Annotated in this window: 28 protein-coding genes (1 of these 28 only partly in view); 11 read left to right on the plus strand and 17 right to left on the minus strand. The window is 74.5% G+C overall.

Annotation, left to right across the window (positions count from 1 at the left end; all coding sequences use genetic code 11):
- Together ACIA8O_RS15195 and ACIA8O_RS15200 are read left to right on the plus strand one after the other, a co-directional pair.
- On the plus strand, positions 1 to 1,946 hold the end of the coding sequence (locus ACIA8O_RS15195; RefSeq protein ID WP_396294215.1) for a LysM peptidoglycan-binding domain-containing protein. The gene continues 2,146 nt to the left of window position 1, outside the view; 1,946 of the gene's 4,092 nt are visible here — the last part of the coding sequence; its start codon lies off the left edge, out of view; it ends in the stop codon at positions 1,944 to 1,946.
- A 213-nt stretch (positions 1,947 to 2,159) separates the two neighbouring features.
- Positions 2,160 to 5,453, plus strand: a complete 3,294-nt coding sequence (locus ACIA8O_RS15200) for an NACHT domain-containing protein (protein WP_396294216.1) — start codon at positions 2,160 to 2,162, stop codon at positions 5,451 to 5,453.
- Positions 5,454 to 5,460: 7 nt separating this feature from the next.
- Here the strand turns inward: ACIA8O_RS15200 and ACIA8O_RS15205 are convergent, their stop codons facing one another.
- The gene (locus ACIA8O_RS15205) at positions 5,461 to 6,564 is read right to left on the minus strand and encodes an FAD-dependent oxidoreductase (protein ID WP_396294217.1); all 1,104 of its coding nucleotides are present in this window, start codon (positions 6,562 to 6,564) and stop codon (positions 5,461 to 5,463) included.
- The gene (locus ACIA8O_RS15210) at positions 6,564 to 8,495 is read right to left on the minus strand and encodes a LodA/GoxA family CTQ-dependent oxidase (RefSeq protein ID WP_396294218.1); all 1,932 of its coding nucleotides are present in this window, start codon (positions 8,493 to 8,495) and stop codon (positions 6,564 to 6,566) included. The genes ACIA8O_RS15205 and ACIA8O_RS15210 overlap by 1 nt, the downstream gene beginning before the upstream one ends.
- Before the next feature lie 272 nt (positions 8,496 to 8,767).
- Here ACIA8O_RS15210 and ACIA8O_RS15215 point away from each other — a divergent pair, with 272 nt between their 5' ends.
- Positions 8,768 to 8,959 carry a hypothetical protein gene (locus ACIA8O_RS15215; protein ID WP_396294219.1) on the plus strand — a complete coding sequence of 64 codons (192 nt, stop codon included), beginning with the start codon at positions 8,768 to 8,770 and terminating at the stop codon, positions 8,957 to 8,959.
- 7 nt (positions 8,960 to 8,966) lie between these two features.
- Here ACIA8O_RS15215 and ACIA8O_RS15220 read toward each other — a convergent pair whose 3' ends face one another.
- On the minus strand, positions 8,967 to 9,449 hold the full coding sequence (locus ACIA8O_RS15220; RefSeq protein ID WP_396294220.1) for a MarR family transcriptional regulator: 483 nt from the start codon (positions 9,447 to 9,449) through the stop codon (positions 8,967 to 8,969).
- A complete protein-coding gene (locus ACIA8O_RS15225) occupies positions 9,446 to 9,925 on the minus strand; it encodes a MarR family winged helix-turn-helix transcriptional regulator (RefSeq protein ID WP_396294221.1) in 480 nt (159 codons plus the stop codon). The genes ACIA8O_RS15220 and ACIA8O_RS15225 overlap by 4 nt, the downstream gene beginning before the upstream one ends.
- Before the next feature lie 99 nt (positions 9,926 to 10,024).
- Between ACIA8O_RS15225 and ACIA8O_RS15230 the strand changes: the two genes are divergently transcribed.
- From ACIA8O_RS15230 to ACIA8O_RS15240, 3 genes are all read left to right on the plus strand, one after another.
- Positions 10,025 to 10,549: a GNAT family N-acetyltransferase gene (locus ACIA8O_RS15230; protein ID WP_396294222.1), complete on the plus strand. Its 525-nt coding sequence runs from the start codon at positions 10,025 to 10,027 to the stop codon at positions 10,547 to 10,549.
- Positions 10,549 to 11,340, plus strand: a complete 792-nt coding sequence (locus ACIA8O_RS15235; RefSeq protein ID WP_396294223.1) for an MBL fold metallo-hydrolase — start codon at positions 10,549 to 10,551, stop codon at positions 11,338 to 11,340. Before ACIA8O_RS15230 ends, ACIA8O_RS15235 begins: the two co-directional genes overlap by 1 nt.
- Positions 11,341 to 11,592: 252 nt before the next feature.
- Positions 11,593 to 13,209: a hypothetical protein gene (locus ACIA8O_RS15240; protein WP_396294224.1), complete on the plus strand. Its 1,617-nt coding sequence runs from the start codon at positions 11,593 to 11,595 to the stop codon at positions 13,207 to 13,209.
- Between the two features lie 7 nt (positions 13,210 to 13,216).
- Here ACIA8O_RS15240 and ACIA8O_RS15245 read toward each other — a convergent pair whose 3' ends face one another.
- From ACIA8O_RS15245 to ACIA8O_RS15260, 4 genes are all read right to left on the minus strand, one after another.
- The gene (locus ACIA8O_RS15245; RefSeq protein ID WP_396294225.1) at positions 13,217 to 13,855 is read right to left on the minus strand and encodes a dihydrofolate reductase family protein; all 639 of its coding nucleotides are present in this window, start codon (positions 13,853 to 13,855) and stop codon (positions 13,217 to 13,219) included.
- Positions 13,856 to 14,083: 228 nt separating this feature from the next.
- Positions 14,084 to 14,842, minus strand: coding sequence for a 3-oxoacyl-ACP reductase FabG (gene fabG, locus ACIA8O_RS15250; RefSeq protein ID WP_396294226.1), 759 nt, complete (start codon positions 14,840 to 14,842; stop codon positions 14,084 to 14,086).
- A gap of 29 nt (positions 14,843 to 14,871) precedes the next feature.
- On the minus strand, positions 14,872 to 16,059 hold the full coding sequence (locus tag ACIA8O_RS15255; RefSeq protein ID WP_396294227.1) for a thiolase family protein: 1,188 nt from the start codon (positions 16,057 to 16,059) through the stop codon (positions 14,872 to 14,874).
- Positions 16,060 to 16,106: 47 nt separating this feature from the next.
- Positions 16,107 to 17,255: an acyl-CoA dehydrogenase family protein gene (locus tag ACIA8O_RS15260; protein WP_396294228.1), complete on the minus strand. Its 1,149-nt coding sequence runs from the start codon at positions 17,253 to 17,255 to the stop codon at positions 16,107 to 16,109.
- A 146-nt stretch (positions 17,256 to 17,401) separates the two neighbouring features.
- Between ACIA8O_RS15260 and ACIA8O_RS15265 the strand changes: the two genes are divergently transcribed.
- Complete coding sequence (locus tag ACIA8O_RS15265) at positions 17,402 to 18,040, plus strand: TetR/AcrR family transcriptional regulator (protein ID WP_396294229.1); 639 nt, start codon at positions 17,402 to 17,404, stop codon at positions 18,038 to 18,040.
- Between the two features lies 1 nt (position 18,041).
- On the opposite strand, the gene ACIA8O_RS15270 is transcribed toward ACIA8O_RS15265, so the two are convergent.
- The 7 genes from ACIA8O_RS15270 to egtA all read right to left on the minus strand — a co-directional run bounded on the left by ACIA8O_RS15270 (position 18,042) and on the right by egtA (position 26,310).
- Positions 18,042 to 19,196, minus strand: coding sequence for a phosphotransferase (locus tag ACIA8O_RS15270; protein WP_396294230.1), 1,155 nt, complete (start codon positions 19,194 to 19,196; stop codon positions 18,042 to 18,044).
- A gap of 99 nt (positions 19,197 to 19,295) precedes the next feature.
- Complete coding sequence (locus tag ACIA8O_RS15275) at positions 19,296 to 20,363, minus strand: RNA ligase (ATP) (RefSeq protein ID WP_396294231.1); 1,068 nt, start codon at positions 20,361 to 20,363, stop codon at positions 19,296 to 19,298.
- An 87-nt stretch (positions 20,364 to 20,450) separates the two neighbouring features.
- Positions 20,451 to 21,554: a nitric oxide synthase oxygenase gene (locus ACIA8O_RS15280; protein ID WP_396294265.1), complete on the minus strand. Its 1,104-nt coding sequence runs from the start codon at positions 21,552 to 21,554 to the stop codon at positions 20,451 to 20,453.
- Positions 21,555 to 21,826: 272 nt separating this feature from the next.
- Positions 21,827 to 22,801: an L-histidine N(alpha)-methyltransferase gene (egtD, locus tag ACIA8O_RS15285; RefSeq protein ID WP_396294232.1), complete on the minus strand. Its 975-nt coding sequence runs from the start codon at positions 22,799 to 22,801 to the stop codon at positions 21,827 to 21,829.
- A 55-nt stretch (positions 22,802 to 22,856) separates the two neighbouring features.
- Complete coding sequence (egtC, locus tag ACIA8O_RS15290) at positions 22,857 to 23,603, minus strand: ergothioneine biosynthesis protein EgtC (RefSeq protein ID WP_396294233.1); 747 nt, start codon at positions 23,601 to 23,603, stop codon at positions 22,857 to 22,859.
- On the minus strand, positions 23,603 to 24,952 hold the full coding sequence (egtB, locus tag ACIA8O_RS15295; RefSeq protein ID WP_396294234.1) for an ergothioneine biosynthesis protein EgtB: 1,350 nt from the start codon (positions 24,950 to 24,952) through the stop codon (positions 23,603 to 23,605). The genes egtC and egtB overlap by 1 nt, the downstream gene beginning before the upstream one ends.
- Positions 24,946 to 26,310, minus strand: coding sequence for an ergothioneine biosynthesis glutamate--cysteine ligase EgtA (gene egtA / locus ACIA8O_RS15300; RefSeq protein WP_396294236.1), 1,365 nt, complete (start codon positions 26,308 to 26,310; stop codon positions 24,946 to 24,948). The genes egtB and egtA overlap by 7 nt, the downstream gene beginning before the upstream one ends.
- 235 nt (positions 26,311 to 26,545) lie before the next feature.
- Between egtA and ACIA8O_RS15305 the strand changes: the two genes are divergently transcribed.
- Positions 26,546 to 27,187 (plus strand): DinB family protein, encoded by a 642-nt coding sequence (locus tag ACIA8O_RS15305; protein WP_396294237.1) that lies wholly within the window; start codon positions 26,546 to 26,548, stop codon positions 27,185 to 27,187.
- 123 nt (positions 27,188 to 27,310) lie between these two features.
- On the plus strand, positions 27,311 to 27,886 hold the full coding sequence (locus ACIA8O_RS15310; protein WP_396294238.1) for an antibiotic biosynthesis monooxygenase: 576 nt from the start codon (positions 27,311 to 27,313) through the stop codon (positions 27,884 to 27,886).
- 77 nt (positions 27,887 to 27,963) lie between these two features.
- Here the strand turns inward: ACIA8O_RS15310 and ACIA8O_RS15315 are convergent, their stop codons facing one another.
- Positions 27,964 to 28,200, minus strand: a complete 237-nt coding sequence (locus tag ACIA8O_RS15315) for a hypothetical protein (RefSeq protein ID WP_396294239.1) — start codon at positions 28,198 to 28,200, stop codon at positions 27,964 to 27,966.
- A 2-nt stretch (positions 28,201 to 28,202) separates the two neighbouring features.
- A complete protein-coding gene (locus ACIA8O_RS15320; RefSeq protein ID WP_396294241.1) occupies positions 28,203 to 37,145 on the minus strand; it encodes a polymorphic toxin-type HINT domain-containing protein in 8,943 nt (2,980 codons plus the stop codon).
- 433 nt (positions 37,146 to 37,578) lie between these two features.
- On the opposite strand from ACIA8O_RS15320, the gene ACIA8O_RS15325 reads away from it, so the two are divergent.
- Both ACIA8O_RS15325 and ACIA8O_RS15330 read left to right on the plus strand, forming a co-directional pair.
- Entirely contained in the window at positions 37,579 to 38,058 is a 480-nt protein-coding gene (locus ACIA8O_RS15325; RefSeq protein WP_396294242.1) for a hypothetical protein, read from the plus strand.
- Positions 38,059 to 38,302: 244 nt separating this feature from the next.
- Positions 38,303 to 40,276, plus strand: a complete 1,974-nt coding sequence (locus tag ACIA8O_RS15330; RefSeq protein WP_396294243.1) for a glycoside hydrolase family 6 protein — start codon at positions 38,303 to 38,305, stop codon at positions 40,274 to 40,276.
- Positions 40,277 to 40,419: the final 143 nt, after the last annotated feature.

Here is a 40,419-nt window from a genome sequence, read left to right on the forward strand (position 1 = left end):
TCCCCACCGAGCTGGGCCGCCTGCTGGACGGCACCCCGCGCACCTGCCTGGCCGTCGTCACCCGCGCCCCCGAGCGCGGCACCGGCCCGGTGGCCCGCTGGACCCTGCCCAGCACCGGCCTGGCCGCCATCCCCGGCCTGCACCTGACCGTGGAGCTCCAGCGGCTGGCCCCCGAGCAGTACGGCCACGTCGGCGACCTGCTCCGCAGCTCCGCCGACACCAGCCAACTCCCGGCCCCCGACTGGACCTTCGACGGCGAGGAGCTGGAGCCCGCCGAGCTCCCGGTGCCGGTGCTGGCCGCCGTGGGCGGGCCGGCCGCCGAGCAGACCTTCCTCGGCTCCAACCCCTTCGACACCCCGGCCCCCGCCTCCCCGCTGCTGGACGGCCCCGCCTTCGCGGCCGCCGCCTCCACCGCGGGCGGCCCCGGGGACGGCGCCGGGCCGGACCTGATCGCCCGTCTGATCGGCACCGGCAGCAGCCCGTTCGCGGGCACCAGCCCGGCGGCCACGCCGCGGCACACCCTGAACGGGGCCGGCCTGACGCTGCGCAAGAACGGCTCCGCCTCCTCGGCCTCCGCCTCGGCGAGCTCGGTGCCGTCCGTCCCCCCGGCGCTCCCGTCGCCGCCCCCGCTCCCGGCCCTGCCGGTGGCGCCGGTCGCCCCGGTGGCCGCCGTGCCGCCGGCGCCCGCCGCCTCCACCCCCGAGCCGCCGGCCGCCGCCGTTCCGCTCACCGACCCGCTCACCGACCCGCTCATCGATCCGCTGCCCGTCCCGTTCGCCGCGCCGGACCCGTTCGCGGCTCCCGAGCCGCCGGCCGCCGGACCCACGCCCGTCGAACTCCCGTCCACCGTGCCGTCGTCGGTCGAGGAGGAGACCGAGCCGCTGCCCCGGGTGGCCGACCAGCCGTTCACCGGCGAGTACCCGCTGGCCGCCCCCGCCGCGCCCCCGGCGCCCGCCGCCCCCGTGACGTTCGAGCAGCCGTCAACTCCCTTCCGCCCCACCGAGTTTCCGCCGGTCCCCGCCTACGAGCCGCCGCCGACCCACGAGGCGGCCGCCCCGGTGGCCGCACACGCCCCGGCCAGGCCCACCCCGCCCCCGGCCGCCTACGTGCCGTCGGGCGGCCCGTCCCCGCGCAGCGACAGCGACGACCTGCTGGCCATCCTCCGCTCGCCGGAGGCGCACAGCGTCCGGACCGCCCCCCGGATCCGGCTGCTCGGCCCGCCGGACCTGCTCGGCGCGCTCGGCCCGGTGAACCCCGAGGGCCAGCCCCGGCTCACCGAGCTGGCCGCCCTGCTGGCGCTGCGCCCGGGCGCGGACCTCTCCGCCCTGGACCACGCCCTGCACCCGGGCGCGGCCCACCTGGACCCGCACCCGACCACCGAGCAGTCCACCCCGCTCCCCGCCCGGCTGGCCGAACTCGCCTCCTGGCTGGGCGAGTCGGCGGAGGGCCGGGCCTTCCTGCCGCTGGACACGGGGGACGGCCTGGCCTTCGCCCCCACCGTCAGCTGCGACTGGGACGAGTTCCGCAGCCTCTACCGGCGCGGCATGCGCAGCACCAGCTCCACCGCCGACGCCGCCCTGGCCCACGCCCTGGCCCTGGTCCGCGGCGCCCCGTTCGCCGAGGCCCCGGGCAACAGCTACGGCTGGGCCGAGCCCGAGCGCCAGGACATGCTGGCCGCGATCGTGGACACCGCCCACGAACTCGCCGCCCGCCGCCTCCAGTACGGCGACCACCGCACCGCCGAGGCCGCCATCTTCCGCGGCCTGGCCGTCGCCCCGGAGGTCGAACTCCTGCACCGCGACCTCTTCTACGCCTACGCCTCGGCCGGCGCCCGCGACCAGCTCGTCCGCGCGGTCAACCGCCTGGACGCGCTCAGCCGCCGCACCGGCCGCGACCTCGACGCCGACACCGTCGCCCTCCTGAGGGACCTCCTCTCGGCCGCCTGAGCGGGAGGTCGGCCCCCGGTGCCGACCTCCCGATTGAGTCCTAGCCTGAGAACGGGTCACTGACCGGTCCGGGGCCGGCGACGAGGGAAGACCGTCATGAGCCAGGTCATCCGTCATCCCGCGGGACGAACCCGGCCACCGAGCGCGCCGCGGTGGGTACGCGGCAGACGCCTGGTGGTACGGCTCCGGACGGCCGTCCGCCGGGCGCCCCGGATGCGGCGGGTCCGCCGGGAGACGCACCGGAGGGTCGCCCCCACCCAGAAGTGGCGGCGCAGGTGGACCCCGGGCACCTGGGCCTGGCTGCTGGCCGTCCTCGGCTCGGTGCTCTTCGCCGGCTGGCTGGCGATGGCGGTCCACGTGATCGTCGACGGCGAACCCGGTTTCGTGGAGCGGACCTGCCGCAGCACCGGCCAGTCCTGCGGCGCGGTGATCAGCTTCTCCACCCCGTTCCTGGCGCTCTCGTTCAGCACCCTGGTCTTCCTCGCGGTGCGGCGCTGGCGGATCGTCCGCCCGGTGCGCCGCACCGCCAAGCGCACGCCCCGCGACCTGGTGCCCACCGCCGGGTCGGTGATGGAGGAGGTGGTGGGCCGTCAGGAGCTCTGCTCGGTGATCGCCCAGGCCCTGCGGGACCGCCGCAGCCGCCGCCCGTACATCCTGGTCGGCGGGGTGGGCAGCGGGAAGACGGCGGTGCTGGTGCAGCTCACCCAGCTGCTGGCGGAGAAGGGCGCGGTGCCCGTCCCGGTGCACCTGCGCGGGGCCGACCTGGACCGGGACGACTTCAACTTCGGCGAGCTGGCCAAGCGGCGGTTCTGCGACGAGGTGGACCCGGGGGTGCTCTCCCGGGCGCAGGCCGAGCGGGTCTGGCGGCAGATCTGCATGGACGACAAGGCCGTGGTCATCGCGGACGGCCTGGAGGAGGCGTTCATCGAGGGGGAGGAGCAGTGGAACCGGGACAGCGTGATCCGCCGCGCCATCCGGCGGGCCGAGAAGCAGCGGCTGCCGCTGGTGATCGCCTCCCGTCCGCACGCCGCGCTGGAGGGCACCCAGGCGGCGGTCATCGAGCTCGAACCGCTCAGCGAGGAGGCCGCCCTGCTCTACCTGGAGCAGAACGACCCGGGGGTGGACCGCCGCCGGCTGGACTGGATCGTGGAGACCGCGGGCGTGGCGGAGTCCCCGCTCTACCTGCAGATCGCCCGCCAGCTGAGGAACCATCAACTCCTGGAGCACTTCGAGAACGCCAAGGAGTGGGACCAGATCGAGACCCGGGGCAGCGACCGGGCCGGGATCCGGGTCAGTCTGCTGGAGTCCTGGTCCAAGGCGCTGGTCGAGGGGCACCTGCGGGCCCAGTTCGACATCACGGAGGAGGAGCGTCGGGACACCGTCGCGGTGATCTCGGCCCTGGCCTGCGTCGGACTGCTCTCGGACCGCCTGGAGGTCCGCTTCGACGAGCTCGACGTGCCCGGCCGCCCCGCACCGGCGGGCACCCCGGGCCGTCCCGAACCGCCCGGTGCCCCGGGCGGCCCCGTCCTGGCGGCCCTGCGCGAGCGCGTCCCGGGCCTGCCGGAGGACGGCGAGCAGGGCTGCTGGTCCACCCGGCTGGCCCGGTACGCGGCCCAGGGCGAGCAGCTCGGCCTGGTCGAGGCCCACAGCAGCAAGGTCCGGTTCCCGCACAGCCTGCTGCAGGCCTTCCTGGGCTCGCACCTGCTCGACGCCGTCCAGCGGTCCGCCCCGGCCGCCCTCACCAAGGCGCTGGAGGAGCCCGGGCGGGAGCTGCTGATCGCCCTGATCATGCGCTCGCGGTTCCGCTCGGCGGGCACCGCGCAGGCCCCTACCGTCCGGCTGCTGCTGGACGCGGCGAGGAACCGTCAGGACGACAAGGCGCTGGACCTCTACGCCGCCGCGCTGGAGATCGACAGCGGCCGGAGGGACGACTCGGCGCACGAGGAGATCGCCGCGACGGTGCTGGGGCGCTGGCCGGAGATCACCGCCGGGGACCGCCGGGCCCGGGAGGAGGCCAAGCTGCGGCTGGTGCACCGCTTCGGCGAGGCGCTGCGCCGGATCGACCGGGAGCGCCGCCCCCGTCCCGAGGAGTGGGTGCTGCCGGCCTACGGGCAGTTCATGCGGATCAGCTGGATCGAACCCGGCTACCCCGTCCGGCTGGCCATCGCCCAGGAGATCGGCGCGGGCGGCGACTGCGCCTTCGACGCGCTGCGGGAGCTGTTCCCCTGGCCCACCGAGAGGGACGACCCGAAGGCCGCCGAGTACGACCCCTGGGAGCAGTACCGCAAGGCGGTGGCCGAGCGCGAGCACCGGGCCGGGAGCGAGCGCGAGCAGCGGATCGCCCACCCCGAGGAGGCGGTGCCGGCCCTGGCCCCGGAGACCGGCCGCACGGAGACCGGCCGCACCGAGCTCTGGCGGCAGTTCGTCACCCGGGCCTGGCTGGTGCCGATGATCGTGGGTTCGGTCGGCAGCGACCGGCGCGCCCAGGCGCTGGAGCGGATGGACCTCTGGCTGGAGCACCTGACCCCGAACGCCTCCACCGGGCGGGCCGACCTGCCGGTCTCCCTGGAGATCGCCCTGGCCCAGGGCTTCAAGAGCGCGGCCAACCGCCGCCGACGGCACCCCGCGATCTCCGGCGCGGCCCGGGAGCACCTGATCGAGCGGGCCGAGTTCATGCTCGCGCACGCCCGGTACTGGTACTCCCAGCTGACCTTGATCCACGCCCTCTGCCTCTGGGAGCTGCCGGACAGCACCGACGACGGCCCGGCCGGCTCCGGCGCACCGGCCGGCGGCGGCCGCGGCGGCGGGGACCCGTTCCAGGCGGTGGAGCGCTGGCTCACCCTGGCCGGCAGCGAGCAGGCCCCCGCCGACCGGCCCGCCGACGAGCTGACGCCCGAGGGGCTGCGCAGGCTGCACCCCTTCGTCGCCGAGGCCGGGGACCTGGCGGCGCTGGCACTGGAGACCGGGCACCCCGAGCGCTTCGTCTGGATCGACGAGAAGGGAGCCACCGTCAACATCGGCTCCAGCGCCGCCGATCCCGCCCTCTACCGCAAGCACAACCTCTGGGTCCCGCCCTCGGTGGGCTGGAGCACCCTGCACCCGCGCGCCCAGCAACTGCTCGCCGACGTCCTGCTGCTGCTCAACCTCACCGAGCGGGACGGGCTGCTCGCCGACGAGCGGCTGGCCCGCACCAACCGCACCACCCTGCCGCCGTGCCTGACCACGGACCGCCGCCCGCTGCGGCCCGAGCTCACCGTGGGCATGCCCGGCACCACCGAGCCCGGCACCGAGTGCCTGCGCGACTGCCGCTTCGAGCTCTGCCCGTACCCGGCCAAGGGCGAACAGCCCGGGGCCGAGCTGCGCGAACCCTTCTGCCGCCAGCAGCAGGCCCTGCTGCGCAGCGGCCCGCTGCACCGCCGGACGGCACCCTGGCAGGGCATGGCCCGGCGCGAACTCGACCGCTTCTGGGCGGCCATGGCCGAACGGACCCGGACCCCGAAGGTCTGAGGGCCCGTCAGTCCGGGGCGTGCCGCCGCTGCCAGAACGGGCGGTCCGGCCAGCGGCGCTCCTGGGCGTAGACGGCGTGCCGGTTGCGCCGGTAGGCGGCCCGCAGGGCGTCGGTGTTCTGCTGATGGGCGGTCAGGGCGGCGCCGTCCCCGGCCAGGTGGGCGTGGAGCGCCCGGCCGGCCGAGGCTCCGGTGTGCAGGGCGGTGAGCACGCCCTGGGCGGAGACCGGGTCGAAGGCGGTGGCCGCGTCGCCGACCGCCAGCCAGTCCGGGCCGAGCGGGACGTCCAGCTGCGCGGAGTGGGCCGGGGCCCGGCGCGGGAGGGCGTCCCCGGGCGGCGCCGGGTGGGCGGCGGCCAGCCGGGCGGTGTGGGTGGTGCGGTCGAGCAGGCGGCGGAAGGCGGCCGGGCCGGTCGGCCCGGCCAGGTCGGCGTCGGTGAAGTAGCTGAGCAGCCGTCGGCCGCCGGGCATCGGCGCGGTGTACCACCAGCCGTCCGGGGCGGCCTCCACCAGTGAACCGCCGTCCGTCACCCCGCCCGGCGGCGGCTCCAGCTCCAGCCGTACGGCGACCAGCCGGTCGGTCCGCCGCCGGGCGACCCGCAGCCGGGCGGCCACCGTCCGGCGCCGTCCGGCCGCGTCCACCAGCCAGCGGCAGTGCACCCGGCGGACGGTGCCGCCGCCGTGCAGGGTGACGGTCCAGCCGCCCTCCGGCCGCCGGGCCACCGCCCGGACGGTGGTGCGCTCGGCCACCGCCGCCCCGGCCCGGCCGGCGGCCGTGCGCAGGGCGGCGTCGAAGCGGGCCCGGTCCAGGTGCCAGCCGGGGCCGCGCGGGTCCCGGATGAAGTCGGTGCACCCGAGTGCGGGCGAACCCCAGGCCGACCGGTGGGCGTAGCAGGGCAGGTGGCCCTCGGCGAGCGGAAGTCCGCCCGCGCCGAGGTCGGCCAGCAGCACCCGGGCCACCGAGGGCAGCGACTCGCCGGGCTTGGCCGGGCCGCTCCCGGCGTCCGCCAGCAGCACCGAGCGCCCGGCCCCGGCCAGGGCGAGCGCGGTGGCGGCCCCGGCCGGGCCGCCGCCGGCCACCAGGACGTCGTACCGGTCGTGCCGGAGGTCCATCAGAGGTCGTCGCGGTAGGGGGAGACCTTGTCGATGAAGCCGGCCGTGACCTCGGCCTCGGTGTACCCGCTGGCGGCGATCGCCTCGGCGACGGCGTCCCGGGCCACCGTGACGTCGGCCGCCCGGGGCACGTGCAGGGTCACCAGGTTGTCGGTGTGGCCGACCCCGGTCAGGTCGATCCCCGGGACGGACTCCACCTGCATCACGGCGGCGAAGTCGGCCGCGCCGTCCCGGACTTCGACGATGCCGAGCCGGTACCAGTCGCCCACCATCTGGTTGAGCTGCCCCGGGTTGGTGCCCTTGAGGCCGCGCAGCCAGACCGAGCGCCGCTCGAAGGCGGCGGTCCGCTCGGCGAGCGGCCGGGTGGTGTCCACCACCACCCGGTAGTCCTCCTCGGCCAGCACGTGGTTGGGCACCCGGGCGGGCCAGAAGGTGGGCAGGTAGGGGTCGTTGCGCGGGTCGAGGGCGAGCTCGTACCCGGAGCGGCAGCTCGCGGTGTCGGTCTGCCAGGGCACGGCCATCCACCGGGTGAGGTCACCGGGCCCCTGGGCGTGCAGCGGACCGTCCGGGCCGAGCGCCCGCTGGGGGGTGAGCACCGGCCCGTAGTCGGGCTCGGGCTCGCCGGAGGGGCGGTGCCGGATCCGGAACGGGGCCCGGTACATCGTCAGGTGGCGGATCGGCCAGGTCACCTCGCAGCCGGGGTGGAAGGCGTCGGCCAGGCAGAAGTCCAGCGCCGCCCGGTCGAGCGCGGCGGGCCGCTCGGCGAGCGGGAGCCCGTCCAGCTCGTGCACGGGCGGGACGGTGCCCCAGTCGTCCTCGAAGGTGCCGTCGGCCCAGAGCCGGCAGAGCTCCATCTGGGTGGGGGAGAGCGCCAGGTGCTGGAGCGGGGTGCGCGGCGGGATCGCCATGCCGTCCCCGTAGAGCCAGGGCCAGGGCACCGGGGAGGCGCCGTCCCGGGTGTAGTCGCGCAGGGCGTTGAACACCTGGCGGCGCAGCGCCTTGCGGCCGGGAGCGGTGGAGCTGAGGCGCGCCATGCCCTCGGGCGTGCTGAAATCGGCCAGCCCCTGAGCGCCGTAGAAGCCGGCGAAGCCGTTGTTCACCCACTGGTGGTCGGCCAGCCGCAGCAGCAGCGGGGCGATGTGGCGGGTGAACGAAACCCGGTCGGGGAAGGGGAGTTGGCCGTCCTGGACGAAGGCGTCGAAGAGCAGGTCGTAGAGCGTGCGGATGCCCTTGACCGCCGGGGCGTAGTTCGGCGGGGCGACCACCACCCAGGCCGGGTCCACCGGCACCGCCCGGCCGGCGATCCGCACCTCCGCGGTGACCGGGCCGTCGGCGGTGTCGTCGTGCCAGCCCTCGTTGTTGGCGAAGGTGGTGACGGGGCGTCCGTCGTTCGAGGCGGAGTTGCCGAAGCCGCCGAAGACCAGCAGGCGGCCCTCGGGGTCGGTGCGCAGCTCGCCGAGGTAGACCTGCTTGCCGAAGAACGTGCCGTCGGCGAAGTGGTAGGCGGGGCCGGAGACTTCGCACCCCGAGATGCGTACCGGCCCCGGGGTGATGGCCAGGTCCGCGCGGCGCGGGTCGGTGACGTCGGCGTTGCGCAGGAGGGAGGGCTTGGCGTGGGCGGCGTCCGGAACGTCCAGGGCCAGCTGGAACTGGTACCAGGCGGCCTTGAGGTTGGCCAGCTCCACCTGCCAGCTGATCTCGGCCTGCTCCGGCGTCAGTTCGGCCACCACCCGGCCCTCGGCGTCGTACCCGTAGATCCGGAACCGGGCCACCTCCCGCTTCACCGCCCCGGCCGGGTCCTTGTAGAACCCCGGCTCGGCGGGACGGGGGTCGGGCACCTCGGGCCCGAGGTAGTACTCCTCGGGGGAGTTGCCCACCCGGGCAACCCCGATAGCGGGATGGATCGCGGCACGTACGACCTGGTCGAGCATGAGCGCCTCCGGGCGGGGGGAGGGCGGACCGCCAACGGTTCGCCTACGCACGGAGGATAGGGGCCGACCGCCGCGCCACGGCCCCGCCCGGCCGGTGCTCGCACGGACGAGTGAATCCGTAGCCGCCCCGGCGCACTGCCGTGGTGCGGCAGGATGGCGGCATGGACGAGAACGAGAACGGGTGGGTGGCCGTCCCCTTCGAGGAGCCGGTCACGTCGGCCCGGGTGCAGCGGTGGCTCGCGCATTGACTGCGTGACCGGGGGATCGACTGGATGCCCTTCGCGGCGGAGGACATCCGGATCGACCTGATGCGCTGCCGCGAACCGGACGGGCGGGTGTCCTGCCGTTCGGCCCTGTCCGTCCGGGCCGACGCGCTGCGCCGCCTCGGACTCCACCCCGACCAGCCCACCTCCGCCGCCGCCGACCCGCTGCCGCCCGCCTGGTGGGGGCCCTGGGGGTGTTGACCCGCCGTCAGGGCCGCTGCCGGGCCAGTTCCGCGTTGGCCCGGGCGGCGACCAGGGTGAGGACGCGGCCGGCCGCCGCCAGGTCCTCGGCCGGGATGCCGCCCCAGACGCGGGCCGAGATCGCGGCCGACTCGGCCGAGGCGGTGTCGTACAGCGTGCGACCGGCCGGGGTGAGGTGCAGCGGGCCGTCCTCCGACGGGTCCGGCGCCAGCAGTCCGGCGGAGGTCAACTCGCCGATGACAGCTGCCACTTCGGCCGGGGTGGCCTTCAGTGAGCCGGTCACCTCGGCGGTGAGGTGCTCGCGGGTGACGCTGCCGCCCGCCACGGCGGCCACCCGCAGGGTGACGCTCTGCTGGAAGGTGGCGCCGTGCCGCTCCAGCACGCCCTCCAGGACGGCGCGGGCGGCGTAGTGCGCGAGGGCCAGCATGCGGGCGTCGGCGACGGGAGTGGTGGAGGGGGTGGCGACGGGAGTGGTGGCGGTGTCGGTCATGACGGCTCCTTCTCGGTCTGCGGTTCGAGCGGTACGTCCAGCAGCAGGGCCAGTTCGCGGGTGAACTCCCGGGCGCGCGGGCCGCCCTGGCCCCCGAGCGGCGCCAACAGCTGCTCCAGCAGCTCCTGGACCACCCGGATCGCCCGCCCGGTCACCTCCCGGCCCGGCCCGGTGAGCGCCAGCCGCATCGCCCGCGGGTCCGCCGGGTCCCTGCTCCGGTCGAGCAGCCCGGCGTCCTCCAGGGCCCGGGCCAGCTTGGAGACGTACAGCGCCTCCAGCCCGGTGTGGTCGGCGAGCTGACGCTGGTTCGGCTGCCGCCCGTCCCGGTCCATCGCGTACAGCGAGGCCATCACCGCGTACTGGGCGTGCGTCAGCCCCAGTGGTGCGACCGCGCGGTCCACCGCCGTGCGCCACTTCGTCGACAGGCGCCACACCAGGAACCCGGCGGTGGCCTTCTCGTGTGCTGCTGAGCTCATGGCCAATACGGTACATGGCTACTATGTCCATGGCTACTGTTTTCCAGGGAGGCCTAATCCGGTTGCCCCGCGCTCCGCCGGGACGGTAGAACGCCGAGCATGTTGCGTGGAGAGCGGATCGGCCTGCGGGCCCGGATCGAGTCCGACGTGCCGGTGCTGCACGAGGAGCTGTACAACGACGTGGTCACCCGGTCGAAGGCGGACACCCGGCCGTGGCAGCCGACGCCGGCCGCCAACTCGGTGTTCTCGGTGGGGGAGTCCTCCGAGGGGCACGCCCCCTTCACCGTGGTCGGCCTGGAGAGCGGTGAGGTGCTCGGCGAGGCCATCGTCTGGGGGATCGACCAGCACAACCGGCTCGCCCACCTCGGGCTGGCCGTGCTGCCGGCCCACCGGGGCAAGGGGTACGGGGCCGAGGCGGTCGGGGTGATGTGCCACTACGGCTTCCGGGTCCGGGGCTTCCAGCGGCTCCAGGTGGAGACCCTGGCCGACAACCACGGCATGATCGCCGCCGCCGAGCGCAACGGCTTCGTCCGCGAGGGCCTGCTGCGCCGCAACGCCTGGGTGGACGGCGGCTTCCACGACGAGCTGGTGCTCGGCCTGCTCGCCGACGAGTGGCGCCCCTGATGCCGCACCCCGCCGTGGTCCGGGCCGGGGTCGAGATCGTCCCGCTCTGCGACGCGGTCGGCCCGATGGGCCATCAGATCGCCCGCCCGCTGGACGAACTCTTCGGCGGCCCGGACCACCCGGTCTGGCAGCGGCACGACCGGACCGCACCGTGGACCCTGCACTTCCACAGCTACCTGCTGCGCACCCCCGGCGGCCGCACCGTCCTGGTCGACACCTGCCTCGGCGGCGAGGACTCCCCGGCCGCGAGCTGGGCCCCCGTCCCCGGGCGGCTGGCCGCCGAACTGGCCGCCGCCGGCACCCGGCCGGAGGAGGTGGACACCGTGGTCCTGACCCACCTGCACAGCGACCACGCCAGCGGCAGCCTGGCGGCCGACGGCACCACCCCGGCCTTCCCGAACGCCCGCTACCTGGTCCAGCAACGGGAGGTGGACTGGCTGCGCGCCACCGGCTCGCCGATGCTGGCCGCCGTGGTCGACCCGCTCACCGCCGGCGGCTGCCTGGACGCTGTCCCCGGCCCGCTCCGGCTCACCCCCGAACTGGCCCTCCTCCCCACCCCGGGCCACACCCCCGGCCACCAGAGCCTCGCCGTGGGCGAGCGCCAACTCGTCGTCGCCGGCGACGTGGTGCTCCACCCCGTCCAGCTCACCGACCCCGCCGCCGGCTACCTCTACGACGAGGACCAGCCCGCCGCCACCGCCACCCGCACCCGCCTGCTGGCCGAACTCGCCGAGGCGGACGGCCTGTTGGCCACCGCCCACTTCGCCGACCCGTTCAGCCGGGTCCGGTGAGCACCCGGAGGGCGGGGCCCGGGCCCACCGCGGCGCGCGGGCCGGGCCGGGGCGGACGGCCGTCCGGCAGGACGGGGCACTGACCGGCCGTCAGGCGCGGCCGCGAGCGGTGGCGGCTTCGCGCGCCCGTTCGGCCGGGGAGTCCCTCCCTGGCTGAGCCGGGCGCGGGCATCGTAAGGTGGCGAGGACGTGGTGGCGGGCACCACGGCGTGGCGTCGCGCGCGGGCGGCAGTTGGGGACGGGTGACCTGCGGTGGCGGACCTGACGACGGGCAGCCTGTGGCCGGGCGGAGCGGCCGCGCAGGCCGACGGCTTCTCGACCGGCTGGACCGGCACCATCCCGGCCGTCAAGGTCACCGGACCCGCGATGGCCACCGCCCCGGCCGCCCCGAAACCCGCCACGCAGACCGTCGGTGACGGCGCCCGGGGCCGCATCCTGGTGATCGAGGGCGGCTACGGCACCGCCGGCCGCCGCTCCTGGGGGCGCGGCGCCGGCTCCCACGCCCAGGTGCTCTCCGCCATGCTGGCCGCCGTCGCCCCGCAGACCCTGCTCGCCGCCGAGTCCGTGGACGCCATCCACCTCCCCGGCGCGACCGACCCGCAGAGCGTGCTGGCCCACCTGCGCGCCGCCGCCCTGCACCCCGGCCCGCTCCTCATCCACCTCGGCGGCCACCTGGTCACCGACCGCCGGGGCGAGCACCTCTACCTGACGCTCCGTGACTCCAAGCCCGCCACCGTCCGCCAGGACGGCCTGCCCTGGCAGGCCCTGGCCGCCGAACTCCAGCACCGGGGCGACCTCCCCACCCTGGTGATCGCCGACCTCAGCGCCGACCAGGCCGCCTGGCCGCTGGTGCAGAGCGCGATCTCCCCGCTGGCCGACGGCATCCCGCTCTGGGCCGTGGTCAGCCCGGACCCGGAGCAGATCGGCACCTTCTCCCGCGCCCTGATCGAGGTGCTGCACCGCGGCCGCCCCGGCGGCCCGGCCCTGCTGCCGCCCGAACTCCTGCGCGAGCAGGTCCACTCGGTGGTCCGGCACGACTCGATCATCCTGCACTCGCACCCCACCGAGCGGCCGTTCTTCCGCAACACCTCCCGCCAGATCGGCGAGGCCGTCCCCACCTACCAGGACCTGCCCCGCCCCGCCGCGGTCCTCCCCAAGCCGCCCACCCGCCGCCCCGCCGCCCGGCCCGCCGCCCCGCCGCGCGTGCCGCTCGCCAAGACCCTCCCCGGCGAGGGCGTCTCCCTCCTCAAGCCGGGCGTCCCGCCGACCCCGCGCCGGGTCGGCCCGCCGGTCTCGCTGCGCAAGGGCGGCCCGCTGACGGACACCCGGCCCGCCGCCCCCGTCACGCCTGCCGCTCCCGCCGCCGACCGCCCGGTGGTCTCCCTCTACAAGCCGGCCGCCCCCGTGCCCGCCCCCGCCCCCGCTCCTGCCGTTCCCACCGCGGACTACCGGGAGGCGATCGGCCGGATCGTCCGCAGCGCCGAGGCCGGTGAGCACGACACCGCCGCCGAACTCGCCCTCGACCTGGAGCGCACCACCCTCGCCCTGCACGGCCCCAACGCCCCCGAGAGCCTCCAGCTCCGCCAGGTCCGGGCCCACATCGCCCGCCTCGCCGGCCGCCCCGCCGAGGCCGCCGAGCTCTACCGCGAGGTGGCCCTGGTCCTGCTGCGCGAACGCGGCCCCGAGGACCCCGAGACCCAGCAGATCGCCACCAACGCCGAGGCCTGCTGGCGCGCCGTCACCGACCGCGCCGAAGCCATCCGGATGGCCCCCGAGATCATCGAGCTCCGCGCCCACCTCCCCGGCCCCGACGGCCGCAAACTCCGCGCCGCCGAACGCTACTTGAAGCAGCTCGCCGCCACCGGCTGAGAGGGCGTCAGCCGGAGAGGCCGCGGTCCGGGAGGCTCATGTCGCCGGTCCGCGGGACGCCGTCGGCGAGGCCGTAGCGGAGCAGGACGGTGCCCTTGGAGCCGACGGCCGGGGGTTCGAGGAGGGTGAGGTTGCTCGGCACCGTGCCGTCGCCGAAGACCTTCTTGCCGACGCCGAGGACGATCGGGTGCACCCAGAGGTCCAGCCGGTCGAAGAGCCTCTCGCGCAGCAGGCTCTGGACGAGGTCCAGGCTCCCGACCACCTTGATGTGCTCGTGCCGCTCGCGGACCTCGCGGACGGCCGCGGCCAGGTCCGGCCCGAGCCGCACCGACCCCGCCCAGGGCAGGTCCGGGGTGCCGCGGGAGGCGACGTACTTCGGGACGCGGTTGAAGAGCGCGGCGATCTCGTCGTCCTGGCCGCTCTCCTGGTGCGGCCAGTACGCGGCGAAGATGTCGTACGTCCGCCGGCCGAGCAGCAGCGCGTCGGTGTCCCGGTACGCGGCCATGATCTGCGCCCCGGTCGCCTCGTCCAGCAACGGCGCCTGCCAGCCGCCGAACGGAAACCCGACGGGGTCCTCCTCCGGCCCGCCGGGCGCCTGCCCGACCAGGTCGAGGGTCGCGAACATCTCGATCTCGATGAGGCCCATGGATCCACCATATGACCCAGGTCACACCGGGGGCGCCCTAGAACGTGATGCCGGGGGCGCGGGGCTCTGCTGATCTGCGGCTCCGCCGCGTGGGCGCGCAGGGGAACGGCAGCACCTGCAACTGGCTGACGTGCCCTCAGTTGCAGGTGAGCCGCCTTCCGACTCGCGCAGTTCCTCGCGCCCCTGGGGCCTTCGGCCCCGAGGTGCTGCCCTACCGGGCGCCTGCCCTCAGCGCGCGCCGCCGTTGACGTAGAGGGTCTGGCCGCTGACGTAGGCGGCGTCCTCGCTGGCGAGGAAGGCGACGACGGCGGCGACCTCCTCGGGGAGGCCGACGCGGCGGAGGGGGGTGCGTTCGGCGGCGAGGGCCTGGTGCTCCTCGGCGGTGGCGCCGACGCGTTCGGCGGTGGCGGCGGTCATGGAGGTGGCGATGTAGCCGGGGGCGACGGCGTTGACGTTGACGTTGAAGGGGCCGAGTTCGATGGCCAGGGTGGCGGTGAGGCCCTGGATGCCGGCCTTGGCGGCGGCGTAGTTGGCCTGGCCGCGGTTGCCGAGGGCGGAGCGCGAGCTGAGCGAGACGATCTTGCCGTACTTCTGCTTGCACATGTAGGCCTGCGCCACGTGGCTGCAGTTGTAGGCGCTGGTCAGGTTGACCGTCAGGACGGCGTCCCAGTCGCTCTTCGGCATCTTGAAGAAGAGGTTGTCCCGGGTGATCCCGGCGTTGTTGACCAGGATGTGCAGCGCGCCCAACTCCTCGACCACGGTGGCGAACACGCGCTCGACCGCGTCGTAGTCGGCCACGTCGCAGCCGTAGGCGCGCGCGGTGCCGCCCTTGGCGGTGATGGCGTCCACGGTGCCCTGGGCCCGCTCGGCGGTGAGGTCGAGGACGGCGACGGTGGCGCCCTCCTCGGCCAGCCGGAGGGCGGTGGCGGCACCGATGCCCTGGGCGGCCCCGGTGACGACGGCGATCTTTCCGGTGAAACGACTCATGATGACTCCTCAGACCTTCCGGACCTTGCTCAGACCTGCTCGACCAGTACGGCGCTGCCCTGCCCGACCCCGACGCACATGGTGGCCAGGCCCCGCCGGCTGCCGGTGCGCCGCATCCGGTGCAGCAGGGTGGTGAGGATGCGGGCGCCGGAGCTGCCCAGCGGGTGGCCGAGTGCGATGGCGCCGCCGGTCGGGTTGACCAGCTCCGGGTCGATGCCCAACTCCCGGACGCTGGCGAGCGCCTGGGCCGCGAAGGCCTCGTTGAACTCGGCCTCCTGGACGTCCTCCAGCCGCCAGCCGGTGCGGGCCAGCACCTTGCGGGTGGCGGGGACGGGGCCGATGCCCATCACGTCGGGGTGGACCCCGGCGGAGGCGCCGGCGACGTAGCGGCCGAGCGGCTCCAGGCCGAGGTCGGCGAGGGCCTCCTCGCTGACCAGGAGCAGCCCGGAGGCGCCGTCGTTCATCGGGGAGGCGTTGCCCGCGGTGACGGTGCCGCCGGGGCGGAAGACCGGCTTGAGGGCGGCCAGCCGCTCCAGGGTGGTGTCCTCGCGGATGGACTCGTCCTGGGTGACCGTCACGCCGTCGGCGCGCAGGACGGGCAGCAGCTCGGCGTCGAACAGGCCGTCCTTGCGGGCGGCGGCGGCCCGCTGGTGGCTGCGCAGGGCGAAGGCGTCCTGGTCCTCGCGGGAGACGCCGTACCGCTGCGCCACCTCCTCGGCGGTCTCGCCCATCGAGAGCACGCCGTGCAGCTCGTGCATCTTCGGGTTGGTGAGCCGCCAGCCGAGCCGGGTGTCGAAGGTCTCCATCCGGTGCGGGAGGGCCTCGTCGGGGCGGGGCAGCACGAAGGGGGCGCGGCTCATCGACTCGCAGCCGCCGGCCAGCACCACCTCGGCCTCGCCGGAGCCGATGGCCCGGGCGGCGTTGGTGACGGCCTCCATGCCGGAGGCGCAGAGCCGGTTGACGGTGGCGCCGGGGACGGTGTCGGGCAGGCCGGCCAGCAGGACGGCCATCCGGGCGTTGTTGCGGTTGTCCTCGCCGGCCTGGTTGGCGGCGCCCCAGTAGACGTCGTCGATCCGGGCGGGGTCCAACTGCGGTACCTCGTCGAGCAGTCCGCGCAGCACCAGGGCCGAGAGGTCGTCCGGCCGGACGGTGGAGAGCGCGCCGCGCAGCCGCCCGATCGGGGTGCGGCGGGCGGCTGCGAAGTAGACGGGACGCACGGTGGGGCTCCTCAACTACTCAGGGGGAGGGTGGGTTTCAGGGGGTGTCAGAAGGCGTTGACGCCGGTGAGCGCACGCCCGATGAGCAACTTCTGGATCTGGCTGGTGCCCTCGTAGAGGGTCATCACCCGGGCGTCGCGCAGGTACTTGCCGACCGGGTACTCGTCGATGAAGCCGTAACCGCCGAACACCTGGAGGGCGTTGTTGGCGGCCTTGACGGCGGCCTCACTGGCGAAGAGCTTGGCGGTGGAGGACTCGGTGGCGAACGGCAGGCCCCGGTCGATCAGGTCGGCCACCCGCCAGGTGAGCAGCCGGGCCGCCTCCAGCTCCACCGAGATGTCGGCCAGCATCTCCTGCACCAACTGGTAGGAGGCGATGGGCTTCCCGAACTGCTCGCGCTCGGTGGCGTAGCGGACGGCGGCGTCCAGGCAGGCCCGGGCGATGCCGACGCAGCCGGCCGCCACCGACATCCGGCCCTTGGCCAGGGCGGCCATCGCGACGGTGAAGCCCTTGCCCTCCGGGCCGAGCCGGGCCGAGTCCGGCACCCGGACGGCGTCGAAGGTCAGCTCGGCGGTGGCCTGGCCGCGCAGGCCCAACTTGCCGTGGATCTCCCGGCGTTGGAAGCCGGGGGTGTCGGTGGGCACCAGGAAGGCGGTGATGCCCCGGTGGCCCGCCCCGCCGGTGCGGGCGAAGACCAGGGCGACGTCGGCCCAGGTGCCGTTGGTGATGAAGGTCTTGGCGCCGGTGATCAGCCAGTGGTCGCCGTCCCGGACGGCCTTGGTGCTGAGGTTGGCGGCGTCGGACCCGGTGCCGGGCTCGGTGAGGGCGAAGCAGGCGAGCGCCTCGCCGGAGGTGAGCCGGGGCAGCCAGTGGCGCTTCTGCTCCTCGGTGCCGAAGCCGTTGACCGACTTGGCGACCAAACCGAGCGAGACCGAGACGATCCCGCGCACCGAGGAGTCGCCCCGGCCGAGCTCCTCCAGCACCAGGCAGTACGCCAGGTGGTCGCCGCCGCTGCCGCCGTACTCCTCGGGGATGGTCAGGCCGAGGAAGCCGACCTTGCCCAGCTTGCCGATGACCGCCCGGTCGACCGACTCTGCGCGGTCCCAGTCGGCGGCGTGCGGGACGATCTCGCGGTCGGTGAACTCGGCGGCGAGCTCGCGGACGGCGGCCTGCTCCTCGGAGAGCTCCAGGTTCATGGCGGTCCTCGGCGGTCGGCTACGCGGGTGGGAGGTGGTCAAAACTAGCGGTGCAAGTTTTAATCGACTGTAGCCCGGCCCCGCAAGGGTGGGAAGACCCCGCCTGGAAGACTGGGAGCACCGCCACCCGACCGGAGGAAGCAGCCATGGCCCGCCCGCGCACACCCCTGCTCAGCCGCGAGCGGATCGTCGGGGCCGCGCTCGCCCTGGTCGACGCCGAGGGGCTGGCCGCGCTCTCCACCCGGCGCCTGGCCACCGAGCTCTCGGTCAGCGGCCCGTCGCTCTACAACCACTTCGCCACCAAGGACGAGCTGCTGGACGCGGTGGTGGACGGCGTGATGGGCGAGGTCGACTTGTCGATGTTCCGGGAGCCGGCCGACTGGCGCACGGCGCTGCGCGACTGGGCCCGCTCCTACCGGGCGGCGCTGGCCGCCCACCCCAACGTGGTGCCGGTGCTGGCCCAGGGCCCCGGCCGGCGGCCGAACGCGCTGCGCCTGGCCGACGCCGTCTTCGGCTGCCTGGTCGAGGCCGGGTGGCCGCGCGGTCAGGCCACCCGGATCGGCGCGCTGATGCGCTACTTCATCACCGGTTCGGCGCTCGGCTCCTTCGCCGGCGGCTTCCCCGAGGACGCCGCCCTCTACGGCGAGGAGTACCCCCACCTCGGCGAGGCCCACAAGCTGGCCGAGCACCGCCGCCGGATCGACGAGGGCGCCTTCGAGACCGGCCTGGAGGCCCTGCTCGACGGCCTGGAGCTGCGCTACGCCCGCACCGTGCAGGGAAGTTGAGTCAGCGGGCGATCGCCGCCCGGACCTCGGACTCCGGGTCGCTGGCGTGGTAGACCCGCTCGGTGGCCTCGATGCCGTCCAGGAACTCCTGGTAGCGGACGGCGTAGCCGAGGTGCACCAGCGGCTCGGCCAGTTCCAGGGCGCGGGCCGGGTCGGAGCCCGGGGCGTGTGCGGTCCAGGCCTCGGTCCACAGGCGGCGGACGGTCTCCCAGCGCTCCTCGCTCAGGAAGTCGCGCGGGCGCAGCCCGTCCACCGCCGGGTGGCCGAGGTAGCTGTCGGAGAAGTCGATCAGGGTGGTGCGCTCGCCGTCGAACCGCCAGTTGCCCGGGTGGAAGTCACCGTGCACCAGTGTCTCGGGCAGTCCGCAGGCGGACAACTCGGCGATGATGGAAGGGAGTTCGGCCAGCAGCCGGTCGGCGGCGGCGCGCTCCTCGGGCGTCAGGCCGGTGAGCCGGGGCAGCAGCTCGGCGAAGGCGGTCAGCAGGGCGCGCGGAGTGCGGTCCGGCAGATCGCCGACCTTGCCCGCCAGAGCGGCCTGGGCCGCGACCAGCTGGGGCACCGCCGCGAGCATGCCGTCCTCCGGCAGGCCCCAGCAGTCCACCCCGGGGGCGTCCCCGAGCAGCAGCCGTCCCGGCTCGGCGGCCAGCACCACCGGGACCGACTCCGGTGCCACCGAGCCGAGGTGACGGATCACCAGGGCCTCGTCCACCGCGAACGGGGGAGTGGTCTTCAGCCAGGCGGAGCCCTCGCCGACCGGCAGCCGGTAGAGCCCGGAGAGGTTCCAGCTCTTCACCTGGACGGCGGGCCCGGTCGCCCCGGCCCGCTCGGCGGCCCAGTCGAGCGCCGCCCGCAGCCCGTCCGGGGTGGCCCAGAGGGCCCGCAGCGGGTCCTCGCCGACCTCCAGCGCGGTGGGCTCCAGCGTGACCGCCGGCCGCGCCAAGGCCTCGACGTGGTAAGCGACTTCACCCCCGACCCCGCCGGTGCCGCCGTGCGCGAGCAGACGCAGCACCAGCACCGGCACGCCGAGCAGCCGCTCGGCGGCCCCGGCCACCTCGCCGGTCTGCTGCCAGCGGGGGTGGGTCACCGGGAACGGCCCCACCTGCCCGAGGGTCTCGCCCTGGTACGTCACCAACACCGTCACGCTGCGCTCTGTCACGCGCGGCAGTCTGGCGAGAGTTGATCACCGAGGCAAGTGCTTTTCGGGCGGGCGGGGCCGGTCAGAAGCGGCGCGGGGCCGGTCGAGGGCGCGGGCCGGTCACTCGTACTCGGTGCCGCCCTTGCGAGTCAGGTAGGCGCCGCTGACCACCTTGGCGACGGCCCGCCCGCCGGTCACCGGGCTGTAGCGCTCGACCAGTGGCCGGACCACCACGCCCTCGCGGATGTGCAGCTCCCGCCCGGAGACGGTCTCCCGCCCTTCGGCCAGCGCCAGCACCGTCTCGGTGTCGAACGGCCCGCGCCACAGCTCGGGCACCAACGGCAGCTCCTTCTCGAGGAGTTCGGCCGCGTCCAGCCAGCGCAGCTGTCCGTCGATCTCGGCCGAGAGGGCGAAGACGGCGTACCCGGGCAGCTCGGTGCGGCCGGACTCCCCGTAGCCGAGGTCCTGCACGCCGGTGCCGAAGACCTCGCCGAAGACGCCGACCCGGGAGGCCCCGAGCCGCTCGGCGAGCCGGGCGGCCACCTCCGGGACGCCGTGCGCCCTGACGGTGCGCCAGTAGAGGTTGGAGCCGTCCTCCTTGAGGGCCAGCCCCTGGGCGCCGATGCCCTTGGAGGAGACCTGGACGGCGCCGGTGCCAGCGTGCAGGGTGAGCAGGCAGCAGGTGCCGTGCAGCTTCTCGGTGACCACCACCTGCTCGCCCGGCTCGAAGACGTCCGGGAAGCGCTTGAGGTTCTCGATGTCCACCCAGGGCAGCAGCTCCGGGGCGGACTCCACGTCGCCGCTCATGCCGACCGGGATCGGCGGCACCCACTTGGTGATGCCGAGGCGCTCGGACAGGTCCGCCCCCTCGGCCTCGGCCTCCGCCAGCTCGGCCTCGGAGATGGCGGCCGGGCGGCAGACGATGCCCTGGGAGAGCTCGCCGCGCAGCCGGACGGCCTTGACCCGGTCGTGGTTGCTCCCGGCGAGGCGTCCGGTCAGGCCGAACTCCTCGATCAGGGCGGCGGGCAGCACGGCCTGCTCCGGGATGTAGACGGCCAGTTCGCCGGTCCGGTAGGCGCCCTTGGCCACCACGGCCCGGTAGAGGCCGACCTGGGCCAGCTCCAAGGCGTCGGCGTTCGGATGGGTCAGGACGGTCAGTCGTTCGACCGTCACGCGCAATGTCGACATGTCGGTACCTCCCCCGTTGAGTGGACGACGCCCACTCTGGCCGGAACGGCATGCCGAGCGCGATCGGTTTTCCGACGACGGGCCGGCTCAGCGGGGCAGGAAGGCCGGCCGCAGGTCCGGGTCCACCGGGTCGTAGTAGCGGTGGTAGACCGGGGTCAGCCCGCCGGAGACCGGGGGGACGATCCAGCTCCAGTCCGCCGGGGTCGGACGGCCCAGCCGCTCCTCCTGGGCGATGTGCCGGAGGAAGCGCTCCGACTCGGTGTGGTGGTCGGCGATGGTGACGCCCGCCTCCTGGAAGGAGTGCAGCACCGCGACGTTCAGCTCCACCAGTGCCCGGTCCCGCCAGAGGGTCCGCTCCGAGGAGGTGTCCAGGCCCAACCGCCGTGCCACCTCCGGGAGTTGGTGGTAGCGGTTGGCGTCGGCCAGGTTGCGGGCGCCGATCTCGGTGCCCATGTACCAGCCGTTGAACGGGGCCGCCGGGTAGCGGATGCCGCCGATCTCCAGCGTCATGTCGCTGATCGCCGGGACGGCGTACCAGCGCAGCCCCAGCTCGGCGAACCAGGCGTGCTCGGGGTGGCTCAGCTCCACCTCCAGCACCGCGTCCTCGGGCACCTCGTACCAGTGCGGGGCCTCGCCGGGGCGCCGGCGGACCATCAGCGGCAGCACCTCGAACCGCTCCTCGCCGCCCTTCCAGCCCGACTCCCGGGCCAGCGCGGTCAGTTCGGCCCCCGCGGGGTCGCCGACCAGGGCGCCCTCCTCGGTGGTGTGCCCGGCGTAGCGGACCAGCTGGTGGTTGACGATCCGCGGCCCGGGACGGCCCGGCCGGTCCGGGGCGAAGACGGTGATCACCGGGCGGATCCGCCCGCCGTTGGTGGCCGCCCGCAGGTGCTCGAAGCACTCGGCGGCCAGGTCGTCGGGGGCGTCCACCTGCCGCCGGTCGCGGACCACCAGGCTGCGCCAGTACAGCCGCCCGATGCAGCGGGCCGAGTTCCGCCAGGCCAGCCGGGCCCCGAAGGCCAGCTCCTCGGCGGTGTGCTCGTACGTGCCGGTCCGTTCGATCTCGGCGAGCACCTGACGGACCCTCGGCGCCGGGTCGCCGCCGCCCGGCCGCTCCCGGTGGAACTGCCGGACGAAGTCCACCGCCTGCCCGGCCAGCGAGTCCTGCCCGGCGAGCGAGTCCGGCGCGGGCACCGGGGCGGCCGGGGGCGGGGCCGCCGACGAGGGCTGCGCCGCCCCCGCGGCGCCGGAGTACGGACAGCCCGGGGCCGGGGCCGCGAGGGCCGTCGCGACGGCGGCCGTGGCGACGGCGGGCCTGCGGGCACGAAGCCGACTGAAGATCAAGGACACCTACCTCCCACGGCCATGGAAGCCCAGGTGCCGGACCGGCCGGGCGGAGTGCGGCAATCCCGCCCGGCCGGTGTGATGACCCGCTAAAGTGCGCGCGCGGAGGCGGCCGCGACCCCTCAGCCCTGCGGGAACGAGAGCGAGAGCCCGAACCGCCCGGCCCGGTCGGTCCACCACTGCGAGAGCTCCAGACCGGCCTCCGCCAGCTCCGCCTCGATGCCCTCGCGGCGGAACTTCGCCGACACCTCGGTGCGCAGCTCCTCGCCCCGCTCGAACCGCACCGTCAGCCCGAGCCCGCCGATCTCCACGCTCTGCGCGATCCGGGAGCGCAGCCGCATCTCGATCCACTCCTCCCGCTCGTCCCAGAGCGCCACGTGCTCGAACAGCGTCGGGTCGAAGTCGGCGTCCAGCTCCCGGTTGACCACCTGCAGCACGTTCTTGTTGAAGGCCGCCGTCACCCCGGCCGCGTCGTCGTAGGCGCGGACCAGCACCTCGCGGTCCTTCACCAGGTCGGTGCCGAGCAGCAGCGCGTCGCCGGGGGCCATCGCCTCGCGCAGCCGCTTCAGGAAGACCCGCCGCTCGGCGGGCAGGAAGTTGCCCAGCGTGCCGCCGAGGAAGACCACCAGGCGGGGGCCGCCGCCGGGCGGCAGGCCGAGCTGCTCGGTGAAGTCGGAGACCACCGCGTGGGTGGTCAGCTCCGGGTAGTCCACGGTCAGCGACTCGGCCGCCGCGGTGAGCGCGCTCTCGCTGACGTCCACCGGCACGTAGGTCCGCAGCGAGCCCAGCTCGCGCAGCGCGTCCAGCAGCAGCCGGGTCTTCTCCGAGGCGCCCGAGCCGAGTTCGACCAGGGTGCGGGCCCCGGTGGCGAGGGCGATCTCGCCGGAGCGGTCGGTCAGGATCTCCCGCTCGGCCCGGGTCGGGTAGTACTCGGGCAGCCGGGTGATGTCCTCGAACAGCTCGCTGCCCCGTGCGTCGTAGAACCACTTCGGCGGCAGCGTCTTCGGACTGGCCGTCAGACCGTGGCGCACGTCGTGGCGTAGCGCGTGGCTGAAGTGGTCGGCGGCGAGCAGGCGGGTCAGCTGGTGGGTCCTCACGGCTGTGCTCCTTCGTGCGGCGTTCGTACGGCTTGGCGTGTCTCAGGGGGGTGAGTCAGACGGCGCGGTCGAGCGGGCGGACGGTGACGCCCTCGGCGGTGGCCAGCAGCAGGGAGCGGTCCGGTACCCGCCGCCACCCCGGAGCGTCGTCGCCGGGCTCGGAGGCGACCAGTACCGAGCCGGGCCCCGAGCGGTGGTGCAGGTCGTCGCCCCAGGCGGTGGCGGCGAGCGAACTGCCGTCGGTGAGCAGCAGGTTGAGCCGGGCGTCGGTGTGCTTGGCCACCTCCCGGACGGTGTCCGCGAGCGCCTCGCCCAGTCCGGCCCCGGCGCGCAGCCGGTTCAGCACCAGGGCCCAGACCAGGGCCGAGTCGGTGCGCGCGGTGAGCGAGAGCAGCTCGGCCGGGGGCAGCAGCGCGGCCAGCCCGCCGAGCCGCTCGGGCCAGCCGGGCAGCACCCCGTTGTGGGCGAACAGCCAGGGCCCGGCGGCGAACGGCGCCGCCGCCTGCTCCCCGGCCGCGCAGCCCTCGGTGGCCGAGCGGACGGCGGCCAGCACCGCCCCCGAGCGGACCACCCGGGCCAGGTCGGCGAAGCCCTCGTCGGCCCAGACCGGCCCGGACCGCCGGTAGCGGGCCGGCACCGGGTCGCCCTCGGCGTACCAGCCGATGCCGAAGCCGTCCACGTTCATCGTCCCGTGCTGCTGGAGCCGGGGTGCCCAGGACTGGCGGTACAGGCCGGACGGCGGGTCGACCACCAGCTCGCGCAGCGCCACCGGTGGGCCCAGGTAGGCCAGTTGACGGCACATCAGCCCTGCTCCGCGTCCCGGGCGGTGCGGAAGCCGGAGAAGATCTGCCGCCGGATCGGGTAGTCCCAGTTCCGGAAGGTGCCCCGGCTGGCCACCGGCGCGGCCGCGAAGCAGCCGCCGCGCAGCACCTTGTACTCCGGCCCGAAGAAGACCTCCGAGTACTCCTCGTACGGCCAGGCCCGGAAGCCCGGGTACGGCCGGAAATCGCTGGCCGTCCACTCCCACACGTCGCCCATCAACTGCCGCACCCCGTAGGGGGACTGCCCCGCCGGGTAGCTGCCGGCCGGGGCGGGCCGCAGGTGGCGCTGGCCCAGGTTGGCCAGCTCGGCGGTCGGGTCCTGGTCGCCCCAGGGGTAGCGGCGGGAGCGGCCGGTGGCCGGGTCGAAGCGGGCCGCCTTCTCCCACTCGGCCTCGGTCGGCAGGCGCCGCCCGGCCCAGCGGGCGTAGGCGTCCGCCTCGTACCAACTGACGTGCAGCACCGGCTCGTCGGCCGGCACCGGCTCGGTGACGCCGAAGCGGCGGCGCAGCCACTCGCCGCCCTCGCGGCGCCAGAACAGCGGCGCGGTCAGCCCCGCCTGCTGCCGGTGCTCCCAGCCCGCCGCGGTCCACCAGCGGGGGTCGTCGTAGCCGCCGTCGGCGATGAAGCGCTGGTAGGCGCCGTTGGTGACCGGGGTGGTGTCCAGGTGGTACGCGGCCAACTCCACCCGGTGGGCCGGGCGTTCGTTGTCCAGCGCCCAGGGCTCGGTGTCGGTGCCCATGGTGAACGGCCCGGCGGGGACCAGGACTTCGGACGGCAGCGGGCCGGTCCGGGTGTCCGGCGGCTCGGGGGCGGTGAGGGCCACCGGGCCGCGGCGGAGCTGGTGGGTGATCAGCATGGTCTCGTCGTGCTGCTGCTCGTGCTGGACGATCATGCCGAAGGCGAAGCCGTCGCGCAGCAGCGGGGAGGGGCCGTCCAGCGGGGTGGCGGCCAGCAGGTCGAGCGCCCGGCCGCGCACCTCGTGGGCGTAGGCGCGGGCCTCGGCGGGCGGCAGCAGCGGCAGCTTGGGGCGCTCGGCGCGGGGGTGCTCGAAGGCGTCGTAGAGCGGGTCGATCTCGGGGTGCATCGGGTCCCGGCCGCCGATGTTGCGCAGCAGCCAGAGCTCCTCCTGGTTGCCGATGTGCGCCAGGTCCCAGACCAGCGGCGACATCAGCGGGGAGTGCTGGGCCGTCAGGTCGTGGTCCTCCAGCGCGGTGAGGCCGGCGGTGCGCTCGCGGGCGGCGAGCAGCTCGGCGGCGATCCGCTCGCGCAGCGCCTCGCCGCCCGCCTCGCGGGCGTCGTCCAGGGTCGGGTCCACGGCTTCGTTCAGCATGCTGCAGCCTCCAGGGCGAGCGGGAGCGCGCCGGAGCGCACGGCGTCGAGTTGGTCGTCGGCGGGGCACCGGCCCCGGGCGGGGTACCGCTCGGCGAAGTCGGCCAGCGCGGTGCGCAGCCGGGCCGCCGGGGCGCCGCGCCGGGCCAGCGACCGGTCGGCCAGCGCGAAGCAGGCCAGCGCGGCCCGTCTCAGCTGAGGGTCGGCCACCGCCAGGGTGGCGGCGCGGTACCAGAGCTCGGTGCGCGGGGGGAGCCGGTCGCGGTAGGCCGGGACGTCCAGCGGCTCCAGGGCCTCGAAGGCGGCGTCGGCGGCGTCCGGGTCGTCCAGCAGCGCGGAGACCAGGGCGAGCGGCACCTGCCAGCCGCCGCCGGGCTGGGCGTCGACCATCCGCAGCTCCAGGTGCCCGCGCGGGCGGACCGGCGGGAAGAGCGTGGTGCGGTGGTACTCCAGGTCGGCCAGGGTGGCCGGGCGCTCGCCCTCGCCGCGCAGCCAGCCGCGGAAGGTGAGGCCGGGCGGGGCGGTCCACGGCAGGCCCTCCGGGCGGCGCACGCAGATCACCTCGGCGTCCAGCACGTACTCGGCCCAGCGCTCGCGCGGGTCGCCGTCGACGGCGGGGGCCAGGGTGCGGGTCGGGTCCATCCGGGACCAGACCAGCTGGCGGGTCGACCGGTGGCCGGTCGAAAGGCCGTCCAGCAGCGGGGAGTTGGCGAAGGCGGCGACCAGGACGGGGCCGAGCAGGTGGAGCAGCTGCCAGCGGCGGGTCTGGGAGAGGGGTCCGTCCTCGGTGCCGGCGTCCACGCAGACCTGGGCGGAGGCGGTGCCGGTCATCATCACCCGGCCCCAGGGATTGGCGCGTTCGAAGTGGCACTCCATGGCCAGGTAACGCGGGTGGTCGAGCCCCATCCGGCGCTCGCGCTCCAGCGGGTCGGTGCCGCTGCCGGTCAGCCGCAGTCCGTGGGCGGCGAAGGTGGTGCGCAGGACGGCCTGGTCGGCCAGCAGGAGGTCGGCGCAGTCCTCGGGGGTGGCGGCGGGCGGGGAGCTGAGCTCGACCTGCCCGCCCGGCTCACGGGTGAGGACGCTGCCGGAGGGGAGCCGCGGACCGTCCGGCCCCTGGTGGACCGGCAGGGCGCCCAGCGCCTCCGCGAGTCTGGAGGGGGCCACCGGTGCGGTGGGGACCAGGGCGTCGTGGACGAACCACTCGGATTCCACCCCGACCAGCGCGGGCGGTCCGATCTTGAAACATATGCCGCTCAGATGGCTCAGTGCGGCGGATTCGCTGAGCGGCTCCGGGGTCTCGACGGCCTGCTGCTCGGGCGCCGACTGCACGGCGGTCAGGCCGGGGCGAAGCGGGGTCACCGGGATCACGTCTCCTAGGGTCGTGCCGCTCCGGGCGAGTGCCCGGGCGTGGAGCTCCTGCCCAGTCTGCTACGGAGCACCTGTTCGCGCCGTTGATTCGACACCCTGTTCCATTCATTGTCACTTCGACCGCAGCACTCCCGGCCACATCGGAACGAACGCGCCAGCACCCGTACGGAACCGGCCAACGGAAAACCGGGAGCCCGCCCGCGGCCCCGGCGGCAGACTGGCCCGCATGAGCGAATCCGACGCCGCCACCGGCACCGACAGCGCGACCAAGGCCGATCTCCACCTCTACCTGCAGGACGCCCGCGAGGCCCTGCTCTGGAAGGTCGACGGCCTCTCCGAGTACGACCTGCGCCGCCCCGTCACCCGCACCGGCACCAATCTGCTCGGCCTGGTCAAGCACGTCTGCGCCGCCGAGGCCGCCTACTTCGGCGAGACCTTCGGCCGCCCCGTCGAGGCCCCCGGCCTCTGGGTCGCCGACGCCGCCGAGCCCAACGCCGACCTCTGGGCCAGGGCCGACGAGAGCCGCGCGGACATCCTGGACGCCTACGCCACGGTCCGCGCCCACGCCGACGAGACCATCACCCTGCTCGACCTGGAGGCCGTCGGCCGGGTGCCCTGGGGGCGGCGCGGCGAGCTGACGCTCCGCCGGGTCCTGGTGCACGTGACGGCCGAACTGCACCGGCACCTCGGCCAGGCCGACATCATCCGCGAGCTGATCGACGGCTCGGTGGGCCTGCGGCCCGGCGGCGACGTGATGGCCCCGGGCGACGAGGACTGGTGGCGCGCCCACCACGACCGGGTCGAGGCGGCGGCCCGCGAGGCGGCCGGCCACGCGGAGCCGAACGGGCCCGGACCAAGTGCGACCTGACGGACCATCAGCTCAAGGGGAGACCGGGGGTACCCGAACGGCCATGCTGGAAAGGTTCGCGGCCGATCCGACGGCCGGAGCGGGGGATCAGGCGGCCCGCAGGGCCGAGGGAGGACCGGAGCAGTGGGCACGACGGCGCGGCAGGAGAACCCCGACCGGATCACGCTGTACATCACCGAGCAGGTCGACCCCGGGCACGAGGAGGACTTCAAGGTCTGGGCCAGAGGCATCCTGGAGGCGGCCGGCACCCACCCCGGCAGCATCGGCACCGGCCTGCTGCCGCCCGCCGAGGCGGACGGCCCCTGGCGGCTGCTGCTGCACTTCCAGGACGCCGCCGCCTTCCGCAGCTGGCAGGAGTCCCCGATCCGGGTCGCCCTGCTGGCCAAGGGCCGGGAGGAGGGCTACCACCGGATGGTCGGCCGGCAGGAGCTGCGCGGCGTGGACGGTTGGTTCGCCGCCACCGCGGCCCCCGCCCCGGCCGGCCCCAAGCCGCCGCGGCGCTGGAAGATGTGGGTCGTCTCCACCCTGGCCATCGCCCCGATCACCTCGGTGGTCAACCTCTTCCTGGTCCCCCACCTCACCGCCCTGCCGGTGCTGTTGCGCACCGTCCTGCTGGCCCCGGTGATCTGCCTCCTGATGGTCTACGTCGCCATCCCGCTGGTCACCAAGGCGCTGCGCCACTGGATCTTCCCGGCCTGACGGGCGCCCGGAAAAGCCTGACGGCCCGTCGGCGAACCGACGGGCCGTCAGGGACGGTGCGGGTCAGGCGGCTCCGGTCAGAGCGGGATCTCCTGCCGCAGGTGCTCGGCGGACAGGCCGCCCTCGTACCAGCCGCCGATGTCCTGCATCTGCCGGATCGACAGGTCGAACGCCACCCGGTAGTGGTTCAGCGCCACGATCGAGCGCTGCCGGAACTCCGGGTGGGTGTCCCGCATGTGCTCGGCGATCCGGACGATGTCCATCCCGAGCCCGGAGAGCCGCCGCAGTTCCGCGACCCAGTCCTGCTCCGCCATTCCTACGGCCTCCTGAAATCTGCCGAAACCGCGGAGTAGCCGCCCTCGGTGCGGGGGATCTGGCGCGAGATTCGAACGCTGGTGTAACCGTACTCGGCGGCCCGCTGACCGGTCCACGTGGCCCGGGCGGCGGTCTTGAGCGGGGTGCCGTCGGCCACCAGCTCGTTGAACTTCTTCAGGTTGTCGCCGTACGACCAGTTGCCCTGGACCACCTTGATCCGGTCACCGAAGTGGTCCATCACCATCTTGAACATCTGCTTGCCCGAGATGGTGGAGCCCTCCAGCCGGTCCATGCCCAGGGTGAGCGTCCCCGACCAGTCGTCCAGCAGGCCGATGGTCATGGTGCCGCTCTCCGGGTGGGCGATGGTGATGCCGTCCCGGGTCGCCTCGACCGTGACGCCGACCGGGCAGTCCAGCGGGTCGTTGTTGTGGACCAGCAGCGGGGTGCGGCCGGCCAGCACGAAGTAGGTGTGCTGCCCCTCGACCGACAGGTCGTAGGTGACCATCGCGGACGCGTAGTTGCGCACCGCGAGGACGGTCACGACCTCGGTGCCGTCGCTCTGCAGCCGGTCGCCGACGGCGAGCCGGGAGGCGTCCACGAAGGCGCCGCGGGTCAGGTCGTAGTACGGGTGGTTCTGGGTGCCGACGACCGTCCGCGGACCGTCCGGCCCACTGACCGTCAGATCGGTGAACTCGGTGTCGGTCCGGGTGACGAAGGTCCGCTCGACCCGGTGCCGCTCGAGCCCGCCGCCGGGTGCGGCGTTCTCGACCAGATCACCGACCTGGACCTGCTCGATCGGCTTGACCACGCCGCCCGCCATCAGCACGGGTGTGCCGCCGGCGAAACTGTGCGTGGGCGAGCAGAACTTGAGGAAGTCCTTGGCCATGATCCGCAGCCGGGCGACGTTCACCGCGGCACGGAACCGGGAGAAGGTCACCGCGTCGATCGCGGCGGTCTTCGACATCTGCGCGATGATGTTGAACGCCGCCTCCATGCCGACCATGTCGCCGATGGCGATGGCGGCGCGGAGGGTCATGGCGCCCCGGATGACGCCCTTGAGGACGAACGGCAGCGCGAGGCTGGCGGCGGCCCACTGGCAGTCCGTGTTGCTGACCGACAGGTGCTTGGCACAGCCGACGAAGTCGCTCACCAGGCTGTAGGCGAGGCCGCCCCAGAACGCCTTGTTGAACTCCACCATGTCGACGTCGAAGACGTGGTTGGTCGTGAAGTCGACGGGGAAGTCGCCGAGGAAGTCCTTCTCGTACTTCCCGGTCTTCATGCAGGCGGCCGCGGTCCCGTTCGGGATGTCGCAGGTCACCAGGAAGGCCATGGCCTTCCCCTTGAGGTGGACGGTCGCCGGGATCTGACAGACCGTCCAGCTGCCCTGCTTGAGCCGGCACTGGTCCAGTGCCTGGGCCTCGCCGGTCACCTGGGGCTCGACCAGCAGGCCGGGGAACTCACCGTCGAGCGACGGGGCGGTCTCCGGCGGCGGGGTCTGCTCGATCCGGCTCACCGCGTCGGCGATCTCGTTCGACCGCTTGGCGTCGGCGTTCGCGTTGTCGGCCGACTGCTTGGCGTTGTCGGCGGACGTCCGCGCCTGGTCGGCGTAGTAGTCCGCGTCGTCCGCCGAGTCGCGTGCCTGGTCGGCGTAGTTGCGCGCCGCGTGGGCGTCCAGCTCGCTCGCGTCGGCCGACGCGCGGGCCGCGGCGGCCTCCTGGTCGGCCTGGCGAGCGGACTCGTCGGCCTTCCAGGAGTCGGCCTGGGCCTGGGCGTTGAGCTCGTCGAGCCGCTGCGAGACGGCCTGGACCTCCTTGGAGTCGGCCGCCGCCTGGGTGGCCGACTTGAGCGCCGCGGCTGCCGCCCTGGAGGCCTTGGACGCCGACTTGGCCGCGTCGGCCGCCGCCTGGGCCGCCAGCTTGGCGTCCCCGGCCGCGCGGTCGGCCGCGTCCTGCGCCGCCTTCGCGTACGCCTCGGCCTCGGCCGCGCGCAGCTCGGCGACCGCGACGGACTGCTCCGCCAGGGTCTTCGCGGTGTCCGCGACCACGACCGACAGACCGGCCGTGGCGTTGGTCGCCGCGAACGCGATGCCCAACTGGATCGCCTGGTCCGCCGGGGCGTTGACCGCCGCCGCCGTGTCCCGGGCGATCTCCGCCTGCTGCGAGGCGGCGTGCGCCTGGCCGGAGGCGGTGGCGCTGTCCGAGGCGGCCGCGTCGGCCTCCTTCTTCGCGCCCGCGGCCGCCGACTTGGCGTCGGCCGCGTGCTGCGCGGAGGACTTGGCCAGCGCGGTGGCCGCGTCGGAGTTCTCCTTCGCGATGCCGGCCTGCATGATGGCTTCGGCCGCCAGGTAGTGGCCCTGGGCCGAGTTGGCCTGGGTCTTCGCCGCGGCCGAGCGGGCGGTCCTGGCCGCCGCGTTCGAGTTCGCGGCCGCTGAGGTGCTCGCGGTCGCCGCCGCACGGGCGTTGACCGCCGCGTCCTGGGCGGCGTTGGCGTCGGCGTCCGCCTGGGCCGCGGCCTGGGCGGCCGCCTGGGCGGCCAACCGGGCGTCCCTGGCCGCTGTCTCGGCCTCGGCCGCGGCGGAGGTGCCCGCCTTGGCCGCGGCGTCGGCGTCGGCCGCGGCCGCCCTGGCCCGGGCCGCGTCCATCTCCTTGCGCGCGGTCTCCGCCCGGCCCCGGGCGTTGGCCGCGTCGGTCTCGGCCTGCTTGGCCCGGGCCTCCGCCTGGTCGGCGGTCTGGGCGTCGCCCTTGGCCCGGGACTCCTCGGCCGCCGCGGCCTCGGCCTGACGCTGCGCGTCCGCCGTGGCGGCCGCGGCCTTGGCCCGCTCCGCGTCCGCCGTCTGCCGGGCGGCGGCGGCGTTCTGCCGCTCCCGCTCGGCGGTGGCGGCCGCGTCCTTGGCCTTGGCGGCCTCGGCCTTGGAACTGGCCTCCAGCGGGACGATCTTGGCCTTGTCCTGCGCCACGATCGCCGCCGCGTCGGCGGCGGCCCGCGCCTTGCCCTCGGCGGCGACCGCGTCGGCCTCCGCCTTCTGGGCGCTGTCCTGCGCGGTCTCGCGCAGGAAGGCGGCCCGGGCGGCGTGCGCCTGGGCGCTGGCGTTGGCGAGCAGCGCGGCGCTGTCGTTGAGCGTCGCGTTGGTGGCCGCCACCGCGGTCTTCAGGGCCAGCGCGGTGGCCTGGGAGGCCGCCGCGGCGGACTTGGTGACCTGCGCCGACTGCTTGGCGTAGGACAGGCCACGGTCGATCGGCGTGCCGTTCGCGGTGGCGATGGCCTGCGCCGCCGCCGAGGCCGAACTCGCCGTGGTGTCCGCCGACTTGGCGTTCACCGCGTTCTGGTCGGCGGTGGCCGAGAGGCCGTCCACCCGCTGCTTCAGCTTCGCCAGGTCGTCGGTCACCGAGACCGGCTTGCCGTCGGAGGAGAAGTGCGACCCGTTGAACCACTCGGGCCAGTGCTTGATCGTGGTGTTCCAGGTGCTGTGCGGGTCGGCCTGAGCCTCCATCAGGTTCTTGGCGACCCAGGCGTTGCCGAGCGCGTCGTGCATCGCCACGGCGCTGGACTGCAGCGCGGTCAGCGCCTTGATCTCCGCGTTGGCGATCGCGGTGCGCTGCTGCGACTGGGCGGCGTACTCCGCCTCCCACTCCGCCGAGGCGGTTTCCAACGCCTCCACCAGCACCACGTACGGGTCCTGGGGGTTGGTCGGGTCACCGCTGGACCAGCGGGTCTTCAGGCTCTCCACCTCGCGGCGGAACTCCGGCGTGCCCTTGACGGGGGAGACAGTGGGGAAGCCCTTGTACTCGATGAAGCGCCGGACGTCGTCCGCCGACCCCTGCAGCTGCGGGGAGTACAGCATCAGACCCCACAGGCCGTACGGGTCGCCGCCCTCGGCCTGCTTCTGCTTGATGATCTCGCCGACCCGGGCCTTGGCCTCGGGCGTGGCCTGCGGGACGTTGACCGGCCAGCCCCAGCTGAGGCCGCCGCCGATCCGGGAGTAGACCTCGCCCGGGCCGAGCGCCTTGGTCACCGCGGTGTCGTACTCGGGCTCACTGTCGGCGAAGTCCGAGGTGAAGTACTTCCAGACGGTGTCCTCGCGCTCGTCCTGACGGGTGTTCATCCCGTTCATCAGGTCGCTCGCCGAGTCGACGTCCTGCTGCCAGGCGTTCCAGACGTCCTGGTCGAAGAAGAGCTCCGGCTGCGCCGAGCCCGGCCCGGCGAGCCGGGAGACGGCCAGCGTCTTGGAGGCGACGCCGCCGACCTGGAACAGGTAGGCCAGGTTGGAGCGGCCGACCCGGACCTTGGCCTGGGTGTCCATCACCTTCTGCCGGGCGTCCAGGTCGTGCCGCTGCTTGGCGGCCTCCTGGGCGGCCTTGATCTGCGCGGCCAGCGCCGCCTCGTCCCGGCGCAGCTGCTCCTCGGCGGCCTTGGCGGCCTCCTCGGCCTTGGCCGCGTCGGTCTTCGCGGTGGCGGCCGACTTCTCCGCCGCTTCGGCGTTCGCCTTGGCCTGGTCGGCCGTGGTGCGCGCGTTCTTGGCGGTGGCGTCGGCGTCCTTGGCGGCCTGCGCCGCCATGGTCGCGTCCTTCTCCGCCGCACTGGCGGCCGCGTCGGCCGCCTGCGAGTCGGTCAGCGCGTCCTGGGCCGACTTCGCCGCCGCCTGGGCCTGGGCCCGGGCCGCGGCGTCCAGCTCGGCGGTCTTGGCCGCCGCGGCCTTGGCCGCCTCGGAGTCGGTGGCCGCGGTGGCCGCCGACTTCTGCGCGGCGTCGGCGTACTTCGCGGCATCGGCGGCGGAGGTTGCCGCCTTCGCCGCCGCCTCGGCCGCCAACTTGCTGTCCCCGGTGGCCCGTTCGGCCGCGGCCTTGGCGTCGGCGGCCAGCTTCGCGGAGTACGCGGCGTTGGCGTCCGAGACCGCGGTCTGCTGCTGGGCCAGGGTCTTGGCCCCCTGCGAGGCGAGCACCGCGAGCCCGGCCGAGGAGTCGGTCGTGGCGAACGGGGTGCCCAGCTCGATGGCCGTGTTGGCCGGCGCGGTCACGGTGGCCGCGGCGGCCCGGGCCAGCGCGGCGGCCTGACCGGCCGCGTACGCCTGACCGGCGGCGTTGCCCGCCGCCGCGACGGCGGAGTCCAGGTCCTTCTTGGCGGCCACGGCCGCGGTGTTGGCCTTGAGGGACTCCTGCGCGGCCTGCTCGGACGCACTGGCGGCCTCGGTGGCCTTCTTGGCGGCGGCCTCCGCGTTGTCGATCGCGTAGGCCGCGGCGGCCTCGGCGGTCATCGCGGCGGAGTACGCCAGCAGGGCGTTGGCCTGGGCGTCGGCCGCCCAGGTGGTGGCCCGGGCCGCGGCCGCGGCGGCGGTGGTGGCCGCCTCGCGAGCGGCGGTGGAGGCCGAAGTGGCGTCCGCCGCCTTGGCGTTGGCCTGGTCGGCCTCGGCTCCGGCCTGCTGCGCGGCGGCCTGCGCGGCCTGCGCCGCAGCCTTGGCCTCGGCGGCCGAGGAGGTGCCCTCGGCGGCGACCGCGGCGGCGGCCAGCGCCTGCGCGTTGGCGACGGCCACGTCCTTGCGGCGCTGCGCGTCGGCGGCGTTGCGGCGGGCGACGGCGGCCTGGGCCTCCGCCTCCTTGGCCGCCTGGGCCCGCTTCACCGAGTCGGCGTTGGCGGTGTGCGCCTGCTTGCGCTTGTCGTCGGTGGTCTTGAACTTGTCCAGCGTGTCGTTGAGCGCGGTCCTGGCGTTGCCGCGCTGCTTCTCCGCCTCGGCCTTGGCCTTGGCGGCGTTCTGACGCTCCGTCTCCGCGTTCGCGGCGGCGGTCTTCGACCGCTCCAGCGCGGCGGCGGCGTCGGCCTGGGCCTGCAGCACCTGGGCCTTGGCGGTGGCCACGTTGGCGGCGGCCGCCGCGGCGGCGTCGGCCTTGGCCTTGGCGGTGTCGGCCAGGGCGGCGGCGCGGGCGGCGCTGTCCTCGGCGGACTGGCGCTGGAACTGCGCGCGGGCGGCCGCGGCCTGGGCCTGGGCGTTGGCGAGCAGGGTGGCGCTGGTGGCGGCGGTCCCGTTCACGGCCTGGACGGCGACGTCCAGCGCGTTGGCGGTGGCCAGCGCGGCGGCCGCGGAGGCCTTGGTGACCTGCGCGGACTGGATGGCGTAGGCCATCCCGCGGCCGCGCGGCAGCCCGTTGTCGTCGGCGATCTTGTCACCGGCGGCCAGGGCGGCCGGGACCTTGTCGGCGGCCAGCTTGGCGTCGTTGGCGGCCTTGCGGGCCACGGCGGCCTGCGCGGTCACCAGGGTCTTGATGGTGACGAGGTCGGCGGTGGCCTGGGCGTCCGTGCGCGGCGGCGCGTTCGGCAGCCGCTTGGTCGGGTTGGCCTGCCACTTGAGGATCTCGCCCGCGGACCAGCCGAAGCCGAGCGCCTGGTGCATCGCCTCGGAGCCGGTCTGCAGGGCCGTCAGGGCGTCGACCTCGGCCTTGAGCACGTCCGAGCGCGGCTGGGTCTGCCCGGCCAGCTCGGTCTTCCACTCGGCCCAGGCGGTCTCCTCGACCTCGACCAGGACCTTCTTCCAGTCGATCGGGTTGGAGACGTCACCGGAGGCCCAGCGGGCCTTCAGCGCCTCGACCTCGATCCGGAACTCGGGCGTGCCCTTGACCGGGGCGGCCATCGGCATGCCGTGGTACTGGATGAACCGGCGGACGTCGTCGGCCGAGCCCTCCTTGGCGCTGGCGCCGAGGAAGGTGAAGATGCCGAAGGTGTCCTGGCCGCCGTTCTCGGCGATCAGCTCCTGGACGATCTGGTCCACCCTGGCCAGCGCGGCCTGGTCGGTCGACCGGGCCGGGGCGGGCAGGTACTGCAGCGCCAGCGCGTTGCGCGCGGTGACGCCGCCGGAGGACATGAAGTTGGTGACGTCGGTGTCGTACTGCGGCAGCTTCGTCCCCGAGGCGGTCGCGTACGGCGCGACGAACTGCTCCAGGCCCAGGTCGCGCGAGCCGCGGGCGTCGTCGTCGGCCTTGGCCCGGGACTCGTCCTGGGTGCCGGCACCGACCGTGCGGTTGGCGGTGAACTGGTTGACGTGCAGGTCACCGTTGGGCAGCGCGGCGGCCTGGACGCTGGTGGTGTTCCGGTCGATGTAACCGTACGAGGCACCGTCGTTGGTCCACTTGCCGTCGGCCGCCCGGACGCTGTCCATGGCGGCGCCGTCGGCGTCCAGGGCGACCAGGTGCACCCGGTTGTCCGCGCCGCCGGTGGCGGCGATCTGTCGGCTGGGATAGTCCCGGACGACCGCGGGTGCGCTCCAACTTCCGTTGGTGGAGCGGGTGGTGGCGGAGACCTTGTTGTCGTCGGTGAGCACACCGACGGTCAGCTCGCCGTTCGGCGTGGCCGCCGCCGCGACGCCCTTGGCGTGCGGGGTGGTCACGGCCGAGGCGCTCCAGCCGCCGGCGGTGGCGCGGACCAGGTCCTGCACCGTGCCGTCGGCGCGGAGCGCGGCCACGTGGATCTCGCCGTTGGCGGCCGCGGTGGCGGCCACCGCGCGGACCTGCCCACTGGCTTCGGCCACCACGGGGGCGGACCAACTGCCGTTCGCACCACGGACGGAGGAGCGGACGAGGTTGTCCGTGCCCAGCGTCACCAGGTGCAGGTCGCCGTTGGGCGCGGTGGCGGCGGTGACCGCCTTGGCCAGCTTGGAGCCGTCGGCCACCGTGGCGGCCGTGACGTTGGTGGCCCACCAGGTGCTGTCCGCACGGTGGGTGCGCAGCCAGACCAGGCCGTCGGTGCCCAGGGTGAGGACGTGGAGGTCGTTGTTGGGAGCGCCGGCGACCGCCACGTCGGCGACCTTGCCCAGCGTCCCGTCCACCATCACCGGGGCCGACCAGGTGCCGTTGGCGGCGCGGCCGGTGTGCCAGGCGAGGCCGTCGGTGCCGGTGACGTCCAGCTGCAGCTCGCCGGTGGTCAGCGCACCCAGCGAGAGCGCGCTCGCCTTCGGGGCGGTGAGCGCCGTCTTGACCCAGGTGTTGGTGGCCTGGAGCGCGAAGTCGTTCACCGTGCCGGTGGTGGTCAGCACCGCCAGGTGCGGCAGCGCGTTCGGCACGGCCGTGGCGGCGATGGCGGCGGCGTTCCCGGTGGCGTCCACGGTGGTGGCGGCGGCCCAGGTGCCGTCCGTCTTGCGGACCTTCTCGCGCACCTTCTTGTCGGTGCCGAGCAGACCGAGCCGGACCTCGCCGTTGGCGGTGGCCACGGCCGAGACGGCGGCGGTCGTGGTCCCGCTGTCGGCGGCGGTGACGCCGGTCCAGGTGCTGCCCTTGCGGACGTTGGTCCACACCTTGCCGTCGGTGGTGAGCAGTTCGAGGTGCAGGTCGTTGTTGGGCAGGCCGGCCGTGGCCAGGCCCTTGACCTTGCCGGGCAGCGAGTCGAACCGCACGGTGCGGTCGGTGCCCTGGTAGCCCATGTACCAGCCCGGGTACTCGCCCGGGGTGTAGACATGGTCGCGCACGGTGCCGTCCGAGGACAGGACGGTGAAGTGCAGCTCGCCGTTGGGCAGAGCGGCCTGACTGAACGCCACGTTCCGCGGGTCGTCGCTGACCAGGATCGGGGTCAGCCAGTCGCCGTTGGCGTTGCGGACCTTGTCGTACAGCTTGCCGTCCGTGGTCAGCACGCCGACGTGCAGCTGCCCGTAGGCCATCGCCGACTGGCCGGTCTGCTTGACCGCCCCGATGCCCTCGCCCAGGGTGCGGCCGCTGGAGCGCTCGCCCTTGGAGTTGGCGACGTTGTCCGAGGTGACCGAGCCGTAGTAGAGCGACCAGCCCGGCCACGGGCCGAGGTCCTCGGAGGCCAGCATGGTGCCGGCGCCGGACTTCATCGCCGGGCCGCCCGCGTGCATCGCGCGGGCCAGGATGGCGCGGGCCCGGCGGTCGTCCGCCGCCGCGTCCATCACCTTGATCCGGGCGTCGAGATCGGCCTCCGAGCCGGGCGGTGGGGCTTCCGTCCTCACCCCCCTCGGCACGGCCGCCGAGGCCGTCCCCACCGCTGTCGAGACGAGTGTGGATGCCATCGCGAGCACGACCGCCGTGGCGACCGTACGCGAAGCACCCCGTATTCCATTCGCGCGTTGCGAGAACACAGTCTGCCTTCCGTGGGCTCCGCCCGAGGGAGGTGGCCCACGAAGAAACAGCACCGGACGGACCGTCAGAACCGGCCGCCGGCGCGTCTGTTGGAGTCCTTCCCCCGACGAAGACACCCGATGTTGAATCTTGGAGCGAGCGGCAAGCTACCGGATGGTGTTACTCGCCAGCAACAGGTCTTTCCTCCAGTTCAGAGCATTGATGTCCATCGGACACCGATGGCTTTGATCTTGTTGACACTTCGTCAACGGTGTGGTCGACTGCACCCGATCACGGCCGGACGCACGGGGGAGCAGTACTCGGATGACCACTCGGATTTCGCACCGCGGCCCGGCCGCACTGGTACTCGCCGCGGCACTGGCCCTCGGCGCGGGTGCGTGCTCCTCGGGCGGTTCCGACGGTGCCGGGAATGCGGCCGCGTCGTCCAAGGCGGCCGATTCGGGTACGACCGGCCAGGGCTCGGCCGAGCGGAACGGCGTCGGCGGCAGCGGGCCGTGCCGGGACACCATGAAGCACATCACCGAGGCCGGTCAGAAGCTCACCGCCGACATGGCGGACAAGGCCAAGGCGACCGCCCATCTGGAGGCCATCGCCAAGCAGTTCGGCGAGGACGCCGAGAAGATCAAGCACCCCGAGGGCAAGGCCGCGGCCAAGAAGCTCTCCGAGGTGTACGGCAAGCTCGCGCAGAACGCCAGGACCAACCAGGCGCCGGACATGGCCACCCTGCCCGGCACCGTCCAGGAGTCGGTGGCCGCCCTCGGCCAGTGCGCGGCCGCCGAGTAGCGGGCCTGACCGTCCGTCAGGGCCCGGGGAGACCCGGGCCCTTGTCGTCGCACTGTCTCGGGAGCGCTCCCACTCATCTCCGCCGGAGTCCTTGACGCATCCGACGCTCCGTGGGTTGATATGCCGTGAACCCGGGGCACCTCACGGCCCGGTGGTTCGATGCAATGTGGGAGCGCTCCCACTTTCTATCGCAAGGCAGCACGCTGCTCGCACCCGGATCTCCCCCACCCGAAAGGATCCGCACGTGTCAGGACAGCTCCTCCGTCGCCTCAGGACGGCCGCCGCGGCCGTCACCCTGGGCGCGGCCTCCCTGCTTCCGCTCGCCGGCCCGGCGGGCACGGCGCACGCCGCCGCCAGGGTCGACAACCCGTACGCCGGCGCCGGGGTCTACGTGAACCCCGAGTGGTCCGCCAAGGCCGCCGCCGAGCCGGGTGGCTCCGCGGTCGCCAACCAGCCCACCTCGGTCTGGTTGGACCGGATCGCGGCGATCAACGGCGCGAACGGCACGATGGGCCTGCGCGCCCACCTCGACGAGGCGGTCCGCCAGGCCGCCGGCAAGCCGTACGTCTTCCAGGTGGTCATCTACAACCTGCCCGGCCGCGACTGCGCCGCACTGGCCTCCAACGGTGAGCTCGGCCCGACCGAGATCGGCCGCTACCAGACCGCCTACATCGACCCGATCGCCGCGATCCTGGCCGAACCGGCCTACGCCAACCTGCGCATCGTCACCACCATCGAGATCGACTCGCTGCCGAACCTGATCACCAACGCCGGCGGAACCGCCACCGCCACCCCCGCCTGCGACGTGATGAAGGCCAACGGCAACTACGTGACGGGCGTGGGCTACGCGCTCAACAAGCTCGGCGCGATCCCGAACGTCTACAACTACATCGACGCCGGCCACCACGGCTGGCTGGGCTGGGACTCCAACTTCGGACCCAGCGTCAACCTCCTCTACCAGGCCGCCAACGCCTCCGGCTCCACCCCCGCCAAGGTGCACGGCTTCGTGGTGAACACCGCCAACTACTCGGCGCTGAAGGAGCCCTACTTCACCATCGACGACACCGTGAACGGCCAGTCGATCCGCGGCACCTCCAAGTGGGTGGACTGGAACCGCTACGTGGACGAGCTCTCCTACGCCAAGGCCTTCCGCCAGAAGGCGGTCGAGGCCGGCTTCGACGCGGGCGTCGGCATGCTGATCGACACCTCCCGCAACGGCTGGGGCGGCCCGAACCGCCCGACCGGCCCGGGCCCGAAGACCACCGGTGACGCCTACGTGGACGGCGGCCGGATCGACCGCCGTCTCCAGGCCGGCAACTGGTGCAACCAGTCGGGCGCGGGCCTCGGCGAGCGGCCGACCGCCGCGCCCGAGACGGGCATCGACGCCTACGTCTGGGTCAAGCCCCCGGGGGAGTCGGACGGTGCCTCCAAGGCGATCCCGAACGACGAGGGCAAGGGCTTCGACCGGATGTGCGACCCGACGTACACCGGCAACCCGCGGAACAACAACAACATGTCCGGCGCGCTGCCGGACGCGCCGCTGGCCGGGGCCTGGTTCTCCGCCCAGTTCCGCCAGCTGCTGGCCAACGCCTACCCGCCGGTCGGCGGCACCACCCCGGGTGACACCACCGCCCCGACCGCGCCCACCGGCCTGACCGGCACCGCCACCAGCTCCGGCGCCACGCTGAGCTGGACGGCCTCCACCGACAACACCGGGGTGACGGGCTACCAGGTCTTCCGGAACGGCGTGCAGGTCGGCACCTCCACCGCCACCTCGTACACCGACAGCGGGCTGACCGCCTCCACCGCCTACTCCTACACCGTCAGGGCCCGGGACGCGGCGGGCAACGTCTCGGCGGCCTCCGCCGCACTGACCGTCACCACCCAGGCGGGCGGCGGCGGTGGCGGCAACGCCGGGTGCACCGCCAGCTACAAGGTGAGCAGCGACTGGGGCGCCGGCTTCAACGCCGACGTGACCGTCACCAACACCGGCACCGCGCCCACCAAGAGCTGGAAGGTCAGCTGGACCTGGCCCGGCAACCAGCAGGTCACCAACCTGTGGAACGGCACCGTGACCCAGAGCGGCAGCTCCGTCTCGGTGGCCAACGCCGGGTACAACGGCGCGGTCGCGGTGGGCGGCTCCACCGGCTTCGGCTTCGGCGCGAGCTACTCGGGCGCCAACACGGCCCCGACGCTGAGCTGCACCGCCGCCGGCTGACCCGGCGTCACCGCACGGCGGGCGGCCCCCCCGGGGGGGGGGGGGGCCGCCGGCCCCCCCCCCCCCCCCCAGCCCGGTGTTCCCACGCCCAGTGTGTGTTAGCCCGCGGGGGGGTTGCGGCTTGTTTGCCCCGGCCCGGGGCG

Source organism: Kitasatospora sp. NPDC051853, from assembly GCF_044452665.1.
In the GTDB taxonomy this organism is placed as follows: Bacteria; Actinomycetota; Actinomycetes; order Streptomycetales; family Streptomycetaceae; genus Kitasatospora.

Coding starts and splice junctions, on each gene's coding strand:
- ACIA8O_RS15325 (WP_396294242.1), top strand. CDS start 37,579: ATGACCACTCGGATTTCGCACCGCGGCCCGGCCGCACTGGTACTCGCC.
- ACIA8O_RS15315 (WP_396294239.1), bottom strand. CDS start 28,200: ATGGCGGAGCAGGACTGGGTCGCGGAACTGCGGCGGCTCTCCGGGCTC.
- egtB (WP_396294234.1), bottom strand. CDS start 24,952: ATGCTGAACGAAGCCGTGGACCCGACCCTGGACGACGCCCGCGAGGCG.
- ACIA8O_RS15200 (WP_396294216.1), top strand. CDS start 2,160: ATGCGGCGGGTCCGCCGGGAGACGCACCGGAGGGTCGCCCCCACCCAG.
- fabG (WP_396294226.1), bottom strand. CDS start 14,842: ATGAGTCGTTTCACCGGAAAGATCGCCGTCGTCACCGGGGCCGCCCAG.
- ACIA8O_RS15305 (WP_396294237.1), top strand. CDS start 26,546: ATGAGCGAATCCGACGCCGCCACCGGCACCGACAGCGCGACCAAGGCC.
- ACIA8O_RS15210 (WP_396294218.1), bottom strand. CDS start 8,495: ATGCTCGACCAGGTCGTACGTGCCGCGATCCATCCCGCTATCGGGGTT.
- ACIA8O_RS15260 (WP_396294228.1), bottom strand. CDS start 17,255: ATGAACCTGGAGCTCTCCGAGGAGCAGGCCGCCGTCCGCGAGCTCGCC.
- ACIA8O_RS15245 (WP_396294225.1), bottom strand. CDS start 13,855: ATGGGCCTCATCGAGATCGAGATGTTCGCGACCCTCGACCTGGTCGGG.
- ACIA8O_RS15265 (WP_396294229.1), top strand. CDS start 17,402: ATGGCCCGCCCGCGCACACCCCTGCTCAGCCGCGAGCGGATCGTCGGG.
- ACIA8O_RS15225 (WP_396294221.1), bottom strand. CDS start 9,925: ATGAGCTCAGCAGCACACGAGAAGGCCACCGCCGGGTTCCTGGTGTGG.
- ACIA8O_RS15220 (WP_396294220.1), bottom strand. CDS start 9,449: ATGACCGACACCGCCACCACTCCCGTCGCCACCCCCTCCACCACTCCC.
- ACIA8O_RS15205 (WP_396294217.1), bottom strand. CDS start 6,564: ATGGACCTCCGGCACGACCGGTACGACGTCCTGGTGGCCGGCGGCGGC.
- ACIA8O_RS15275 (WP_396294231.1), bottom strand. CDS start 20,363: ATGTCGACATTGCGCGTGACGGTCGAACGACTGACCGTCCTGACCCAT.
- ACIA8O_RS15230 (WP_396294222.1), top strand. CDS start 10,025: ATGTTGCGTGGAGAGCGGATCGGCCTGCGGGCCCGGATCGAGTCCGAC.
- ACIA8O_RS15235 (WP_396294223.1), top strand. CDS start 10,549: ATGCCGCACCCCGCCGTGGTCCGGGCCGGGGTCGAGATCGTCCCGCTC.
- egtC (WP_396294233.1), bottom strand. CDS start 23,603: ATGTGCCGTCAACTGGCCTACCTGGGCCCACCGGTGGCGCTGCGCGAG.
- ACIA8O_RS15215 (WP_396294219.1), top strand. CDS start 8,768: ATGCCCTTCGCGGCGGAGGACATCCGGATCGACCTGATGCGCTGCCGC.